This window comes from Streptomyces sp. 71268, assembly GCF_029392895.1.
Classification (GTDB): domain Bacteria; phylum Actinomycetota; class Actinomycetes; order Streptomycetales; family Streptomycetaceae; genus Streptomyces.
In genome coordinates this window covers 3,050,386-3,108,056 of record NZ_CP114200.1, presented here as the reverse complement: position 1 = coordinate 3,108,056, position 57,671 = coordinate 3,050,386, and the positions used below count along the sequence as shown (strand labels likewise).

The 57,671-nt window shown below is 73.5% G+C and carries 42 protein-coding genes and 1 pseudogene; 17 read left to right on the top strand and 26 right to left on the bottom strand.

What is annotated here, in order from left to right; translation table 11 throughout:
• The first annotated feature begins 77 nt into the window (after positions 1 to 77).
• The gene (locus OYE22_RS33415) at positions 78 to 1,499 is read left to right on the top strand and encodes a hypothetical protein (RefSeq protein ID WP_348652205.1); all 1,422 of its coding nucleotides are present in this window, start codon (positions 78 to 80) and stop codon (positions 1,497 to 1,499) included.
• Positions 1,500 to 1,565: 66 nt separating this feature from the next.
• Here OYE22_RS33415 and OYE22_RS11570 read toward each other — a convergent pair whose 3' ends face one another.
• Entirely contained in the window at positions 1,566 to 3,461 is a 1,896-nt protein-coding gene (locus OYE22_RS11570; RefSeq protein ID WP_348652204.1) for an MFS transporter, read from the bottom strand.
• A 472-nt stretch (positions 3,462 to 3,933) separates the two neighbouring features.
• Here OYE22_RS11570 and OYE22_RS11565 point away from each other — a divergent pair, with 472 nt between their 5' ends.
• The 3 genes from OYE22_RS11565 (at position 3,934) to OYE22_RS11555 (ending at position 8,773) form a co-directional block, all read left to right on the top strand.
• A complete protein-coding gene (locus OYE22_RS11565) occupies positions 3,934 to 4,722 on the top strand; it encodes an ABC transporter ATP-binding protein (RefSeq protein WP_277320343.1) in 789 nt (262 codons plus the stop codon).
• Positions 4,719 to 7,298 carry an FtsX-like permease family protein gene (locus OYE22_RS11560; RefSeq protein WP_277320342.1) on the top strand — a complete coding sequence of 860 codons (2,580 nt, stop codon included), beginning with the start codon at positions 4,719 to 4,721 and terminating at the stop codon, positions 7,296 to 7,298. Before OYE22_RS11565 ends, OYE22_RS11560 begins: the two co-directional genes overlap by 4 nt.
• 509 nt (positions 7,299 to 7,807) lie before the next feature.
• The gene (locus OYE22_RS11555; RefSeq protein ID WP_277320341.1) at positions 7,808 to 8,773 is read left to right on the top strand and encodes an NAD(P)-dependent oxidoreductase; all 966 of its coding nucleotides are present in this window, start codon (positions 7,808 to 7,810) and stop codon (positions 8,771 to 8,773) included.
• 103 nt (positions 8,774 to 8,876) lie between these two features.
• Here the strand turns inward: OYE22_RS11555 and OYE22_RS11550 are convergent, their stop codons facing one another.
• Together OYE22_RS11550 and OYE22_RS11545 are read right to left on the bottom strand one after the other, a co-directional pair.
• Positions 8,877 to 9,128, bottom strand: a complete 252-nt coding sequence (locus OYE22_RS11550) for a type II toxin-antitoxin system RelE/ParE family toxin (protein ID WP_277320340.1) — start codon at positions 9,126 to 9,128, stop codon at positions 8,877 to 8,879.
• Entirely contained in the window at positions 9,125 to 9,379 is a 255-nt protein-coding gene (locus tag OYE22_RS11545; RefSeq protein WP_277320339.1) for a type II toxin-antitoxin system Phd/YefM family antitoxin, read from the bottom strand. Before OYE22_RS11545 ends, OYE22_RS11550 begins: the two co-directional genes overlap by 4 nt.
• 189 nt (positions 9,380 to 9,568) lie before the next feature.
• Between OYE22_RS11545 and mfd the strand changes: the two genes are divergently transcribed.
• The gene (gene mfd, locus OYE22_RS11540) at positions 9,569 to 13,129 is read left to right on the top strand and encodes a transcription-repair coupling factor (RefSeq protein ID WP_277320338.1); all 3,561 of its coding nucleotides are present in this window, start codon (positions 9,569 to 9,571) and stop codon (positions 13,127 to 13,129) included.
• A gap of 157 nt (positions 13,130 to 13,286) precedes the next feature.
• On the opposite strand, the gene OYE22_RS11535 is transcribed toward mfd, so the two are convergent.
• From OYE22_RS11535 to OYE22_RS11515, 5 genes are all read right to left on the bottom strand, one after another.
• Complete coding sequence (locus OYE22_RS11535; RefSeq protein WP_277320337.1) at positions 13,287 to 13,886, bottom strand: GNAT family N-acetyltransferase; 600 nt, start codon at positions 13,884 to 13,886, stop codon at positions 13,287 to 13,289.
• A gap of 87 nt (positions 13,887 to 13,973) precedes the next feature.
• Complete coding sequence (locus OYE22_RS11530) at positions 13,974 to 14,324, bottom strand: hypothetical protein (protein ID WP_277320336.1); 351 nt, start codon at positions 14,322 to 14,324, stop codon at positions 13,974 to 13,976.
• Positions 14,293 to 14,994: a bifunctional DNA primase/polymerase gene (locus tag OYE22_RS11525; RefSeq protein WP_277320335.1), complete on the bottom strand. Its 702-nt coding sequence runs from the start codon at positions 14,992 to 14,994 to the stop codon at positions 14,293 to 14,295. The genes OYE22_RS11530 and OYE22_RS11525 overlap by 32 nt, the downstream gene beginning before the upstream one ends.
• Entirely contained in the window at positions 14,991 to 16,067 is a 1,077-nt protein-coding gene (locus OYE22_RS11520) for a DUF4331 family protein (protein ID WP_277320334.1), read from the bottom strand. The genes OYE22_RS11525 and OYE22_RS11520 overlap by 4 nt, the downstream gene beginning before the upstream one ends.
• A gap of 461 nt (positions 16,068 to 16,528) precedes the next feature.
• Positions 16,529 to 18,340 carry a helix-turn-helix domain-containing protein gene (locus tag OYE22_RS11515; RefSeq protein WP_277320333.1) on the bottom strand — a complete coding sequence of 604 codons (1,812 nt, stop codon included), beginning with the start codon at positions 18,338 to 18,340 and terminating at the stop codon, positions 16,529 to 16,531.
• Between the two features lie 747 nt (positions 18,341 to 19,087).
• On the opposite strand from OYE22_RS11515, the gene OYE22_RS11510 reads away from it, so the two are divergent.
• The 3 genes from OYE22_RS11510 (at position 19,088) to OYE22_RS11500 (ending at position 22,249) form a co-directional block, all read left to right on the top strand.
• Complete coding sequence (locus OYE22_RS11510) at positions 19,088 to 20,788, top strand: hypothetical protein (RefSeq protein WP_277320332.1); 1,701 nt, start codon at positions 19,088 to 19,090, stop codon at positions 20,786 to 20,788.
• A 61-nt stretch (positions 20,789 to 20,849) separates the two neighbouring features.
• Positions 20,850 to 21,026, top strand: coding sequence for a hypothetical protein (locus OYE22_RS11505; RefSeq protein ID WP_277320331.1), 177 nt, complete (start codon positions 20,850 to 20,852; stop codon positions 21,024 to 21,026).
• Entirely contained in the window at positions 21,023 to 22,249 is a 1,227-nt protein-coding gene (locus tag OYE22_RS11500) for an IS21 family transposase (RefSeq protein WP_277320330.1), read from the top strand. Before OYE22_RS11505 ends, OYE22_RS11500 begins: the two co-directional genes overlap by 4 nt.
• Positions 22,250 to 22,372: 123 nt before the next feature.
• Here the strand turns inward: OYE22_RS11500 and msrA are convergent, their stop codons facing one another.
• A complete protein-coding gene (gene msrA, locus OYE22_RS11495) occupies positions 22,373 to 23,038 on the bottom strand; it encodes a peptide-methionine (S)-S-oxide reductase MsrA (protein ID WP_277320329.1) in 666 nt (221 codons plus the stop codon).
• Between the two features lie 168 nt (positions 23,039 to 23,206).
• A complete protein-coding gene (locus OYE22_RS11490) occupies positions 23,207 to 24,301 on the bottom strand; it encodes a hypothetical protein (RefSeq protein WP_277320328.1) in 1,095 nt (364 codons plus the stop codon).
• 252 nt (positions 24,302 to 24,553) lie between these two features.
• Between OYE22_RS11490 and OYE22_RS11485 the strand changes: the two genes are divergently transcribed.
• Positions 24,554 to 25,720 carry a cystathionine gamma-synthase gene (locus OYE22_RS11485; protein WP_277320327.1) on the top strand — a complete coding sequence of 389 codons (1,167 nt, stop codon included), beginning with the start codon at positions 24,554 to 24,556 and terminating at the stop codon, positions 25,718 to 25,720.
• Between the two features lie 165 nt (positions 25,721 to 25,885).
• On the opposite strand, the gene OYE22_RS11480 is transcribed toward OYE22_RS11485, so the two are convergent.
• The 3 genes from OYE22_RS11480 to OYE22_RS11470 form a co-directional block, all read right to left on the bottom strand.
• Positions 25,886 to 26,101, bottom strand: a complete 216-nt coding sequence (locus OYE22_RS11480; RefSeq protein WP_277320326.1) for a hypothetical protein — start codon at positions 26,099 to 26,101, stop codon at positions 25,886 to 25,888.
• 35 nt (positions 26,102 to 26,136) lie between these two features.
• Positions 26,137 to 26,688: a sigma factor-like helix-turn-helix DNA-binding protein gene (locus tag OYE22_RS11475; protein ID WP_277320325.1), complete on the bottom strand. Its 552-nt coding sequence runs from the start codon at positions 26,686 to 26,688 to the stop codon at positions 26,137 to 26,139.
• Between the two features lie 794 nt (positions 26,689 to 27,482).
• Complete coding sequence (locus OYE22_RS11470) at positions 27,483 to 27,998, bottom strand: MarR family transcriptional regulator (RefSeq protein ID WP_232109803.1); 516 nt, start codon at positions 27,996 to 27,998, stop codon at positions 27,483 to 27,485.
• A gap of 186 nt (positions 27,999 to 28,184) precedes the next feature.
• Here OYE22_RS11470 and ilvA point away from each other — a divergent pair, with 186 nt between their 5' ends.
• From ilvA to OYE22_RS11455, 3 genes are all read left to right on the top strand, one after another.
• Positions 28,185 to 29,462: a threonine ammonia-lyase gene (ilvA, locus tag OYE22_RS11465; RefSeq protein WP_277320324.1), complete on the top strand. Its 1,278-nt coding sequence runs from the start codon at positions 28,185 to 28,187 to the stop codon at positions 29,460 to 29,462.
• Between the two features lie 544 nt (positions 29,463 to 30,006).
• Positions 30,007 to 31,026, top strand: a complete 1,020-nt coding sequence (locus OYE22_RS11460; protein WP_277320323.1) for an ATP-binding cassette domain-containing protein — start codon at positions 30,007 to 30,009, stop codon at positions 31,024 to 31,026.
• Complete coding sequence (locus OYE22_RS11455) at positions 31,023 to 31,886, top strand: ABC transporter permease (RefSeq protein ID WP_277320322.1); 864 nt, start codon at positions 31,023 to 31,025, stop codon at positions 31,884 to 31,886. Before OYE22_RS11460 ends, OYE22_RS11455 begins: the two co-directional genes overlap by 4 nt.
• A gap of 218 nt (positions 31,887 to 32,104) precedes the next feature.
• Here OYE22_RS11455 and greA read toward each other — a convergent pair whose 3' ends face one another.
• Positions 32,105 to 32,602, bottom strand: coding sequence for a transcription elongation factor GreA (gene greA / locus OYE22_RS11450; protein WP_277320321.1), 498 nt, complete (start codon positions 32,600 to 32,602; stop codon positions 32,105 to 32,107).
• Between the two features lie 399 nt (positions 32,603 to 33,001).
• Positions 33,002 to 33,409 (bottom strand): DUF4307 domain-containing protein, encoded by a 408-nt coding sequence (locus OYE22_RS11445; protein WP_277320320.1) that lies wholly within the window; start codon positions 33,407 to 33,409, stop codon positions 33,002 to 33,004.
• A 107-nt stretch (positions 33,410 to 33,516) separates the two neighbouring features.
• On the opposite strand from OYE22_RS11445, the gene mca reads away from it, so the two are divergent.
• Both mca and OYE22_RS11435 read left to right on the top strand, forming a co-directional pair.
• Positions 33,517 to 34,389: a mycothiol conjugate amidase Mca gene (gene mca, locus OYE22_RS11440; protein WP_277320319.1), complete on the top strand. Its 873-nt coding sequence runs from the start codon at positions 33,517 to 33,519 to the stop codon at positions 34,387 to 34,389.
• Positions 34,390 to 34,393: 4 nt separating this feature from the next.
• Entirely contained in the window at positions 34,394 to 34,642 is a 249-nt protein-coding gene (locus OYE22_RS11435) for a hypothetical protein (RefSeq protein ID WP_277320318.1), read from the top strand.
• A 237-nt stretch (positions 34,643 to 34,879) separates the two neighbouring features.
• On the opposite strand, the gene OYE22_RS11430 is transcribed toward OYE22_RS11435, so the two are convergent.
• Complete coding sequence (locus OYE22_RS11430; RefSeq protein WP_277320317.1) at positions 34,880 to 38,290, bottom strand: tetratricopeptide repeat protein; 3,411 nt, start codon at positions 38,288 to 38,290, stop codon at positions 34,880 to 34,882.
• Between the two features lie 421 nt (positions 38,291 to 38,711).
• Between OYE22_RS11430 and OYE22_RS11425 the strand changes: the two genes are divergently transcribed.
• Positions 38,712 to 40,817, top strand: a complete 2,106-nt coding sequence (locus tag OYE22_RS11425) for a thioredoxin domain-containing protein (protein ID WP_277320316.1) — start codon at positions 38,712 to 38,714, stop codon at positions 40,815 to 40,817.
• A 187-nt stretch (positions 40,818 to 41,004) separates the two neighbouring features.
• A complete protein-coding gene (locus OYE22_RS11420; protein WP_277320315.1) occupies positions 41,005 to 42,063 on the top strand; it encodes an NADP-dependent oxidoreductase in 1,059 nt (352 codons plus the stop codon).
• A 210-nt stretch (positions 42,064 to 42,273) separates the two neighbouring features.
• Here the strand turns inward: OYE22_RS11420 and OYE22_RS11415 are convergent, their stop codons facing one another.
• The 3 genes from OYE22_RS11415 to OYE22_RS11405 form a co-directional block, all read right to left on the bottom strand.
• Positions 42,274 to 42,972: a TetR/AcrR family transcriptional regulator gene (locus OYE22_RS11415; RefSeq protein ID WP_277320314.1), complete on the bottom strand. Its 699-nt coding sequence runs from the start codon at positions 42,970 to 42,972 to the stop codon at positions 42,274 to 42,276.
• A gap of 5 nt (positions 42,973 to 42,977) precedes the next feature.
• On the bottom strand, positions 42,978 to 44,708 hold the full coding sequence (locus OYE22_RS11410; RefSeq protein ID WP_277320313.1) for an MFS transporter: 1,731 nt from the start codon (positions 44,706 to 44,708) through the stop codon (positions 42,978 to 42,980).
• A gap of 226 nt (positions 44,709 to 44,934) precedes the next feature.
• Positions 44,935 to 45,642 (bottom strand): hemolysin III family protein, encoded by a 708-nt coding sequence (locus OYE22_RS11405; protein WP_277320312.1) that lies wholly within the window; start codon positions 45,640 to 45,642, stop codon positions 44,935 to 44,937.
• A 310-nt stretch (positions 45,643 to 45,952) separates the two neighbouring features.
• On the opposite strand from OYE22_RS11405, the gene OYE22_RS11400 reads away from it, so the two are divergent.
• A complete protein-coding gene (locus OYE22_RS11400) occupies positions 45,953 to 47,761 on the top strand; it encodes a phosphoenolpyruvate carboxykinase (GTP) (RefSeq protein WP_277320311.1) in 1,809 nt (602 codons plus the stop codon).
• A 127-nt stretch (positions 47,762 to 47,888) separates the two neighbouring features.
• On the opposite strand, the gene OYE22_RS11395 is transcribed toward OYE22_RS11400, so the two are convergent.
• The 7 genes and pseudogenes from OYE22_RS11395 to OYE22_RS11365 all read right to left on the bottom strand — a co-directional run bounded on the left by OYE22_RS11395 (position 47,889) and on the right by OYE22_RS11365 (position 57,550).
• Positions 47,889 to 48,650: a hypothetical protein gene (locus OYE22_RS11395; protein ID WP_348652203.1), complete on the bottom strand. Its 762-nt coding sequence runs from the start codon at positions 48,648 to 48,650 to the stop codon at positions 47,889 to 47,891.
• The gene (locus tag OYE22_RS11390; protein ID WP_277324088.1) at positions 48,637 to 50,286 is read right to left on the bottom strand and encodes a VWA domain-containing protein; all 1,650 of its coding nucleotides are present in this window, start codon (positions 50,284 to 50,286) and stop codon (positions 48,637 to 48,639) included. The genes OYE22_RS11395 and OYE22_RS11390 overlap by 14 nt, the downstream gene beginning before the upstream one ends.
• A gap of 182 nt (positions 50,287 to 50,468) precedes the next feature.
• Positions 50,469 to 51,686 carry a toxic anion resistance protein gene (locus tag OYE22_RS11385; RefSeq protein WP_277320310.1) on the bottom strand — a complete coding sequence of 406 codons (1,218 nt, stop codon included), beginning with the start codon at positions 51,684 to 51,686 and terminating at the stop codon, positions 50,469 to 50,471.
• Between the two features lie 13 nt (positions 51,687 to 51,699).
• The gene (locus OYE22_RS11380) at positions 51,700 to 52,794 is read right to left on the bottom strand and encodes a hypothetical protein (protein ID WP_277320309.1); all 1,095 of its coding nucleotides are present in this window, start codon (positions 52,792 to 52,794) and stop codon (positions 51,700 to 51,702) included.
• A gap of 257 nt (positions 52,795 to 53,051) precedes the next feature.
• Positions 53,052 to 54,263, bottom strand: coding sequence for a pyridoxal phosphate-dependent aminotransferase (locus OYE22_RS11375; RefSeq protein ID WP_277320308.1), 1,212 nt, complete (start codon positions 54,261 to 54,263; stop codon positions 53,052 to 53,054).
• 100 nt (positions 54,264 to 54,363) lie between these two features.
• Positions 54,364 to 55,980: pseudogene (locus tag OYE22_RS11370) on the bottom strand (D-aminoacylase); the annotation flags it as partial.
• A gap of 121 nt (positions 55,981 to 56,101) precedes the next feature.
• On the bottom strand, positions 56,102 to 57,550 hold the full coding sequence (locus OYE22_RS11365) for an alanine racemase (protein WP_277320306.1): 1,449 nt from the start codon (positions 57,548 to 57,550) through the stop codon (positions 56,102 to 56,104).
• Positions 57,551 to 57,671 lie beyond the last annotated feature (121 nt).

Sequence of the window (57,671 nt, the reverse complement as noted above, 5' to 3'; positions counted from 1 at the left end):
TGGAGTGTCGCGGTATGGGCATTTCGCTCGCATCTACAAAGATGTTCGGCGGAGACACCGGATAGAGGGGCTTCAGGATGAGCGGGACGGATTCACCCCACGGCTTCACCACCACCGGGCGGGGCGAGCGCGGCTACCGTCCTGCGCAGGTGGAGCAGTATCTGACGCAGTTGTCCGCAGACCGGGACGCGGCGTGGGAGCGCGCCGCGCGGCTGACCGTGCTGGCCAACGAGATGACCGCCGAGGCGGAACGGCTGCGCGAGGTGATCGCGCAGCTCCCCCCGCAGACATACGAGGAACTCGGCGAGGGCGCCCAGCTCATCCTGACCACCGCCGAGCAGGAGGCCGACCGGTTGCGGGCGGGCGCGCGGGGCGCCGCGAAGGAGGCCACCGAGGCGGCGGCCGAGTACGCCGACGCGACGCGCGACGCGGCGGACACGGCGGCGGCGGCGCTGCGCGCCGAGGCCGAGAAGTGGGCCGAGCAGCGGATCGAGGCGGCCCGCGCCGCCGCCGCCGAACTGCGCGAGGCGGCCGAACGGGACGCGCTGCGCGAGCGGCGCGACGCGGTCGTCGAGCTCCAACAGGCTCGGGAGCGGACGGAGGAGTTCCTGATCGAGCAGGAGCAGCAGCACGCCGACCGCTGGGAGGCGCTCGGCGTCGAGATCGCCGAGCGCGAAGCCGCCCTGGAGTCCCGCATCGCCGAGCTGGAGGCCCTCGGCGAGCGCACCGTGGCCGAGACGCAGCGCGCCTACGCCGCGGTCGAGGAGGCCGCCCGGCACGGCCAGGAGGACGCGGAGGCGCAGGGCGAGGAGCTGATCGCGCGGGCGCGGGCCCGCGCGGAGCGCATGGAGCGCGAAACGGAGCAGATCCTGCGCGCGCACGCGGAGGAGCGCGAGGAGCTGGCGTTGCAGATGGAGCACGTGCGCGAGACTCTCGGCGTCCTGACCGGCCGGCGCGTGCCGGTCGAACGCCGGACCGAACAGCCCGCCGCCAGCCCGGATACCGCTACGGTCTCCCACTCCTCCCGGGTCGCGGCGGACGCGACCGCCGCGACCGCCGGGGCCGAGGGGACTGCCGCGTCCGGAGCGTCTGGTACGGCCAGTGCGTCCGGTACGTCTGACGGGGCGGGCGTGGCTGGTGGCCACGGGGACGTCGCGGGTGCCGGTGCCGGTGTCGGAGCGGGGGCCGGTGCGGGCGCGGGCGTGGTGACACGTGCGGGCGGTGGCCAGGGCGCCGGGGGCGCCTCCCGCGCGGGCGGCCTGGTCGACGAGGCGGGTGCCGCCGGCGGCGCCGGAGAGGGTGACGTCCCCGCCGACGCCGATGCCAAGGCCGATCCGGGCGCCGACGAGGCCGACCGGGTCGACCGGGGCGCCGATGGCGTGGGCCCCGCAGTGCCACGGCCCTTGGCCGGGCCGGGGAAGCGCAAGCTCGGCGACGACGATGACACGATCGAGGTCGAACTCCCGGTCCTGCCCCCCGCGGACCACCCGACGCCGTAACCGCGCCTCGCGGGCGGCCGTCTCGTGCACGGCCCCCGCTCTCGGGGACGCCGTCGGGCCGCCCCGCTACCGCGCGTCGCCGCGCGGGCCGCCACCAGTCGGGCCAGTCGGCGCCCCGCCGGCCGGCTCGTCCGCCGGAGGCTCGGGACGATCCGGCGCGCCGGGGGCGGCCGGTGCGTCGGAGGTGGCGGGTACGCCGGACGTGGTCGACGCGTCGGATGCAGCGAGTGCGTCGGATGCGGCCGGTGTGTCGGCAGCGACTGGTGTGGCGGGTGTCGCCGGGGAGTCGGTCGCGGAGGTGGCCGGGTCGTCCACGTGAGTGGGGAAGACGCGCGGGGCGAGCAGGAGCAGCGCCAGGACGGCGAGGACGGCGGCCAGGGCGGCGCCGAGGTAGACGTAGTCGACGGAGTCGTCCACGGCGCGGCGCAGGTAGTCGGCGGCCTCGGCGGACAGCTCGCCGGGGTGCTCCAGGGCGCGGGACACCGAGTCCAGGTCGTCCGGGAGGTCGCCGCCGAGCGAGTCGGGGGCGTCCGCGAGTCGGGCGGCCATGGTGGCGTTGGCGACGGCGCCGAACAGGGCCGCCCCCACGCTCTGTCCCACCTGGCGGCAGAAGAGTATGGAGCCGGTCGCCGTGCCGCGCTCCGCCCAGCCGACGGACGACTGCACCCCGACGATGAGCGGGAGTTGGAAGAGGCCGAGCGCCCCGCCGAGCAGCAGCATGATCAGCGCGGGCTGCCAGGCCGAGCCCGGGTAGGGCAGCAGCGGGAACGCGAACAGGATCAGCGCGGCCAGGCTCATGCCGACGATGGCGCTCTGCCGGAAGCCGATGCGCAGGTAGACGCGGTTGCTCAGGGCGGCGGACACGGGCCAGCTCAACGTCATGGCGGACAGCACGAACCCGGCGGCGGTGGGGGACAGACCGAGGACCGACTGCGCGTACGTGGGCAGGAACACGGTCGGGGCGATCATCAACAGGCCGAGGCCGCCCAACGAGAGGTTGACGGCGGCGATCGTACGACGGCGCCACACCCAGCCCGGAATGATCGGCTCCGCCGCCCGCCGTTCGATGACCACGGTGCCGGCCGCGCAGGCCGCGCTCGCCGCGAGCAGGCACAGCGAGGGCGTCGAGAGCCACGGCCAGGCCACGCCGCCCTGCACGAGCGCGGTCAGCAACAGACTGCCGGAACAGAAGATGCCGAGCGCCCCGGCCCAGTCCACCCGTGGCCGCGCGCCCCCGTCTCCCGTACGGCGTCCGTCCGTTCGGCGTCCTCCCGTACGTCCGTCCCCTGTACGCCCGCCACCCGTACGCCGGTCTCCCGTGGGCTCCGCGCGCGACTGCGGGGCGCGCGCCGGCTCGTGCAGGTGGCGCACGACGAGGAGGAGTGCGACGGCGCCGACCGGCAGGTTGACCAGGAAGATCCAACGCCAGTCCGCGTACGTGGCGATGAGCCCGCCGAGCGCCGGGCCGGCCACCGACGACGTGGCCCACACGGTGGAGAGCTTGGCCTGGATCTTCGCGCGCTCCCGGTGCGGGTACAGGTCGGCGGCGATCGTCTGCACCGTGCCCTGGAGCGCGCCGCCGCCCAGGCCCTGTACGACGCGGAACGCGATGAGGCTGGCCATGTTCCACGCGGTGGCGCACAGCAGCGAGCCGACCAGGAACAGCGCGATGCCCACCAGCAGTACCGGCTTGCGGCCGAAGGTGTCCGACAACTTCCCGTACACCGGCAGCGAGACCGTCACCGCGAGCAGGTAGCCCGAGAAGAGCCAGGAGAAGACGGAGAAGCCGCCGAGGTCGCCGACGATCTGTGGCACGGCCGTGGAGATGATCGTGGAGTCCAGCGCGGCGAGCGCCATGGCGAGCATCAGCGCGGCGACGACGGGCCCGCGCCGCTCGGCCTCCGGGGGACCCGCGGCCTGTGGCGTGGGGCCCTGGTCCGTGTGCCGTGCGGTGCCGCCCACCGTGCGTCTCCCTCGCTCGTTGTAGACACCACCTTTCCACGGGCCGCGCTCTCGCGGTACTGGTCAACGCCCCACCCACCCCGGCCGTCCCGCGCCACACTCCGGGTCTCCCGTACGGCCACCCTGACCCGCCCCACCGACCGCTCCGGCACTGCTCGGCGGGGGTCACGTGAGGCCCCCCGCGGACCAACCCGGGCGCCCCGCCGGGCCCCCCACCCTGAGACCCGGGCGCCCCTGGGGGCCGTCCCCCTAGGGGAGCCGACGGCCTTCCCCCTACCCCGGGTTCGTACCGACGGATGACGAGGTCAGGAGGGTGTTCTTCCTAGCCTTGGTGCGGGCCGCACGACCGTGGGGGTGGGGTTATCCCCAGGTCGAATACGGCGCTGAGCACCATCGCGAGCCCGCTCCCGGGCGAGCAGTCTTGTGTACGCGGCAAGGACCGCGCCGAACACACCTACCGAGGAGAAGTACCGTGACGACGGCTGTATCGATTCCCAGGACCGGGGGCAGCGGAGGACATACGGCCGTTGCCGCGCGAGCACGCCAGGTGGTCAAGGCGTACGGCTCGGGCGAGACGCGGGTGGTGGCCCTCGACCACGTGGACGTGGACATCGCCCGGGGCCAGTTCACCGCGATCATGGGCCCGTCCGGCTCCGGCAAGTCGACGCTGATGCACTGCCTCGCCGGCCTGGACACCGTGACCTCGGGTCACATCTACGTCAACGAGACCGAGATCACCGGGCTCAAGGACAAGAAGCTCACCCAACTGCGCCGGGACCGGATCGGGTTCATCTTCCAGGCGTTCAACCTGCTGCCCACGCTGAACGCCATAGAGAACATCACGCTGCCGATGGACATCGCGGGCCGCAAGCCCGACCGCGCCTGGCTGGACCGCGTGGTGGAGACGGTGGGCCTGGCCGGGCGGCTCAAGCACCGGCCCAACCAGCTCTCCGGCGGCCAGCAGCAGCGCGTCGCCGTGGCCCGCGCTCTGGCCGCCCGGCCGGAGATCATCTTCGGCGACGAGCCGACCGGCAACCTCGACTCGCGGGCCGGCGCCGAGGTCCTGGGCTTCCTGCGCAGGTCCGTTGACGAACTGGGCCAGACCATCGTGATGGTCACCCACGACCCGGTGGCCGCCTCGTACGCGAACCGCGTGCTGTACCTGGCCGACGGCCGGATCGTCGACGAGATGTACCAGCCGACCGCCGAGTTGGTCCTTGAGCGCATGAAGCACTTCGACGCGCGGGGGCGTGTGTCGTGACCGTGTTCAAGACCTCGCTGCGCAACTTCTTCGCGCACAAGGGACGCATGGCGCTCTCCGCCGTCGCCGTCCTGCTGTCGGTGGCGTTCGTGTGCGGCACGCTCGTCTTCACCGACACCATGAACTCCACCTTCGACAAGATCTTCTCGGCCACGGCCCCCGACGTCAGCGTCAGCCCCAAGGACGCCGCGAGCGGCGACGACGTGCAGCGCTCCCGCAAGGTGCCGACCATTCCCGCGTCGAAGGTCGCGGAGCTGGAGAAGGTCAAGGGCGTCAAGTCCGCCGTCGGCGACACGGTCTCCACCTCCATCACGGCCGTGGACTCCAAGAACAAGAAGATCGGCCTGGCCGAGGGCGCCCCGTCGGTCGCCACCAACTGGGACAGCGCCGAACTCTCCTCCGTCGAGATCACCTCGGGCCACGAGCCGCGCGGCCCGACCGAGATCATGGTGGACGCCGACACCGCCGACAAGAAGAACCTGGAGATCGGCGACAAGGTGCGCATCATCGCCGTGCCCGGCGACGCCACCTTCACCATCACCGGCATCGCCACCTTCCAGGTGACCAACCCCGGCTCGTCCATCTTCTACCTGGACGACGAGACCGCCCAGCGCCGGCTGCTCGGCGCCACCGGCAAGTACACCTCCATCGCGCTGACCGCCGCGCCCGGCGTGAGCAACGACGAACTCAAGCAGAGCGTCCTCGCCTCGCTCGGCCCGGACCACGACCTCAAGGTCAAGACCAAGGCCGAGACGAAGGAGGAGAACAAGGACGAGCTGGGCTCCTTCCTGGACGTCATGAAGTACGCGATGCTCGGCTTCGCTGGAATCGCCGTCCTGGTCGGCATCTTCCTGATCGTCAACACCTTCTCGATGCTGGTCGCCCAGCGCACCCGCGAGATCGGCCTGATGCGGGCCATCGGCTCCAGCCGGCGCCAGATCAACCGCTCGGTGCTGTTCGAGGCGCTGCTGCTCGGCATCGTCGGCTCCATCCTCGGCGTGGCCGGCGGCATCGGCCTCGCGATCGGCCTGATGAAGCTCATGGGCACCATGGGCATGAACCTGGACACCTCGGAACTGACGGTCAAGACGGCCACGCCCGTCGTCGGCCTGGTCATAGGCGTCCTGACCACCGTCGTCGCCGCGTACATACCGGCCCGGCGGGCAGGCAAGATCTCCCCGATGGCCGCGCTGCGGGATGCCGGAACGCCGGCCGACAGCCGCGCGGGCCGTGTACGGGCCGTGCTCGGCCTCCTGCTGACCGGCGCCGGCGCCGCGGGCCTGGCCATGGCCGCCAACGCGGACAAGGCGGCCGACGGCTCGATGTTCCTGGGCCTCGGCGTGCTGCTGACCCTGATCGGCTTCATCGTGATTGGCCCGCTGCTGGCCGGCGTGGTGGTCCGGGTGCTGAGCGCCGTCCTGCTGCGGATGTTCGGCTCGGTCGGCCGGATGGCCGAGCGCAACGCACTGCGCAACCCGCGCCGCACCGGCGCCACGGGCGCCGCCCTGATGATCGGCCTCGCGCTGGTCGCCTGCCTGTCGGTGGTCGGCTCGTCGATGGTCGCCTCGGCCAGCGACGAACTGGACAAGTCGGTTGGCGCGGACTTCATCATCGAGCCCGACAACGGCGTGATCAAGCCGCAGGTGGAGCAGGCGGTCAAGCGGGCCAAGCACCTGGAGCACGTCAGCGACTACAAGATCCTTGAGAACGCCACCATCACCACGCCGGACGGCAAGAAGGTCAAGGACGACCTGGACGCGGCCAGCCCAAGCTATGCCAAGGACCTGCGCTCCCCGGTGATCGAGGGCAAGCTGGTCGACGCGTTCGGCAAGAACGCCATCGGCGTCCCGGAGGGCTTCGCCAAGGACCACAAGGTCGCCCTGGGCGACGTGCTCAGCGTGGACTTCAAGGAGGGCGGCACGGCCAGGCTGACGGTCCGCGTCATCACCTCGGAGGACACGGCGTTCAACAAGGGCGCGATCTACCTCGGCGTCAACACGGCCAAGGAGTACATCAAGCCCGACCAGATGCCGCAGAACCTGATGATGTTCGCCGCCGCCAAGGAGGGCCAGGACCGCGAGGCGTACAAGTCGCTCAAGGCCGAGCTGACGACCTACCCGGACGTGACGGTGCGCGACCAGGCCGACTACAAGAAGCTCCTGGAGGACCAGATCGGGCAGATGCTCAACCTGGTCTACGGACTCCTCGGACTCGCGATCATCGTCGCCATCCTGGGCGTCGTGAACACCCTGGCCCTGTCGGTCGTCGAACGCACCCGCGAGATAGGTCTGATGCGCGCCATCGGCCTCTCCCGCCGCCAGATGCGCCGCATGATCCGCCTGGAGTCGGTCGTCATCGCCCTCTTCGGCGCCCTGCTCGGCCTCGGCCTGGGCATGGCCTGGGGAGTGACGGCCCAGAAGCTGCTGGCACTTGAGGGCCTGAAGACCCTGGAGATCCCGTGGCCCACGATCGGCGCGGTCTTCGTCGGGGCGGCGGTGGTCGGCCTCCTCGCGGCCCTGGTCCCCGCCTTCCGCGCCGGCCGGATGAACGTCCTGAACGCCATCGCGACGGACTAGGCGCACTGAGCGCACCTGAGCAGGCCGTCGCCCCGCCACATGGGGGCGGCGCGCCGCCCAGGTCAGAGCAGGCCGTCCGGCCCGGCGGGAGCCCCCCGGCTCCCGTCGGCCGGACGGCCGACGGACGGCGGGTGCCATGGGGATGGTCCGTCGCCACGGCGGCCGGCCCGGGACTCCTCCCGGTCCGGCCGCCGCAACGTCGTCCCCGCCCCGGCCCGCACGCCCTCGGGGGAGCGCGCGGACCGGGGCGCGGACGCGTCGGCCACGGCCGCGGTCATGGCCGAGGCCCGATCGTGCGGGTGGCGCAGCGAAGGAACCGGGCGGGCGCGGGACGCCGGAGCCCCCGCTGTCTGTGCGTTCGCCCGCTCAGCCAGCTCCACGCCGCTGAGCCAGCTCCCCCCGGCCGCCCCACCAGCCCGCCGCCCGATCCACCCACCAGCCCGCCGACCGGCCCACCCGCCGCGCGCGCCGCTCGCCTTCGAGCGCCCTCCACGTCCTACCGTTCCCCCATGGCTGACAGGAGCGTGACGGACACGGACACGGACACGGACGCGGACACGGGAACAGCGGGCGCGGGCGGGGCTGGCGCGACCTCCGTGGCGGTGCTCGGCACCGGGATCATGGGCGGGCCGATGGCCCGTAACCTCGCCGGGGCGGGAGGGTTCGACGTACGGGTGTGGAACCGCACCCGGGCCAAGGCCGAGCCGCTGGCGGAGGTGGGGGCGCGGGTCGCGGACACGCCGGCCGACGCGGTGGACGGGGCGGACGTGGTGCTCACGATGGTGCACGACGGGCCCGCCGCCCTCGACGCGCTGCGCGAGGCCGCGCCCGCGCTGCGCGCCGGGACGCTGTGGCTCCAGTCGAGCACGGTGGGGGTGGGCGCGATCGGCCCGCTGGCGGAGTTCGCCGCGCGGTACGGGCTCGGCTTCGTGGACGCCCCCGTACTGGGCACCAAACTCCCGGCCGAACAGGGCACGTTGACCATCTTCGCGGCGGGCCCGGCCGCCGTGCGCGACCGGGCCGAACGTGTCTTCTCGGCGATCGGTGAGCGCACCCTGTGGGTCGGCGAGGACGGTGGCACGGGCGCGGCCAGCGCGCTCAAGCTCGTCGTCAACAACTGGGTGCTCACCCTCGTCACCGGCGCCGGCGAGTCGCTGGCCCTGGCCAAGGGCCTCGGCGTGGACCCGCGCGCCTTCCTGGACGCCGTCGCCGGCGGCCCGCTGGACTCCGGCTACCTGCGGACGAAGTCCGAACTCATCCTGGCCGGCGACTACCCGCCGAGCTTCACCGTCTCCGCCGCCCGCAAGGACGCGGCCCTCATCGCGGAGGCCGCCGAACGCTCCGGCGTACGCCTGGACCTGGCCGCCGCCGCGGCGGAGCGGCTGCGCCGCGCGGAGCGGCGGGGGCACGGGGGCGAGGACTGGGCGGCGGCGTACTTCGCGAGTTTCGGCGGGACGGACGACGGCGGGGCGTGAGGGGCGAGCACCGCCGACCGGGGAGGGCAGTTGGGCGGGGCTCAGGCCGAGGCGGGCGTGTCCGGCCCGCTCGACATTGCGGTCGTTGGGCGTGGAGCCGGGCTCAGCCCGTTCGCCCGATACGAATGATCACGACCGTCACAGCGGTTTCGTTGATCTCGTACATCGCCCGGTAGCGGCCGATGTGGATGCGGCGTAGATCCGGTGAGCCGTACTCCGCCGCGCCCGCTGGACGCGGTTCGTGGGTGAGGAGGTCGATCGCGTTGAACAGGTGCCGCAATCCTTCCGGGTCGTCTTTCAGGAAGCGGGCCGCCGCGTTGATCGCGGGCTCGTCCCAGATGATCTCGTACGTCACCCACGCTCCAGGCCAAGGCGTGCGCGAACGTCGTCGTGGGGGGTGGTGAACGCGGTGCCAGCCGCCTGGCGCTGCCGGTACTGAGCGAGGGCGAGTGCGTCTTCCAACTCCGCCAGTTCCGTGGGGTTTATGAGAACGGCGGCTGGTTGGCCGTGGTCGGTGATGACGATGCGCTCGCGGGCGTGTGCGGTGCGCCGGACCAGGGAGCCGAGGCGGGCGCGGGCCTCGGTGAGGGGCAGCGTGTCACTCATGTACAGAAGTGTACGCTTCCAGCGAGTAGTGTGCAGAGGGCTCCCGCGTGGCGCTGTCACACCCCCGGCGTACCCTGAAGACATCCCGGCCGCCGGCCCCCGGAAACGTCCGTGGGCCCCCGGTCTTGGCTCCGCCAAGGCCCGTGTCGGGCCGTTCGCGTTGTCCAGCCCCGGGACGGGAAGCCCTACATGAGCCTGCACGGTCTGCTCGATGCCGTCGTCCATGACCCCGCGCTCGCCGAGGCGGTGCGCGCGGCCACGGACGGTCACCGCACGCACCTCGACCTCGTGGGACCGCCGGCGGCCCGGCCGCTGGCCGTGGCGGCGCTGGCGCGCGGGGCCGGCCGGCCGGTGCTCGCCGTGACCGCCACCGGGCGCGAGGCCGAGGACCTGGCCGCCGCGCTGCGCTCGCTGATGCCCGAGGGGCACGAGCACGGCGTGGTGGAGTACCCGTCGTGGGAGACGCTGCCCCACGAGCGGCTCTCGCCGCGCTCGGACACCGTCGGGCGCCGCCTCGCCGTGCTGCGCCGGCTGACCCACCCGAGCGCCGACGACCCGACCGCGGGCCCGGTCAGCGTGGTCGTCGCGCCGATCCGCGCCGTGCTCCAGCCGCAGGTCAAGGGGCTTGGCGAACTGGAGCCCGTGGCGCTGCGCGGTGGGCAGAGCGCCGACCTGGGCGAGGTGGTGGAGGGCCTGGCGGCAGCCGCGTACGCCCGGGTCGAACTGGTCGAGAAGCGCGGCGAGTTCGCCGTGCGCGGCGGCATCCTGGACGTCTTCCCGCCCACCGAGGAGCACCCGCTGCGGGTGGAGTTCTGGGGGGACGAGGTCGAGGAGATCCGGTACTTCAAGGTCGCCGACCAGCGCTCGCTCGAAGTGGCCGAGCACGGGCTCTGGGCGCCGCCCTGTCGCGAGCTGCTGCTCACCGACGACGTGCGGCGGCGCGCCGCCGAGCTGGCCGAGTCGCACCCGGAGTTGGGCGAACTGCTCGGCAAGATCGCCGAGGGCATCGCCGTCGAGGGCATGGAATCGCTGGCTCCGGTCCTGGTGGACGAGATGGAGCTGCTACTCGACGTGTTGCCGAAGGGCGCGATGAGCGTGGTGTGCGACCCGGAGCGGGTGCGTACCCGGGCGGCCGACCTGGTGGCCACCAGCCAGGAGTTCCTGGCGGCGTCCTGGGCCGCGTCGGCCGGTGGCGGCGAGGCCCCCATCGACCTGGGCGCGGCCTCGCTGTGGGGCATCGCCGACATCCGGGACCGGGCCCGCGAGCTGGGCATGATGTGGTGGTCGATCTCGCCGTTCGCCGCCGGCGACGGCCTCGACGAGGCCGGCGGGGCGACCGACGGCGACACCCTGACCCTGGGCATGCGCGCCCCCGAGCTGTACCGGGGCGACATCGCCCGGGCGCTCGCCGACACCAAGGGCTGGCTCGCCGACGGCTGGCGCGCGGTCTACCTCACCGAGGGCCACGGCCCCGCCTCGCGCACCGTCGAGGTGCTCGGCGGCGAGGGCATCGCGGCCCGCCTCGACCCGGACCTCGCCGAACTCTCGCCCTCGCTGGTGCACGTGTCCTGCGGCGCCGTCGAGCGCGGTTTCATCGACCCGGGCCTCAAGCTCGCGGTGCTCACCGAGACCGACCTGACCGGCCAGAAGGCGGCCGGCAAGGACGGCACCCGGATGCCGGCCAGGCGCCGCAAGACCATCGACCCGCTCACCCTCCAGGCCGGCGACTACATCGTGCACGAGCAGCACGGCGTGGGCCGGTACATCGAGATGGTGCAGCGCACCGTGCAGGGCGCGACCCGTGAGTACCTGCTGGTCGAGTACGCGCCGGCCAAGCGCGGCCAGCCCGGCGACCGGCTGTTCGTGCCGACCGACCAGTTGGAGCAGGTCACCAAGTACGTGGGCGGCGAGGCCCCGACCCTGCACCGGCTCGGCGGCGCCGACTGGACAAAGACCAAGGCGCGGGCCAAGAAGGCGGTCAAGGAGATCGCCGCCGACCTGATCAAGCTCTACTCGGCCCGGATGGCGGCCCCCGGCCACACCTTCGGCCCGGACACCCCCTGGCAGCGCGAGCTGGAGGACGCGTTCCCGTACGCGGAGACGCCCGACCAGCTCACCACCATCGCCGAGGTCAAGGAGGACATGGAGAAGTCGGTCCCGATGGACCGGCTGATCTGCGGCGACGTCGGCTACGGCAAGACGGAGATCGCGGTGCGGGCCGCGTTCAAGGCCGTACAGGACGGCAAGCAGGTCGCCGTCCTGGTGCCCACCACGCTCTTGGTTCAGCAGCACTTCGGCACCTTCAGCGAGCGGTACGGGCAGTTCCCGGTCAACGTGCGCGCCCTGTCCAGGTTCCAGACCGACACCGAGGCCAAGGCCGTCCTGGAGGGGTTGCGGGACGGTTCGGTGGACGTCGTCATCGGCACCCACCGGCTGTTCTCGTCCGAGACCAAGTTCAAGGACCTGGGCCTGGTCATCGTGGACGAGGAGCAGCGGTTCGGCGTCGAGCACAAGGAGCAGCTCAAGAAGTTGCGCGCCAACGTCGACGTGCTGACCATGTCGGCGACCCCCATCCCGCGCACCCTGGAGATGGCCGTCACCGGCATCCGCGAGATGTCCACCATCACCACCCCGCCGGAGGAGCGGCACCCGGTGCTGACCTTCGTCGGCCCGTACGAGGAACGGCAGATCGGCGCGGCCATCCGGCGCGAACTGCTGCGCGAGGGGCAGGTCTTCTACATTCACAACCGCGTCGAGTCCATCGACCGGGCCGCCGCCAAGCTGCGCGAGATCGTGCCCGAGGCGCGGATCGCCACGGCACACGGGCAGATGGGCGAGAGCGCCCTGGAGCAGGTGGTGGTGGACTTCTGGGAGAAGAAGTTCGACGTGCTGGTCTCCACCACGATCGTGGAGTCGGGCATCGACATCTCCAACGCCAACACCCTGATCGTCGAGCGCGGCGACAACTTCGGCCTCTCCCAGCTCCACCAGCTCCGCGGCCGGGTCGGCCGGGGTCGCGAACGCGGGTACGCGTACTTCCTGTACCCGCCGGAGAAGCCGCTGACCGAGACCGCCCACGAACGCCTGGCCACCATCGCCCAGCACACCGAGATGGGCGCGGGCATGTACGTGGCGATGAAGGACCTGGAGATCCGTGGCGCGGGCAACCTGCTCGGCGGCGAGCAGTCCGGACACATCGCGGGCGTCGGCTTCGACCTGTACGTCCGCATGGTCGGCGAGGCCGTCGCGGACTACCGGACCTCGCTGGAGGGCGGCGAGGAGGAGGAGCCGCCGATCGAGGTCAAGATCGAGCTGCCGGTGGACGCGCACGTCCCGCACGACTACGCGCCCGGCGAGCGGCTGCGCCTCCAGGCGTACCGGTCCATCGCCGCGGCCACCAGCGAGGAGGACATCGCCGCCGTCCGCGAGGAGCTGACCGACCGGTACGGGCCGCTGCCCGAACCGGTGGAGAACCTGCTGCTCGTCGCCGGCCTGCGGATGCTCGCCCGGGCCTGCGGCGTCAGCGACATCACGCTCCAGGGCTCGCAGATCCGCTTCGGCCCGGTGGAGCTGCGTGAGTCGCAGGAGCTGCGGCTCAAGCGGCTGCACCCGCGGGCGGTGCTCAAGCCGGGGCCGCGGCAGGTCCTGGTGCCCCGGCCGACGACCGGCAAGATCGGGGGCAAGCCGGTGGTGGGCCGCGAACTGCTCGCCTGGACCGGCGAGTTCCTGACGACCATCCTCGGCTCGTAGCCCTCGTAGCCCTCGTAGCCCTCGTAGCCCCGGTGGCCTCGCGGCCGTCGGGGGTGGGCGAGCCCAGACGCCGGGCCGAGCGTGACCTCGGGTGGCCCGGCGCCTGGGAGCGGTGGGCCGGGCCGAGCGCGTCTCGGCCCGGGGGAGCGGCGCCGGGTTACGCCTCGGCGGCCGATGGTGCGGACAGCACGCGCCGGAAGCTGATCCGGTCGTGCCCCGGGCCGTCGTAGTCGCGGTGAACGGGCACGCCGTCGCTCTCGTAGTCGCCGCCCTCGGGCCGGAAGCCCATCGAGTGGTGGAAGGCGATGGACGGTTTGTTGGCCGGCGAGACGATCGAGCGCACCTCCTGCCGGCCGGCCGCGACCGCCCGGGCGAAGAACCGCTCGTACAACCGCCGGGCCACACCCTGGTGGCGCAGCTCCGGATGGACCCCGACGAAGTGGATGTAGGCCGTGCCGGGCCGGTCGGGCGAGTGGAAGCCGACCAGGAACCCGGCGAGCGCGCCGGCGGCCGCATCCGGGACGGTCTCGCCCGGGCCCGCCGCGTCCGGACTCGCCTCGCCCGGCGCCTCGTTGTCGGGCCGCCGCTTCACGATCAGGCTGGTCGCGGCGAAGTGCTGGAGGAAGAGCCGGGGCAGTAACAGGGACAGCTCGCGGGCCTCCTCCGGAGTGCGGGTCTCGCCCCACCAGGTCTGGATCGCCGCCACGATCGGAGCGTGATCCTCCTCGCGGGCCTGTCGGAAGGTGAGGTCAACCATGCGTTCTCTCCCGTACGTCGGTGCGCTCGCGCCGTTCGGGGCCCGCTCCGGGCCCACCAGGGGAGACGCCCTCCTGACCCGTAGGGGTTACCCGGTCTCCGCGTACGGGTCGGTCTCCGCGTACGGGTCGACGGGCGTCCGCACGCCCGAGCACCAGCCGACGGTGAGCTGGGCGGTGGCCAGCGCCGCCGCGAGCGGGCCGAGGAGGCAGCGCAGCCGCTCCACCGGGGCCCCGGGCCGTACCGCCCAGGCCAGCCCGGTGTCGGTGTCGGTGGTCGCCCCGGGCCCTGGCAGCACGACACGCGCGCCCGCGCCGTGGTACTCCACGCTCCCGGCCGTGAGCAGCGCGCCCAGCCAGGGCGCCGCGCCCCGTGGGACCAGCAGCCGCATCCGGCCCGTGGCCCCGTCAACCAGCGTGGGGAAGTGCAGGGGCCGCACGGTGCGCGCCCGCCCCGCGCCCGCTCCACGCCCGCCGAGCCCGAGCCGCCCCCCGGACCCCGAGGCCCGCCGCCCCGAAGCCCCCGGGCGCGAACTGGCCGGCGAGCCCGAACCGGTCGTACGAGGCCGCCTCGGGCGACGGACACGTACGCGCCGCGTCCAGCGACGGACCGCCGGCGTGTGCCCGCAGCGCGACCCGGCAGGTGCGCCTGCGGTGCGCCCCGGTCCGTGGATGCGCCCCGTCGGCAGCGGCGTCGGATGCCGGGCCCGAGGAGCCAGCGGGATCAGCGAGACCCGTAGGGCCAGCAGGGTCAGACGGGTCCGCGAGGCCGGTCGGGTTCGAGGGGCCGGAGTGATTCGAGAGGTCGGTGAGGTCGGAGAGGCCGGAGAGGTCGGATAACGCGGGTAACGCCGACGAGCCGGAGAAGGCCGTGCCGGCCAGTTGGGCCTGCCAGGCGCCGGCCGGCGCGCCCGTCCGGCGGCGCAGCAGGTCCAGGGCCTCCATGCCGGTCCGTAGCTCGACCGTGACCGCGTCGAAGGTGCGGCCGGTGGCGAGCCGGACGCCGCGCCGCGGGTCCTCGCGCCACAGCGCGCGCACCGCGTCGGGGTCGTCCGCGGCGGCGGCGACCCAGCGAGGGACGCGCGCCGCCGCGCACGGGCGGGCCGTCACCGCTCCGCCTTCGGCGGCGCCAGGTAGGGGAACGACTCGCGCGGCACCCCCGTAGCCGCGCTCGCGTCCAGCCCCATCGTGACGGGCATACCGAGCACCAGCTCGAACATCACCTCCGGCGCCGAGTCGGTCAGCGCGCGCCCGTTGCGCCGCTTCACCCCGAAGTGGGCCTCGGTGCCCACCTCGTAGCGCAGCACGTCCGGCAGCAGCAGGTCGCGCACCCGGGCCGCGTGGGCGGCGGGTTCGGCGACCGCGCCCGCGGCGCCGGCGCCCCGCTCGACTGCGGCCCGCACCTCCGCCCCGTACCGCTCCCGGTCCTCGGCGGGCTGGGTGGCGTTGAAGTCGATGTGCGCGTCGGGGTCTTCGAGGTCGAAGAGGGTGTTGAGCAGCGGCGTCGCGCAGCGGTTGATCTGCCGCCAGCCGCCCGCGTCGGTCGCCAGGACCGTCACTCCCCAGAAGCCGATCTCCTGGGCGCCGCCGAGGTCGGCGTCGGGCACCTCAAGGACGATCGCGTGCACGTCGGTGTCGGCGAAGATGTTGCTGGCCCGCGCGGGGTCGAAGCCGGCCAGGTCGGGGGCGGTGCCCTGGGCGATGCCGGTCTTGACGGCGGTGACCACCGTGCCCTCGATCCAGAACGGGTCGCCGGCCTGCCCGGCCCAGGCCCGCAGCCCGCCGCTCGGGCCCTCGTCGCCGTCGGCGCCCGTGGCGGGCAGCACGAGTTCGGCCGGCTCACCGGTCACGCCGCGCAGCAGCACCGAGCCGTCCGCGTCGCGGTCCCGCGCGGCCTCGCCGTCGAACCGGCGCAGCTCCCAGCGCTGCGTGCCGCGCGTGCTGAAGGGGGCGAAGGTGATGGGGGCGAAGGTGAAGCGGTAGGTGATGTCCTCGACCGCGTCGCCGTCGGTGTCGATCTTGATCTCGTACAGGCTCTCGTCGTCGTGGAAGCCGCCCGTGCCGGAGAGCGGGTTGACGTTGACGACGAAGACGGTGCCGCGTTCACCCCGGAAGACATAGACGTCGCTGATGTCGAGCCGGGGGTCCTGGCGTGCGAGGAGCGAGTCGTGGTGATGACTCATCAGCGATCCTGTTCTGCTTCGAGGGAGGGCGCGTCGGCCAGGCACCGGCGGGCCGCGGTCACGGTCGCAGCGGCTCAATAGGGGGAAACCGCGCGCTGCCTCGTCAGGGAGAGGGAAGAGGGTCAGCATCCGGTCCGGCCCGCCGGGGCCTGGTCTGGACCCTAGGCCGAGGCGCCACGCGCGGGCGAGGAACAGAATGCACAGTCAGGCCGGTTACTGGTTGCCCACCGACTGGTGGTTGAAGGGCGTACGGGTAACTCGGTACGGACCAGCCCGCCGTGAGCCCGACGTCGCCCCGACGGACGGGCGTTGGGTGGGGCGTGGTGGTCTCGGCGCGGGCGGCGCGCGGCGGCCCGGGCGCGGGTGCGCAGGATCCGGGCGCGGGCGCGCGGGCGCGGAGTGTCGGGCCGCGATAGCGGGGAGCGGTACGTGTACGGGCGCGCGGGCTCAGCGCGTCAGGCTCACAGCGTTTTCAGCGCCCGCATGGCCAGCCACAGCTCGTACTTGGCGCTCGGCGCGTGCAGCAGTGAGCGCCCCAACGCCTCCTCCGCCCTGGTCAGCCGCTTGCGGGCGCCGGGCAGCGAGATGCCGAGCGCGCCGGCGGCCTGTGGCAGCCTCGCGTCCGCCCGCAGCCAGGCGCGTACCGTCTCCGTCCCCGACGGCAGGTTCGCCCGCTCCAGCGGCTGGAGCTGGGCACGTGCCCAGACGCCGGCCGCCGGCGTGCCGAGCAGCTCATCCAGCGAGGCCGACGGTCGGTCGGCGGGAGTGGGCAGCGGGCCGCCGCGGAGCTGGAGCGCGAGCCAGGCGGCGGACTGGTCGGCCAGCCGGCCGAGGTCGAGGCCGAGCAACTCGTCGATCAGCCGCACCCGGGCGCCCAGCGTGTTGCGGTGGATCTTCAGGTGGCGGCTGGCGGCGCCGCCGAAGGTCAACCACGAGCCGAGCGTGCCGAGCAACTCCTCGCCGCCGGGGTCGGCCCGCCGTGGCGGCACGTAGTGCAGGCAGGGCGCCAGTAACTCCTGTGCCCAGCGCAGCCCTTCCGGGGTGGCCAGCGGCGTCAGGTCGAAGTCCCGCTGGAAGCTGGCCCGTCCGCTGGGGGCGGTCCGGGCCACGGCCAGCGCGTGGAACGCCTGCTCGTAGCCGATTGGGGTCTCGCGCAGCGGCACCTCACCGCTGACCCCGATCAGGCACTCGGGCACCCGCTCGGCGATGGCCCGGTCGAGCCCGCGCACCCCCACCGTCTCGACGGCCGTGCCGGCGCGCCCGCCGCGGCTCAACGCGGGCGCCTGGTACGGCAGTTCGCCGAAGGTCGCGCGGAAGTCGGTGGCGCAGTTCTCGTCGTCCACCTGCCCGACGGTCGCGTCACCCCTGACAAGGGGAGGGCGCGTGGGGGACGCCACCCCCCGGTCGAGCGCCGCGGCTCCGCCCGCCGGCTCCGGTACGGCCGGGACGAGGGCGATCAGGTGGGTGGGCCGCACGGGGCAGGGCACGATCCACGCCTTGCCGCGCGCGGCATGCGCGATCCGGTCGGCGATCTCGTACCGCCGCTGGCCCGGGCACTCGATCACGTAGACGTAGGCGAGCTGCGGCAGCGGCGGTTGCAGGGCGGCGGCGATGCGGTGGGCGGCCGGGACGCTGCCGACCATCAGCAGGTGCAGCACCGCCTCGCGGCTGTGCGCCTCGGCGGCCTCCACCCGCACCCGGTCGCGGTCGGCCTCCTCAAGCCGCCAGCACAGGCCGAGCGTGCGGGCCGCGTCGGCGAGCAGCACCTGCGGACGCGCGGGTCGCCTGGGCGCGTCGGGCGCGATCAGTACGAGGTACGGGGCCCGCCGGCGCGGGGTGGCCTCCGGCTGCGCACCCCCGGCCCCGGCGGCCAGCGAGATCAGGAAGACCGTGCTGCCGCCGTCGGGCTCGGCGGGGTCGCCTTCCGCATCCGGGACGCTGAGCACCGCCGATGGCGTGCCGCGCCGGTACAGCCCGGCCACGGCGTCCGTCGCGGCGCGCAGCGCGGCGCTGGGCGGCGGCGCTGGGGTGACGGCGGGCGTGCCGTCGGCGTCGATCAGCGTGGCGACGCCACCGGTGCGGTGCGCGAGCCACTCCAGGATCGCCCGGACGGCACCGCGCTTGGTCGCGAGTCGCGACAGGGCCATGACGTCGTCGGCGCGCACGGCGCGGTCGGCCTGCTCGGGCCGGTCACCGCCGGGCCCGTCGGCCCGCGCCGGACGCTCGCTCCGGGGCTCGCCCGCCGCCCGCGGCGCCCCCACCTCAGTGCCCAACGCCGCCCGTCCCATAAGGCAGCAGATTAGTGCGTCAAAGCCGGCCGCGGGCGCGAAGGTTGGACTCCACCAACCCCATGGCGCCCAGCTCACCTCACGGGCCCCAACCGCCCCGTACGCGATGCCGAACGGCACGCGATCCGGCCGCTGCCGCGCGGCCCGTGGGGCCGGCCGGCCGCTCCGTCCGGGTGGCTCGTGGGGGAGAGCGGGCCGTGACGGAGTGCGGAGCCCGGCGGGCTCCCGGGGCCCTGGGGCCCGGCGGGCGGTATGGGGGTTCGCCTTGTGTCGCGACGGCGCGCGGGCGGATGCGCGCGCCCCCGTCGTGCGCGCCCCGTGAGGCGTCACCGGACGGTCGAGTAGGGGCACGGCGTGGCCGGCGACGGGGTGCCGCGATCCGCCGCGAACGATTGCCTGGGGAATTTCAACGGGCGTACGGAAAAACGGAGTTAACCCCTCGGTAACCGTGCGCGACAACGGGATGAATCACCTCGTACGGGGCGAAGTGCGTGGGGTGTGGGCGGTCCGGGCGGCGGTTGGGAGGCCCGGGCGGGGGTGGGCGGGGCGGGATCGGCGGCAGTCGGGAGGAGCGGACCGGGGCGCTCCGTGACCGTATGCCAGTTCGGAGAACCCTGTTCACGCGCCGGGGCGGTCAACAACGCGCCGGGCGCCAGGGGTTGCACCGTACTGAGCGTTCGTGTTCGATGCGTGCACCGCCAGTTCCGTGAGCCAGAGGGGGAGGAACTCACCGTGACGGCGTGTCTTCCTGCCTGGTCCGCGGTGCGCCGCCTGGCTTCGGCCTCTCGACGCACGGCGCTCCTGCTGTGCGCCCTCGGCGGCTTCGTCGCGCTGGCGAGCGTTTTCGCGGGACAGGCGCACGCCAACGGTTCGCAGGACGGCGGGCGCCAGGCGCGCGCCGACCGGCCGGTGTCACAGGGCGAGCGGGCGGCGAAGGGCGCGAAGGCCACGTCGGCGGGCCCGGCCCGATCGGCCACGACGGCCGGCAAGGACACGACTGTTCACGGCGCCCGGGCGGCGGGCGGGGCGAAGGCCAAGAAGCGCACCGGGGCCGCGCCCCGCACCGAGGCGGCCACGTCCACGCCCGGGGGCCAGCACGGCGGCCGGCAGGCCGCCGGCGACCGTAAAGCCGGCAAGGCCACCGCACAGCACGGCCCCAGCCAGCCCGACCAGGCCAAGCGCCAGGGCGAGGCCAAGGGCAAAGCCAAGGGCAAGAACGCGCACGCGAAGGCCAAGCAGACACCGCGCGAGGCCGCGCACGCGACGTCCGGTGACAAGGCCCACGGCGGCAAGGGCAAGGGCAAGGGTAAGGCCCATGGCGACGGCCCCGGTAAGGCCCACGGCGGCAAGGGACACAGCAAGGGCAAGGGGCACAGCAAGGGCAAGGACCGTGGCGATGGCCCCGGCAAGGCCCATGGCGGCAAGGGCGAGGGCAAGAGGCAGGGCAAGGGCAAGGCCCACGGCGACGGCCCCGGCGAGGTCCACGGCGGCAAGGGACACAGCAAGGGCAAGGGGCACGGCAAGGGCAAGGACCGTGGCGATGGCCCCGGCAAGGCCCATGGCGGCAAGGGCGAGGGCAAGGGCAAGGCCCACGGTGACGGCCCCGGTAAGGCCCATGGCGGCAAGGGCGAAGGCAAGGAGCAGGGCAAGGGCACGGGCCCCGACGCGGGCAAGGGGCGTGGCGGGGACGCCGGGGGCCCGGGCGGCCACGGCAGGGGGCCGGGCGAGGGCGGCCAGGGGCGGCCCGGCGCGGATCTGCCTCCACCGGCACGTCTGCTCCCCGACGCGCTCGGCCCACAGACCGGCCCGCGCACGCCGCACACCCCCGCGAACCCGGAGCCGCCGGGCCGCTCCGAGCCACCGAACCGGCCGCACGAGCCAGGCACCGCGCCCCTGCCCACCCCGTCCGAGCGGCCCGCGCCGCCCGACTGCGCCGGCGACGGCGCGGACTGCGCGCGCCCCGGCCGGGGCGACGGACCGGGCCGGGAGCGTTCGACGGGTGCCCCGCTGCGGGGCGAGGGTCCGTTCGCCCGATACGGCGCCGCGAGCGTCCTCGTCGGCCCGCCGTCCGGCCCGGCCGGCGCGGTCCGTACGACCCTGGCCGCCGCGACCGCCGTCGGCGCCGAGCGTTCCGACGCCGACGCGTCGGACTGCGACACCGGGAACCGGCCGCACGGCGCGCCAGGGTGCGGCGGTCACCAGCACGCGCCCCAGGGGCCGTGCGGCTCGCCGGGCCCGATCGGCCCCACCGCGCCCGGTGGGCAGGGCGGTTGCGGCCACGGCGGCGACCAGAACACCAAGCGCGCCCTGGACAAGCACGACCTGCCGGCCACCGCCGCGCTGCACCCGCCGCGCACCGCGGACGGCCGACCGCGCGACACGGCCTCCCCGCTGCACACGCGCCCGCACGACGTCGTCGAACACCCCGGGTAGCACCGGCGCGCCCACCGGCGCGCCACCGCCACCCTTTCGTTCGAGACAGAGAGCACACGTCATGTTCAGTCGTGAGCGCATAGCGCCGTTCGCCGGAATGCCGTACGGGCTTCCGGGCCAGCCGCACCCCGCCCAACCGACCCCGGCCCAGCCACTGCCCCTCCGCGACCTCGACCGCCGCCCGGCCCACCGCGCCGGCGTGGCCCGCGCGGCGGCCCCGCTGGGGGTGGCGGCATGAAGATGACCGACCGGGAGATCATCGAGATCCTGGTGGCGTACGACGCCACCGAGAGCGTGTACTCCGCGGCGCGGATCGTGGGCTGCGACCCCAAGACCGTGCGCCGCTACGTGGCGGCCCGGGACGCCGGACGGCCGGTCACCGGCCCCTCCCGTCGGTCGCGGTTAGCTGACGCCTACGCCGAGAAGATCGAGGAGTGGGTGGACCGTTCCGAGGGGCACATCAGCGCCGTGCGGGCGCACGAGCGCCTGGTGCGGATGGGCTTCACCGGCAGCGAGCGCACCACGCGGCGGGTCGTCGCCGAGACCAAGAGCCGCTGGCAGAGCGGTAGTCGGCGGATCTTCCGGCCCTGGGTCACCGAGCCGGGCCTGTGGCTCCAGTGCGACTGGGGTCCGGGGCCCCTGGTGCCGGGTCCGGACGGCGAGCCCCGGCGCACCGCCCTGTTCTCGGCCTGGCTCGCCTGGTCGCGGTTCCGGGTGGTCGTCCCGTGCCGGGACCGCACGCTGGGCAGCCTCGTCTGCTGTCTGGACGCCACCCTCACGGCGCTCGGCGGCGCGCCGACGTACCTGCTCACCCGGTTGCGTCAGGACGGCGGCGCGCGTCACCCGGACGTGGTGGCCGTCGGGCGGCACTACGGCATGAAGGTGCGCACCTGCGTGCCGCACGACCCGGAGGGCGGCGGCACCCAGGCCGGCGTGCGCATCGCCGCGGCCGACCTGACCCCCACCGACGCCGACCTGCGCCCGGAGTACGCGTCCTTCGCCGAACTCCAGGCGGCCTGTCAGGAGTACGGGCAGTGGTTCAACGGCCAGGTGCGGCACTGGCAGGGCCAGCGTCCGGACGCCGGGCCGGAGGGCGAGGGCGAGCCGGAGGCCGAGCAGCGGCGGGCGCAGGCCCAGGCGGCCACCCCCGCCGAGCGGCTGCTGATCGAGCGCACCCGGCTGCACCCGCTGCCGCCAGCGCCCTGCGTCCTCGGGCTCGGCCAGCAGGCGACCGTCAGCGAGACGGACACGGTGGTGCACGACGGGACGCGGTACGCCGTACCGGGCTCGTTGACCGGCGCGCAGGTGTGGCTGCGCGCCGCGCGGGGTGAGCTGGCCGTCGTCGCCGACCTCGCCGCGCTGGCGCACCGCCCGGCGCACCTGGTCGGGGCCGACGGGTTGACGGAGGTCGCCCGCTACCGCACGCCGTCGCGCGGCTCCTCGCGCAACGGGACGCGGTAGCACCCCGTCCCGCTCGCGGGCGTGGCCGGCCGGGCCCTCGGGGTCCGGCCGGCCGGGGGGCCCGTCGACCGGTGTGCCGCGCGGTGTGCGCGGCGGCCGGTCGACGGGCCGCTGGGGCGCGTGCTAGCCGTTCTCCGCCATCCGGGCCACGCCGACGGGGCAGGAGACCCCCGTGCCGCCGATGCCGCAGTAACCGGTGGGGTTCTTGTCCAGGTACTGCTGGTGGTAGTCCTCCGCCGGGTAGAACGGGCCGGCGATCAGGATCTCGGTGGTGATGTCGCCGTACCCGGAGTCGGTGAGCACCGCCTGGTACGCGTCGCGGGACTCCAGCGCCGCCGAGACCTGCTCGTCGGAGTGCGCGTAGATCGCCGAGCGGTACTGCGTGCCCACGTCGTTGCCCTGGCGGAAGCCCTGGGTCGGGTCGTGGCCCTCCCAGAAGACCTTCAGCAGCGCCTCGTACGAGGTCTTGGCGGGGTCGAAGACCACGCGCACGACCTCGGTGTGCCCGGTCAGGCCGCTGCACACCTCCTCGTAGGTGGGGTTGACCGTCTGGCCGCCCTGATAGCCGGCGACGGTCGTCCACACGCCCGGGGTCTGCCAGAACTTGCGCTCGGCGCCCCAGAAGCAGCCGAGGCCGAAGTCGGCGACGACCAGGCCCTCCGGGTACGGGCCGAGCAGCGGGTTGCCCAGCACCGTGTGCCGCTCCGGGACGTCGTACGGCCGCTCGGGACGGCCCTTGAGCGTCTCGTCGGCGGACGGGAGCTGGTTCTTGAAACGACTGAACAGCATGGTCTCTCCAGGGGCAGACGATCGGCCGCTTCTCTCAACGTCTTGCGCCCCGCGTCCATTCCAGCCCGCGACGGGTCGGTCGCGGGGCGCCACCGATCCTCCCGGTGCGGCACGGGGCCGGGAGGGCGGCACGGGGCGGGGAGCGCGGTGCGGCGGTGCTCGGCCCGGCTACTGCGGCAGGGTCGCCGGCGTGCCGCCCGCGCCCTCCCAGCCGGCGACGGCCGTCGCGCGGTAGCTCGCGTACACCGCCGCCGGGTCCGGCCCGTACGACCACGGGACGGCGCCGACGTGGCCGTCCACCAGCCGGAGCTGGACGATGGCCTCCGCGTACCGCTCGGCGCGGACCAGGAACCAGATCAGCAGGTGCCGCACGTGCGGGGCCACCGGGTGGTCGGCCGGCGCGTGCAGCAGCGCGTACTGGGCGCCCTCGATGGCGCGGGTGACGACCACGCCGCGGTACAGGCCCTGCACCAGGTTGGCCTCCGGGAGGTGCTCGAAGACCGCGAACAGGGGTAGCGCCGGCAGCAGGCTCTTGTCCGGGGCCCCGGCCGCCGCCTGCTGCGCGAAGGCGTCGGCCAGCTCCTTGGAGCCGTGCCACTTCTCGCACCAGTAGTGCAGGGCGGCCAGGTGCGCGCCCATGTGCGCCGGCGCGCGGTCGCGGATCTTGGCCCACAGCTCCTCGAAGTCGGCCTGCCGGTAGCCGAGGCCGCGGGCGATGCCCAGCTCGACGAGGTAGGGGACCGGGTCGCCGGGGGCCAGCAGGGCGGCCTCGCCGCAGACCGTACGGGCCTCCTCCAGGATCATCGTGAAGTCCTCGGAGCCGGAGTCCCGCAGCGCCTGGCGGACCAGGAACTCCGCGTGCACCGCGGCGCCGCCCGGGTCCTTCGGCGCCTCGACCCGCCAGGTGCGCAGCCACACGCCGCCCTGCCCCGGGTTGGTCGCCAGCTCGTGCACGGCCGCGCCCGCCAGCGTCTGCACCCGCTGCCAGCGCAGCTCGGACGAGGCGTCGGTGTGCGCGAGCAGCCGCGAGACCGGCCGCCAGTCCTGGGAGCTGGCCACCTCGGCCAGCGTCGCGGCCAGCTCCTCGTCGGGACCCGGCAGCCGCACGTCGAGCCGCTCCACGGGCAGGAAGCCGTAGGCCCCGGGGTCGGCGACCCGCCGGGCGCCCGCCACCGCCTCGTTGCCGCCGCGCCGCCGGCGCAGCATCGGCACGATGACCATGCCGATCATGAGCAGGCCCATGAGGATGAAGAGAAACTCCATGATGCTGTCCCGTGTGCTGTCGTGGGAGCCGCGCCGAAACCGGCACGGCCCGTCAGTCCGCCGCCCCGCCGTCGCGCACGCCGCCCGCACCACGCCCGCGGGGCCACGCGCCGGGCGCGGCGCCGGAGCGCGGGCACCGGCGTCGGCCCGTGGCCGGCGTTGGCCCGCGTAACGGCCTTCGCCCTACAGCCTAAGCGCGCCGTAGGCGAGGAGGGGCGGCGCGGGCCCGGCGGTGAGCATTACCCTCGGCCCATGACTGACCAGGACCCTCAGCCGCACGTTTCCCAGAGCTTCGAGACGCTCGCCATCCACGCGGGGCAGGCCGCGGACCCGGCCACCGGCGCCGTCGTCCCGCCCATCTACCAGGTCTCCACCTACAAGCAGGACGGGGTGGGCGGGCTGCGAGGTGGATACGAGTACAGCCGATCCGCCAACCCGACCCGCACCGCGCTGGAGGAGAACCTGGCCGCGCTGGAGGGCGGCAGCCGGGGCCTCGCCTTCGCCTCCGGGCTCGCCGCCGAGGACACGCTGCTGCGCGCCCTGCTCGTGCCCGGCGACCACATCGTCATCCCGAACGACGCCTATGGCGGCACGTTCCGGCTGATCTCCAAGGTCATCGAGCGCTGGGGCGTGCAGTGGTCGGTCGCCGACACCTCCGACCCGGAGGCGGTACGCGCCGAGATCCGCCCGAACACCAAGCTGATCTGGGTCGAGACGCCCACCAACCCGCTGCTCGGCATCACCGACATCGCCGTCATCGCGGACATCGCCCGTACCGCCGGCGTCCGGCTGGTCGTGGACAACACCTTCGCCAGCCCGTACCTCCAGCAGCCGCTGGCCCTCGGCGCCGACGTCGTGGTGCACTCGACCACCAAGTACATGGGCGGCCACTCCGACGTCGTGGGCGGCGCGCTCATCACCGCCGACGCCGCGCTGGGCGAGGAGCTGGCCTACCACCAGAACGCGATGGGCGCGGTCGCCGGCCCGTTCGACGCCTGGCTGGTCATGCGGGGCACCAAGACGCTGGCCGTGCGCATGGACCGGCACAGCGCGAACGCGGAGCGGATCGCCGAACTCCTCACCTCGCACCCGAAGGTCGCCCAGGTCTACTACCCGGGTCTGCCCGAGCACCCGGGGCACGAGATCGCCGCCAAGCAGATGCGTTCCTTCGGCGGCATGGTCTCCTTCCGCGCGGCGGGCGGCGAGCAGGCCGCGATCGACATCTGCAACCGGGCGGAACTGTTCACCCTCGGCGAGTCGCTCGGCGGCGTCGAGTCGCTCATCGAGCACCCGGGCCGGATGACGCACGCGTCGGCGGCCGGCTCCGCCCTTGAGGTGCCGTCCGACCTGATCCGCCTCTCGGTCGGCATCGAGTCCGCCGACGACCTGATCGCGGACCTGAACCAGGCGCTGGGCTAACCGGCCACGCGCGGCGCCGGGCCCGGCCGCCGGGCCGGGCTGGGCTCGACCTGGCCGGGTCGCTCCGGGCTGACCTGGGCTCGGCGCCGCGCCGTGCGGCCCCGGCGCCGCGCCGTACGGCCCAGGCCAGGGCGGCGCTCTGGCCGGCGTCCCGGCCAGCCGGGGCTACCAGCCGCCGAGGGGTGGCGTCGTCGAGGGGGGCGGCGGGGACCAGGGCTCGGTCAGGGCGGCCCACACCGTGACCGCGAACAGGACCGCCAGCAGCACGCCCCAGGTCACCAGGTAGGCGACCCGGCGCCGGCGCAGCGCCCGCCGGCCACGGGCGGCGGCCCGGTCGGCCAGGTCCCACGGCACCGCCGGCCGAGGCTGCGTCTCCAGCATCCGCCGCACCTCGTCCTCCCCGCGGGCCCAGCCGCTCACGGCCCCCGCCCCCCGGCCGCGCGACCGCCGGGGGCGGCGCCGGCGCGCTGGTCGCGGGGGCGGTCGCGGTCCGGGTCACGGTCCCGGTCGTGGTCCCGGTCGTGGTCCGGGGCGCGTAGGGCCGCGACGGCCCGGGCGCACACGGCGCGCACCCGGTCGGGCGGCAGGCCCAGCGTGGCCGCGGTCACCTCCTCGGCCACCCCCTCATGCAGGCGCAACACCAGCACCAACCGTTCCCGTGGCGTGAGCGCCGCCAGCGGGCTGTGCCCGGGTGGACCCGGACGGCGGTGCCACCAGGCCGTGTGCGCGAAGCGGGCGGCGAGTTCCTGGCGGGTGCGCTCGTACGGGTCCTCGCCGCGCAACTGGTCCCAGCGCGCGTACGTGCCCGCCAGCGCGGCCGTGAGCAGCCGCTCGGCCACGGGGCACCGGTGCGGGGGCTCGGCGGTGAGCAGGGTCGCGACACGCAGCAGTCTGCCGCCCGCGCCCGCGACGAACGCCGCGAACTCCCGGGCCCGGCGCTCGTCCCTGGCTGCTCGCCGTTTCCCCACCGTGCCTCCCGTGTTCGCGAGAACACGACCCCTTCAGGACACGCCAGCGGGCCCGCCCGGTCAAGGGTCCGGCGGCCGGTTCGTGCGGCCTGCCAGGGGGCGCGCCTGGGGGCGCGGGGGCGTACGACGGCGTCGGCGCGAGCCCACGACACCCGCCGCGACCGGCGCGCGCGAGCCGGCGTACGGCCGTGGCGGACGGCGGTGTGGGCGACGTCTCGTCGCGGATTGCTCACATCGTGAGATGCCGGCCAACGGCCGCGCGTGGAATGGGACCATGGCATATGCCACAGGCATAGGTGCAGCGTATGGAGCGTGCGCCCGGCCCCCGCGACCGCCCACCCGAGCACACCGCACGAGCCGTACGCGGCGCCCGGCGGCGCCGCACGCGCCCGGCGGCGTCCGACCGTGCTCGACAGCGCCGGTGACGCGCGGGCGGGGAACGGCGACGGTGCCGCGCCGGTCGCAGTGCCCGAACGGGCAGGCGGCGCACGGCGCGACGGGCGAGCGGGCGCGCACGGGACGGCCAAGAGCGCGGGCAGGCGCGCGGGCGCGGTGGGGAGGAGCGCGGCGTGGGGGTGCGGGCCGGGGCGGGAGCCGCGCTGTCGCTGGCGCGGGAGCGGCCCTGGTCGGCGCGGAGCCGGGGCGCGGAGCGGAGGGGGCCGGATGGCGGCCCCTCCGGTGGGGGTGCCGACGCACGCCGTACGGCCCTCGGGGTGAGGCGGGCCGCAAGCCGCGGACGCGAGGTCAGAGCGCCGGTCGGTCCAAGCCCCGGTACGGGCCGGGACAAGCGCCGGTCAGGAGGGTGTTGCCAACTGCGGTGCGCCGTGGATCACCGAGAGCGCGGCGTTGAAACGGGTCAACAACGTGCAGAACTGGTCGCGTTCGTCAGCCGTCCAGTCCTCGGTGGCGATGGCCATCAGTTCCCGGCGGGACGAGCGCACCTCCTCCAGGCGGGCCTTGCCGCGCGGGGAGAGCTGCAGGACGACGGCGCGGCCGTCCTCGGGGTGCGAGGTGCGCTTGACCATGCCGGTGTCCACGAGGGGCGCGACTTGTCGGGTGACGGTGGACGAGTCGATGCCCATGCTCAGCGCGAGCTTCTTGACGCCCATCTCTCCTTCCTGGTCAAGCCGGTTGAGTAGGAGGTAGGCGGCGCGGTCCATCGAGTTGCGGGCCTGTCCGACGCCGCCGAGGCGGGTCTGTTCCGCGCGTCGGGCGAAGACCGCCACCTGGTGTTGGAGAGAGTCGAGGACGCCGGTCTCCTCCGGCGCCGGCCCGGGGGTCGTCCCCCGGGCCGTAGTCGCAGTCGTCATGTCCGAATGGGTGGGCATGGCCTGGGGCTCACTTCGTGCGGTGGTCTGAAGGATGGGGGACAGAGTACGCGGCCCCGGCGCCCCCCGTACCTGCCCTGCGCCAAGCAGTGCGAAGCGGGCCCGCTACGCCGGGTGGGGCGGGGTCAGCGCCGGCGGGATCGGGCGGACGCTGCGAGACTGGGCACCATGGCTGCACGCGTTGACGACGGGGCGGGCCCCGCACACCCGGGGGACGGCGAGGACGGCGCGCGGGAGGCGGCCGACGCGGTGACGCTGGAGGCCGTGCGCGCCGCGCAACGGACGCTGTCCGGCGTCGCCCGGGTCACCGCGCTGGAGGGCAGCCGGTTCCTGACCGATCTCCTTGCCGCACCGGCGCACCTGAAGTGCGAGAACCTCCAGCGCACCGGCTCGTTCAAGGTGCGCGGCGGATACGTGCGTATCGCCGGCCTCTCGGCGGCCGAACGCTCCGCCGGGGTGGTGGCGGCCAGTGCCGGCAACCACGCGCAGGGCGTCGCGCTCGCGGCGTCGCTGCTCGGCGTGGGCTCGACCGTGTTCATGCCGGAGGGCGCGCCCCTGCCCAAGGTCGCGGCGACCCGGGACTACGGCGCCGAGGTGCGGATGTGCGGCGACGTGGTGGACGAGACGCTGCGCGCGGCACAGGAGTACGCGCGGGAGAGCGGCGCGGTGTTCATCCACCCCTTCGACCACCCCGACATCATCGCCGGCCAGGGCACGGTGGGCCTGGAGATCCTGGAACAGTGCCCCGAGGTGCGCACCATCGTCGTGGGCATGGGTGGCGGTGGACTCGCGGCCGGCATCGCCGTCGCGGTCAAGGCGCTGCGGCCCGACGTGCGGGTGGTGGGCGTCCAGGCGGCGGGCTCCGCCGCGTTCCCGCCCTCGCTCGCGGCCGGGCGCCCGGTCGCGCTGGACGCGCCCACGACCATGGCCGACGGCATCAAGGTCGGCCGCCCCGGCGACCTGACGTTGCGTATCGTCAGCGAACTGGTCGACGAGATCCGTACGGTGACCGAGGACCAGCTCTCCAGCGCCCTGCTGTTGTGTCTGGAACGGGCGAAGCTCGTGGTGGAGCCGGCGGGCGCGAGTTCCGTCGCCGCCCTGCTCGCCGATCCGGGGGCCTTCGACGGGCCGGTGGTCGCGGTCCTGTCCGGCGGCAACGTTGACCCGCTGCTGATGCAGCGGGTCCTGCGTCACGGCATGGCCGCCGCCGGCCGCTACCTCTCGCTGCGACTGCGGCTCACCGACCACCCGGGCGCCCTCGCCTCGCTGTTGCGGGTGTTGTCAGAGGCGGACGCTAACGTGCTGGACGTGAGCCACGCCCGCACCAACCCGCGGCTCGGACTCACCGAAGTGGAGGTGGAGTTGCACCTGGAGACGAAGGGCCCGGGCCACCGTGACGAGGTCGCCGCCGCACTCCGCGCCGCGGGCTACACGATCTCGCCGTAACCGGTGCGCCCCGGCCGCGCGCACCGTCACCTGCCGCGCGCGGCCGGTCGTACGGCGGGAGGTTCCGTGCGAGCGGAGGTTCCGTGCGAGCGGGTGGGGCCGTGGCGCGGGCTGCCGTGAGATGGGTGGGGTCCCTGGTGCGCGTCGGGGTGGGCGGGTGTGAGGTGTCGGGTGGGAGGGGCACTCGGTCGGCATGGCCGTTGATGTGCCGTGCCGTGGCGGGGCCGTCGCCGGTGTGGAGCAGGGGCGGAGCGTCCGTCCGAGGGGCGGTCGGGCCCGCCGGCGCGCTCCGGCGTGCGGGGGCGGGGCGGCGGACGTACCGTGGAACTTTGGACGCGATACTGTCGCAAGTGTTGACGCGATATAACGTGTCTCACTATAACGGTGAGCACGCGACCCTCCTCGGACAGCGGGCGGGCGAGTGTCACGGCCCGGTCCCGTGGACCGGACAGCCCGGGGCGCGGCTGTCGTCACTTCCGCCCCACCGGCCCCCACGTCTCATCGCAGTCACCGATCGAAGAACCAGCCACCCTGGGAGAACCTCATGCCAGGTGCCATCTACGCCGAAGGTCTGGTCAAGACCTTCGGCAAGGTAAGGGCTCTGGACGGCGTCGACCTCGACGTACCCGAAGGAACCGTGCTCGGCCTGCTCGGCCCGAACGGCGCGGGCAAGACCACCGCGGTCCGCGTGCTCACCACCCTGCTGCGGCCGGACAGCGGCAAGGCCGTCGTCGCGGGCATCGACGTGCTCAAGCACCCCAACGACGTACGGCACGTCATCGGCCTCTCCGGCCAGTTCGCCGCGGTCGACGAGTACCTGACGGGCCGTGAGAACCTGCGGATGGTCGGCCAGCTCTACCAGTTGAGCTCGCGCGACGCGAAGAAGCGGGCGGCCGAGCTGTTGGAGCGCTTCAACCTCACCGAGGCGGCCGACCGCACCGCCAAGACGTACTCGGGCGGCATGCGGCGGCGCCTCGACCTCGCGGCGGCCCTGGTCGTCAGCCCGCCCGTGATGTTCATGGACGAGCCGACCACCGGCCTCGACCCGCGCAACCGGCAGGCGCTGTGGGGGATCATGCAGGAACTGGTGGCCGGCGGCACCACGCTGCTGCTGACCACGCAGTACCTGGAGGAGGCCGACCAACTGGCGCACGACATCTGCGTCGTCGACCACGGCCGTGTCATCGCGCGCGGCACCTCCGACCAGCTCAAGGCGCAGACCGGCGGCGAGCGGGTCGAGGTCGTCGTGCACGACCGGGACCACCTCGCGACGGCCACCGAGGTGCTGCGCGGCTTCGGCAAGGGCGGCACCAGCGTCGAGAGCCACACCCGCAAGGTCACCGTCCCGGTCACCGGCGGCGCCAAGCTGCTGGCCGAGGTGATCCGCGAGCTGGACGCCCGCGGCATCGAGATAGACGACATCGGCCTGCGCCGCCCCACCCTGGACGACGTGTTCATCTCCCTCACCGGCCACGCGGCCGAGCGGGAGGCGGAGTCGGACGGCGCCCCCGAACAGGTCGGCGGCCCGGGCGCGACCACGAGCGACGGGGAGGTCGCGAAGTGAGCACCACCAGCACCAGCACGGTCCGCAAGGCGGTGCCCCCACCAGCCCGCGGCGGCCTCGTCCAGTCGGTGCGCGACTCCCTCGTCATCGCCAAGCGCAACCTGATCCGGATGACCCGGATTCCCGAGATCGTCCTCTTCGGCCTCATCCAGCCGATCATGTTCGTGGTGCTGTTCGCGTACGTCTTCGGCGGCGCCATCCCGGTCCCGGGTGAGCCCGGCAACGACGCCGCCGACTACCGCGAGTACCTGATGGCGGGCATCTTCGCGCAGACGGTGACGTTCGCCACGGCGGGCGCGGGCGCCGGCATCGCGGAGGACATGCACAAGGGACTCGTGGACCGGTTCCGCTCGCTGCCGATGTCGCGCGGCGCGGTCCTGACCGGACGCACCCTCGCCGACCTCGTACAGACCACGCTCACCGTGGTGGTGCTGGTCGTCGTCGCGCTGATCATCGGCTGGCGGGCGCACGAGGGCATCCCCAAGGCCGTCGGCGCGATCGCGCTGCTGCTGCTCCTCGGGTACGCCTTCTCGTGGATCGGCGCCCTGATCGGGCTGTCCGTACGGACCCCGGAGGCGGCCACCTCCGGCGGCCTGATCTGGCTCTTTCCGCTGACGTTCATCTCGAACGCGTTCGTGCCCACCGGCAACATGCCGACGTTCCTCCAGCACGTGGCGGACTGGAACCCGTTCAGCGCCACCGTGCTCGCCTGCCGCCAACTGTTCGGCAACCCGGACGGGCTGCCCTCGGGCGCCTGGCCGATGGAGCACCCGGTGCTCGCCTCGGTCCTGTGGTCGGTCGTGATCATCGCGGTCTTCCGCACCCTGGCGGTCCGCAAGTACCGCTCGGCCGCGAGCTGACCCCGACCGCGTCCGGACACCGGGCCGCACCCGGACGCCGGGCCCGTGTCCGGGCGCCGCGACCGGGCCGTGAACGACCGAACCCCCGACGCCGGGCGTCGGGGGTTTCGTCGTCGGGGCTGCCGCGGGCGGCGGCTCGAACACGTTGGGCCCGCGGCGCTCGTGTGGTCCCCGGGGCCCGGTCCGGTGCTACCGGTACGCGGGCCCGTCGCGGTGGCTCAGCCCTGGTAGGGCTTGGCCGCGAGGATCTTCACGGACGCGGTGCGACCGTTGGGCAGCTCGTACTGCGCCTCGTCGCCCACCTTCTTGCCGGTCACGCCCGTGCCGAGGGGGGACTGCGGGGAGTACGTCTCGATGTCCGCGCTCGCGTACTCGCGGGAGGCCATCAGGAAGGTCAGCGTGTCGTCGGGGTCGCCGTCGAACGCGATGGTGACGACCATGCCGGGCTCCACCACGCCGTCGTCCGCGGGGGCCTCGCCGACCTTCGCGTGCTGCAGGAGCTGCGTGAGCTGGCGTACGCGGAGCTCCTGCTTGCCCTGCTCTTCCTTGGCGGCGTGGTAGCCACCGTTCTCCCGCAGGTCACCCTCTTCTCGGGCGGCCTCGATCTTCTTCGCGATCTCGACACGTGCGGGACCCGACAGGTACTCCAGCTCGGCCTTGAGCTGGTTGTACGCCTCCTGGGTCAGCCAGGTGACGTTGTCGCTGGTCTGGGTCACAGGTGCTCCTCGTCGGTGCTGGGGGAATACAAATGAACGCCCTCCTTCAAAGGGTGCGCCTTCAAAGGTGGGCGAAACCACGAGCCTAACAATTCCGCGCGGAAACGGGGAGGAGGGAAGGGACTGAACGCGTAGGAAACACGTCAGAAAGGGGGTAGATCGGGGTGTTACTGGCCGGCCGACCCACTGCCGGACCCGCCCCACGGCCCTCGACACCCCTCGACCCCGCTGAGCCGGAGCCACGACCTCGGCACCCCTGAGCCACCCGGCGCCCCTGAGCCCGTCCGGAGACCGTCCCGGCCGGCTACGGGTCGTACGGCGCCGACGTGAGGCCCGGGCCCACGAGCCCTCCGTGGGCGACGCGGTCGGCGAACCCGCCGTGCCGCCCGGGTGTCCCGGTCAGCCGTCGGACGCCTTGCACTCGACCACCGTGGCCGTGGTCGCCCGCTTCGTCGTACGCACCGTGACCACCTCGTCCACCTGCTTCTGCCGCTGGTCGAACGTGAAGTCCTTGCGGCCGACCTCGGAGCCGTCCTCGGCCTGCGAGCGCACGGTGCACACGCCCGTGCTGTCCCGGTCCTTGCGCACCTCCAGGTGCACCTCGATGGCGTTCTCCGAGACCGCCTTGAAGGCGATAACCCGTCCGCTGACCTCCTGGTCGGCCACGTAACCGAACCCGGCCCAGGCCACCACGCCCAACAGGCCGGCCCCGAGCACGGCACCGACGATCTTCAGCTTGCGATCCGCGCGCTCATCAGCGGAGCGCCCGTAGCGCTCGTCCGGCCGGGCGTCGCGCACCGTCGCCATGATCATTCCTCCTGGTCAGCCCGCTGGTTGAAAACTCGGAATTATTCCAGCCCAGCTTGGGTCACTATAGGAGGCGTCTTCTTTGACCAAGGACTGAGGATCGAGTCTTGACTGAGCAGCTACGACTGATGGCCGTTCACGCTCACCCCGACGACGAGTCGAGCAAGGGTGCGGCCACCATGGCCAAGTACGTGTCCGAGGGGGTGGACGTGCTGGTCGCCACCTGCACTGGTGGTGAGCGAGGCTCCATCCTCAACCCGAAACTCCAGGGCGACCCCTACATCGAGGCGAACATCCACGAGGTGCGCGCCAAGGAGATGGACGAGGCGCGCGAGATCCTGGGCGTCAAGCAGGAGTGGCTGGGCTTCGTGGACTCCGGGCTGCCCGAGGGCGACCCGCTGCCCCCGCTGCCCGAGGGCTGCTTCGCCGTGCAGGACGTCGACGAGGCGGCCGGCGCGCTGGTGAAGCTCATCCGCTCGTTCAAGCCGCAGGTGATCACCACCTACGACGAGAACGGCGGGTACCCGCACCCCGACCACATCATGACCCACAAGATCAGCATGGTGGCGTTCGACGCCGCTGGCGACCCCTCCAGGTACCCGGAGGCCGGCGAGCCCTGGCAGCCGCTGAAGCTCTACTACAACCAGGGCTTCAACCGCCCGCGCACCGTCGCGCTGCACGAGGCGCTCCTCGCACGCGGCCTGGAGTCGCCGTACGGGGAGTGGCTGGAGCGCTGGAAGGAGTTCCAGAAGCGCGACCGCGAGCTGACCACCTACGTGCCCTGCGGCGAGTTCTTCGAGATCCGCGACAAGGCACTGATCGCGCACCGCACCCAGATCGACCCCGACGGCGGTTGGTTCCGGGTCCCGATGGAGATCCAGAAGGAGGTCTGGCCCACGGAGGAGTACGAGCTGGCGAAGTCGCGGGTGGCGACATCCCTCCCCGAGGACGACCTCTTCGCGGGCATCCGCAACAATTGACAGCATGATGACCGCGACTAGCACCCTCGCCCTGACCCACGCGTCTCCGGTGTTCGAGCTCGCCAAGGAAGTGGATGACAACAAGGTCACCCCTGGCGTCCTCGGCTTCATCGTCTTCGCGGTCATCGGCGTTGCCGTGTGGATGCTCATGAAGTCAATGAACAAGCACATGAAGAAGGTCGACTTCGAAGAAGCGCCTTCTGCCGGAGATCAGGGCTCTGACCAGCGCGAACGCGCGGCAACGGGTCGATAGCGGGCCCACGGTGAGCGCGCCACCCCCGCGGGGAACCCCGTTCCCCCGGCGGTAACCCGGGCGCGCTCACCCGTGATCGTCTCCCATCCCGCCCCCACGCCGCCCCGCGCGCGGCCTCCCGTGCGGCTACCCACGCGCGGCACGTCGTCCGCCCGTCCGCGCCCACCGTCGTCGGCCACGGCCACGGGCCACGGCTACGGGCACCGCTACGGGCACGGGCCACGGCTACGGGCACCGCTACGCGGCGCTCGGCTGTATTCGGCGTGGGAGCACGGCCATGACCTCCCGGGCGTACCGGCTCGGCACCATGCCCAGCCGCCACGCCTGCCACCCGTTCTCGGGCTCCACGCCCCGCTCCAGGACCAGGGCGAACGCCTCGGCGTAGTCCTCAAGCGAGGGATCGCACGCCCAGTCCGCCGCCCGCAGCTCCGTCAACAGCCCGGCCAGCTCCTCCTGGGCGACGGCCACCCCGATCACGGAGCCGCCCGCCGAGGCGAACGGCAGCAGCGTGCAGCGCAGGAACCTCGCCCAGCTCTCCCCGCGCCGGTCCCCGTACCCCTGGAACAGCCGCGCCGCCTCGTCCGTCAGCTCCAGGGCCTGCCGCGCCTTGCCGTTGCCGGCGTCGATCACCGCGAGCTCCACGCACGACCACGCCTCACCGTGCGGCACGCCCACCCGGTGGAAGTCCTGACGGGCGTCCTGGAGGAGCTGGCGGGCGAATCCGCTGTTGCGCAGCGAGCCGGTCTGCGCGGCCCGCAGGTCGCGGGTGACCCGCGCCGAGTGGTGCCGGGCACACGCCAGCCCGTACACGTCACGCATCCGGCTGAACATGTTCCTGGCCCGCTCCAGGTCGCGCAGCGCGGCGTCCTGGTCGCCGCGCTCCTCAAGGGCCTGGCCCAGGTAGTACAGGGTCCACGCCTCGCCCCGCGCGTCCTCGCTCTCCCGGTGCCGGGCCAGGGCCTGGCGGAGCTGGTCGACGGCGGCCCCGGGGTCGTGGTCGACCAGCCGGGCCCTGGCGAGCTGGGTGAGCGCCCACGCCTCGCCCCGGGCGTCGTGCGTGCGCCCGTACGCGGCGAGGGCCTGGCGCAGCTCGCGCTCGGCGTCCGCGACGCCGCCCATCCGCAGGAAGACCTGACCGAGCTGGAAGTGGGCCCACGCCTGGCCGTGCACGCTCTCCCCCTCGCGGTGCAGCTCAAGCGCCTCGCGGAGGAGTTCGTGGGCCTGGGCCAGGCGGGCCCGGTCGCGCTCGACCGCCGCGAGGGCGTGTAGCGTCCACGCGCGGTCCGCGCGCAACTCCTCACCCGCCTGGAGCTCCAGCGCCTCGTGCAGCTTCGCCGCCGCCTCCGGCAGGTTGCCCTGCTGTTGCAGGGTGATGCCCAGGTCGCGCAGGGCGCGGGCGGCGCCGGCCGGGTGGTGCGCCTCGAAGTAGAGGTTGACCACCGAGGACAGCGTCGTACGCGCCTTGTCCAACTCGCCCAACTGCCGCGCGGCCACACCCGTACGCCACTGCACGGACCGTACGAGCAGCCCCTGGTTGGCCGCGTTCGACAGCTCGCTCAACTCGCCGAGCCGGTAGAGGTCGCCGCGCAGCAGGCAGTAGTCGCACAGCGCGCCCAACAGATGCAGCACCGCCGCCTGGTCCACGCCCTCGTCGATCTGCCGCAGCGCGGCCGTGATCGAGCTGGACTCGTCGTCCAGCCAGCGCAGCGCGGCGTCCAGCGACCGGAAGCCGTGCCCCGCCGCCGCACCCGTGGTGAAGGCGTGGTCGGCGCGGGTGGAGGTGTTGCCGTCGACCAGACGGATCACCGAGTCGGCCAACTCCGCGTAGCTGCGGATCAACCGCTCCTGCGCGGCGCTCCGGTCGGCCGGCTCCTCCTCCGCGAGCAGCCGCGCGTGGGCGAAGGCGCGCACCTGGTCGTGCAGCCTGTAGCGGCTGCCGCGCGCGTACTGGATGAGGCCGGACCGGCCCAGGGCCTCCAGGTGCCTGCCCGCCGTGCGGTCGTCGGTTCCGAGCAGCGCCGCCGCGGCCGCCGTGCCCAGGCTCGCCCGGCCGGCCAGCGCCAGCCGGCGCAGCAGCCGGCGGGCGTCGTCCACCTGGTCGGCGTATCGCACGCACAGCACGCGCTCCACGGGGGCCGACGTCGCGGGGCTCGACTCCTCGGGGTCCGGCCTCTCCGGGCCCGGTGGCTCGGCCGCGGTCAACTCGCTGACGAGCGCGTCGGGCGTGCGTGAGGCCAGGGCCGAGCCCGCGACGGTCAGGGCGAGCGGGAGCCCCCCGCACAGCTCCGTCAGACGGTCAGCGGTCAGCGCGTCATACGGGCCGGCGCCGCCGTCGGACCCGGCGCCGGCCGCCTGCTCGGCCGAGGCCCGCAGCAACTCCTCGGCCGCCGCCGTCTCCAGCGGCCCCACGGGGAGCTGGTGCACCCAGGCCGGCAGGTCGGACGGGAGGTCGAGCGGGGCCCGCGAGGTGACGAGGACCAGGCTGTCGGAGCGCTCGGGGATGAGTGTGCGCACCTGCTCGGCGTCGGACGCGTCGTCCAGGACGATGGTGACCGGGACGGCGGTCAGGTGCTGCTGGTACAGCTCCGTCAGCCGCTTCAGGTGCTGCTCGTGGGTGGGGCGCTCACGGAAGAGGAGCTGGTCGCGGGGCGCGCCGAGGCGGTTGAGCAGGTGCAGCAGGGCGTCCCTGGTGGCCAGCGGCGGCCCGCTCGCCGCGTCGGACGCCGTGGCGCCGCCGCCGCGCAGGTCCACCACGCACGCGCCGCGGAACTGGTCGCGCAACTGGTGCACGGCCTGGACGGCCAGCGCCGTGCGGCCCGAGCCGGGCGGGCCGTGCAACAGCACCACGGTCGGCCTGGTCTCCGTGTTCGCGCGGGCCTGGTGGACCCACTGCGCGATCTGGGTGAGCTGCGCCCGGCGCCCGACGAACACGTCGCTCGTCTTCGGCAGGTGCTGGAAGGACTGCTCCAGCACGCTGCGCCGGCGGGCCGCCGCGCTGCGGTCGGCGCCCCGCAGTTGAGGCGCCCGGGCCCCGGAGGCGAGCGGCGTGGCGGCCTGCCGCCGCGCCGTGCCGTTCGGGCCGGCGTGGCCGTTGCCGCGCGCCACGGCGGTCGTCATGCGGTGTTGGTCGAGGAAGGGGCGGATGCCTCGCACTTCGAGCGCCGTCAGCCACTGCAACCGCAGTTGCTCGGGCCCGCCCGGCTGGCTGTGCAGCGCGGCGCGGCGGTGCGACGCGGGCCAGTGGCCGGCGGTCAGCTTGACGACGGTGGCCGCGGAGCCGGCCGCCGCCACGGAGAGCCCCACGCTCAGGGCGGCCCCGGCCGACGCGCCGTACCCGAGGTCGGCGCCGAAGGCGGTCGCCGCGGCCACCGCCGTCACCAGGGCCGGAGTGCCCAGGTTCCGCCGCGAGAGCCGGGCCGCCAGCGGGACCTGATCACCCGTCGCGTCATCCAGCGCGCGCAGATAGGCGGCGTACTCCTCTCCCGCGGCCGACGCGATGTCCTCCAGCGCGGCCTTGGCCCGGCTGAGCAGCGCGCTTCCGTCCGTCCTGCCACCCGAACGACGCACCTCCTCCTCCACCGCGCGGGCGAGCAGTCGCTCGGCCTCGGTCCGATGGCTGGGCCGCAGAACGGCCTGTGAGCTCGGCATGCGTTCCCCCTTATGAAGCGTTCGCGCGCTCCCTCGTGCCGTAACCGGTGACGTGTCGCGTCTCAGGGTCGGTTCCTGGCGATCTTCCCCGTACGCACCCGCACGCCACCGCCACGGTGGGCGCGGCGCATGTGCCCAGTGTTCCGCGACTTCCTCGGATGCGGGAGGGCTGTGGATAACCGCCGGGCGTGGGCTGTGGATAACTCTCGACGCGGTCAGATCCAGGGCAGGATGGCGTCATGACGAACCGCTGGGGCGTGCACGGGGTTCCGTCCCGGGGCAACGCCCCGGGCTGGGGCCGACTGTCGAACGCCCGACTCCAACTCCCCACTCCCGCCTCACGCCGGGCACCGGCGGATCGGCGCACACCGGCCAAGCGGGTCTCCTCGTCTGCGGCGGGCCCTGTGAGAGGCTGGCTCGCATGAACCGGCTGGCTGGTGTGACCTCGCCTTATCTCCTTCAGCACGCTGACAACCCCGTCCACTGGTGGCCCTGGCAGCCGGAGGCGTTCGAGGAGGCGCGGCGGCGGGATGTGCCCGTGCTCCTGTCGGTCGGGTATTCCGCGTGTCACTGGTGTCACGTCATGGCACACGAGTCCTTCGAAGACGAGTCGGTCGCCGCCTATCTCAACGAGCACTTCGTCTCGGTCAAGGTGGACCGGGAGGAGCGGCCCGATATCGATGCCGTGTACATGGAGGCGGTGCAGGCCGCCACCGGGCACGGCGGGTGGCCGATGACGGTGTTTCTGACGCCGGAGGCCGAGCCGTTCTACTTTGGCACCTATTTCCCGCCCGAGCCCCGGCACGGCATGCCCGGGTTTCGGCAGGTGCTCGAAGGGGTGGTCAGCGCGTGGGTGGATCGGCGGGGGGAGGTCGGTGAGGTCGCCGGGCGGATCGTGCGGGAGTTGGCCGGGCGTTCGTTGTCGTACGACGCGCCCCGGCCGCCGGGGAACGCCGAACTGCACGCCGCGCTCATCGGACTGACCCGGGAGTTCGACGCGGTGCGCGGCGGGTTCGGCGGGGCGCCCAAGTTCCCGCCGTCCATGGTGCTGGAGTTCCTACTCAGGCACCACGCCCGTACGGGTTCCGAGGCCGCGCTGCAAATGGTGCAGGCCACCTGTGAGGCGATGGCGCGCGGTGGGATCTACGACCAGCTCGGTGGCGGGTTCGCGCGGTATTCCGTGGACGCCGAATGGGTCGTTCCGCACTTCGAGAAGATGCTGTACGACAACGCGTTGCTGTGTCGCGTGTACGCCCATCTGTGGCGGGCCACCGGCTCGGACCTGGCCCGGCGCGTCGCCCTGGAGACCGCGGACTTCCTGGTCCGGGAACTCCGTACCGAGCAGGGCGGTTTCGCGTCGGCGCTCGACGCCGACAGCCCCGTGTTCGAGGACGAAGCCGCCGCAGGTGAAGCGGAAGGCGGTGCGGGGGAGGCCGGGGCCGCGTCCGAGGCGAGCGGGCGGCACGCGGAGGGGGCCTTCTACGTGTGGACCCCGAGCCAGTTGCGGCGGGTGCTGGGGGAGACCGACGCCGAGTGGGCCGCCGGGTACTTCGGGGTGACCGCGGAAGGGACGTTCGAGGAGGGCGCTTCCGTGCTGCGGCTGCCGGACGGCCAGCCGCTGTCGGACGCGGAGGCCGTCGACTCCGTACGCCGGCGGCTGCTCGCCGCCCGCGCGGAGCGGCCGCGGCCCGAGCGGGACGACAAGGTCATCGCCGCCTGGAACGGCCTGGCCATCGCGGCGCTCGCCGAGACCGGGGCGTACTTCGACCGGCCCGACCTCACGGCGGCCGCGGTCGAGGCGGCCGACCTGCTGGTCCGCGTCCACATGGACTACCACGGGCGGCTGACGCGCACCTCGCGCGACGGGACCCCCGGCGACAGCGCGGGCGTCCTCGAGGACTACGCGGACGTCGCGGAGGGCTTCCTCACGCTGTCGGGGGTGACCGGCGAGGGGGTGTGGGTGGAGTTCGCGGGCCTGCTCCTCGACACCGTGTTGCGGCACTTCACCGCTGACGACGGGACGCTCTTCGACACGGCCGACGACGCCGAGACGCTGATCAGGCGCCCGCAGGACCCGACCGACAACGCCGTGCCCTCCGGTTGGACGGCGGCGGCCGGCGCGCTCGTCGGGTACGCCGCCGCCACGGGCAGCGGCCGGCACCGGGAGGCCGCCGAACGCGCCCTGGGCGTGGTGACGGCCCTCGCCGGCCGCGCGCCCCGCTTCATCGGCTGGGGGCTGGCCGCCGGGGAAGCGCTCCTGGACGGCCCGCGCGAGGTGGCCGTCGTCGGCGACCCCGACGACCCGGCGACCCGGCGGCTGCACCGGGCGGCGCTCCTGGGAACGGCGCCCGGCGCCGTGGTGGCAGTCGGCGAGCCGGGCGGCGACGAGGTGCCCCTGTTGGCGGGCCGGCCGTTGGTGGACGGCCGGCCGGCCGCGTACGTGTGCCGGAACTTCACCTGCGACGCGCCGACGACCGATCCGGACCGCCTCGAAGCGGCGTTGCGCGGCCCGGCGGGGAACGGCTAGCGCGGCCGGGCGGGCCGCGTCAACTGGTCCGACGGGCTGTCGGTCAGGTGGCTGGTGAGGCTCAAGTGCCGCGAGAATACGGCCACTTGATGTCCGCGCGGGCGACGTGAGGCTGTCGCGCGTCGTTCGCGGGCGGCGTGCGGATGGCTGGATGGTCGGCGCGTCGCCGCTATGCCAAGGAGCGCCAATGGCCACTGACACCGCCGCCGGTCCGTACGGCGACGTACCCGCCACGCACCGCGAGATCCACCTCGTCGAGCGCCCGACGGGCGCGTTGACCGAGGAGCACTTCACCGTCGTCGAGGCGCCGGTGCCGAGCCCCGGGCCGGGGCAACTGCTCGTACGCAACCGGTACATGACCGTCGTGGCCGTCATGCGGACGTTGATGTCCGACGCGGACCTGCCCATGCCGGCCTACGAGGTCAACCGGCCGCTGTGGGGGCCGGCGATCGGCGAGGTCATCGCTGCGCCCGACACGGCGGCCGGGGGCGGCGGGGGCCGAGTGGCGCCGGGAACACTGGTGCACCACCACGACTCCTGGCGGGAGTACGCGGTGGTGGACGCCGACGCGGCCACGCCGCTCGACCTGACCGCGCTGCCGGACCCCGCGGCCCACCTGTCGCAGGCGCTGACCGCCTGGGCGGCCGTGGTGAAGGCGGCCGAGGTGCGGCCCGGCGAGACGGCGTTCGTGAGCGGGGCGGCCGGCGGCGTCGGCTGCATGGCCGGGCAGATCCTGCGGTTGCACGGGGCCGGCCGGGTCATCGGCAGCACCGGTTCGCGGCGCAAGGCGGACTACCTCGTGAACGAACTCGGGTACGACGCCGTCGTGATCCGGGGCGCGGGGTCGATCGAGGAGCAGTTACGGGAGGCGGCCCCCGAGGGGATCGACGTGGTCTTCGACACCGTCGGCGGCGAGCAGTTGCGGGCGGCGCTCGCGGTGGCCAACCGCAGGGCCAGGTTCGCCGTCGTCGGAGCGCTCTCCGGGCAGTTGGACGGCGAGGGCAAGCAGGCGCTGGTCGAGATCGACACCCTGCAACTGCTGGCCCGTAGCATCGAGTTGCGCGGCATCACACTCCTCGACCACCTGGACTCGGTGCCCGCGTGGACCCGGGAGATAGGCCAGGCCATGGCCGACGGCAAGCTCACCTTCCCGCACGTCCGGTACGCCGGGCTCGAACAGGCCCCGCGCGCGCTGCTGGAGCTGATCGAGGGCCGGCACATCGGCACGGTGGTGGTGGAGTTGTGAGCACGTAGCCGGTGGGTGGCGCGAGCGACCGCGTACGACCGGCCGCCGCCATGGGCGATCAGCCCGCGCCCGCCCCGGGGGACGGACCCCCGCCTACCCGGGGCACGAACCCGCGCCCGCCCGGGGTACGACCCCCGTGCCCGCCCGGGGCGCGAACCCGAGCCCGCCCCAGGGCGTGTCCGCGTCGCCCGGTCACGCGGTGGCCCCGGGTTACGGGCGGGGGCCGGCAGGGGTGTCGTCGGCTGGCGGGCGGGGCGGGAGGGAGAGGCCGCGGGCGAGGACGTCCAACGTGGTGTCGAGGAGTTCCTCCAGGTCACCGGCCTGACCGGTGTCCACCCAGTACATGACGGACTCCTGGAGCGCGGCGAGTACCGCGGAGGTGATGACGCGCAGTTCGAGGTCGTCGGCGGGCTTGCCGGCGCGTTCGGCGAGGACGGAACGGATGACGCGGCTGGACTCCGCCTGCGTCTCGGCCATCCGGCCCCGGATCGCGGGCACGTCGCGGAGCAGCCTGGTGCGCAGCGCGATGCTGTCGTCCTGGTTGAGGACGAGATCGCGCAGCGAGGCGGTGAGGACCTGGCGGATGGACTCCACCGGGTGCTCGTCCACGGGCCGGGCGCGTAGGGCCTCCTCGATGACCGGGTCGTACTCGTCGGTGAGGACGATGTCCTCCTTGGTGGGGAAGTAGCGGAAGACGGTGCTGGGGGAGACCTCGGCAGCCTCGGCGATCTGGTCGATGGGCGTCGCGTCGTACCCCTGCTCGGCGAAGAGCCGGTACGCGGCGTGCCGGATCGCCTGGCGGGTCTGGATCTTCTTCCGCTCCCGGAGCCCGAGCTTGCGCTCGCGCCCGGTGCCGAGCGTGGGCACCGCCCCGGGCTCCGCGGCGGACGTCGTACGTGCTGAGGCCATGGTCCCTATTGTCGGCCATCGTCGGACGCCCCGGCCACGTGCGACGGCTGGGTCTCGGCGTCGCCGTCCGGCCGCGCACGGCTCGGGTCGCCCGGGTTGCTCGGACCGCCTCGGCCTGTCGCACCGGTCGGTTCGGCCGCACCGGCCGGTCCGGGCGCACCGGCCGGTTCGGGCGCACCGCCCGGGTCAGCCGGGCCATCGAGGTCACCCGGGTCGTCCGGGTCCTGGCCCTGGTCGGCCGTCGCCGGGCGGTCGGCGCGTGAGTCGGGCAGGAAGCAGGCCGTCAGCGCGGCCGCGAGCAGGGCCGTGGCGCCGCAGACCAGCAGGACGAGGGCCATGCCGTGCACATAGGCGGAGTTGGCGGACTCCGCGAGCCGCGGGTCGCCGAGCGCGTCGGCGACCAGGTGGGCGGCGACGATCGAGTCGTCGGCGGTGTCGGCGGCGTCCCGCGACAGGCCGTCGGTGTCCAGCCGGTCGCCGTACCCGCTGGCCAGCAGGCTGCCGAGCAGCGCCACGCCGATCGCGCCGCCGAACTGCCGCAGCGTCATGAGCAGCCCGGAGCCGCTGCCCGCGCGCTCGCGCGGGAGGGCGCCGAGCGCGGCGTCCATGGCGGGCACGATCGCGAAGCCGAACCCGAAGCCGACGATGGTCAACCACAGCGCGGTGTGCCCGTACCCGTCGCCGACGTCGGTGGTGGCCCCGAGGAAGGCCGCGCCCGCCAGCGTGGTCAGGCCGGCCGGGACGACCACGCGCGGGCCGAACCGTTCGATGAGGGGAGCGCTGCCGCGCGCTGCGACGAGGAGGCCGCCCATCATCGGCAGCAGGCGTACCCCGGTGCCGAACGCGTCGTGGCCCAGGACCGCCTGGAGGTACTGGGGCAGGATGAACAGCAGCCCCGACAGGACCAGGGTCACCAGCGTCGCGGCGACCGAGTTCCACAAAAAGCCCCGCTGGCCGAGGAGTCCGATGTCGAGCATCGGGCGCGCCTGCCGCCGCTCCCGCAGCACCAGCCCGGTGATCAGCGCGACGGCGGTGAACAGCGCCAGCAGGGTCAGCGGCGCGCCCCAGCCGTGGTCGGGGCCCTCGATGATGCCGAACACGAGCAGGCCGAGGCCGAAGGTGGCCAGCAGGGTGCTGCCGATGTCCACGGTGGGCGCGGCCGGGTCGCGGGTCTCGGGGACGAGCAGGGCGCAGCAGAGGATGCCGATCGCGGCCAGTGGCACGTTGACGAGGAAGACCGAGCCCCACCAGAAGTGGTCGAGCAGCCAGCCGCCGATGATCGGGCCGAGCGGCATGCCGAGCGCGGAGGCGGCGGAGATGGCGCCGATGGCCTTGGTGCGCTCGCCGGGGCCGAACAGCGAGGGCACCACCGAGAGGGCGAGCGGCATGATCAGCGCCGCGCCGAGCCCCATCACCGTACGGGCGGCGATCACCCATCCCGGGGTGGAGACGACGGTGCCGACCAGGGAGCCGACGAGGAAGATCCCGAGGCCCGTGATCAGCATCCCGCGGCGCCCGAACCGGTCGCCGAGCAGCCCGGCCGGGAGCATCGTCGCGGCGAACACGACGAGGTAGGAGTCGGCGATCCACTGCTGCTCACCGGTGTCGGCGCCGAGTTCGGACGCCATGGTCGGCAGCGCCACGTTGAGGATGGTCATGTCGAAGCCGAGCACGAGCATGCAGGCGACCAGCGCGCCCAGGGCCCACCAGCGGCGGGGGTCGGGTTGGTCTGTCACAGCAACCTCCGGAAGTTGGTGTCAAATGACAGTAGCTCTCAAAATCTGCTTACTGTCAATCTGTGCTGGCTGTCGCATCGCGGTCCGGGGTCGCGCGGTGTCGCGCCGTCGCGCGTGACGGTGTGCGGTGCCGCGCCGCGCATGGGTGTACGGGTGGGGGCGCGGACAGCGCGACGGCCGCGCCCCGGGGGAGGGGCGCGGCCGTGGTGTGGGTGTGGGGTGGTGGTCAGTGGTGCTGGTAGGCGACGAGCGAGATGCCCACGTAGTGCACGACGAAGGCGGCCAGCGTCAGCGAGTGGAAGACCTCGTGGAAGCCGAACCAGCGGGGTGAGGGGTTGGGCCGCTTGATGCCGTAGATCACGCCGCCGGCGCTGTAGAGGACGCCGCCGACGATGACGCAGACCAGCACCGCGATGCCGCCGGTGCGCAGGAAGTCGGGCAGGAAGAAGACGGCGGCCCAGCCCATGGCGATGTAGCAGGGGGTGTAGAGCCAGCGCGGGGCGCCGACCCAGAAGACCCGGAACGCGATGCCCGCCAGTGCCGCCGCCCAGATCCCCCACAGCAGCGCCTGCTGTCGGCCGCCGTCGATGAGCAGCAGGGTCAGCGGCGTGTACGTGCCGGCGATGATCAGGAAGATGTTGGCGTGGTCGAGGCGGCGCAGCACGCCCTCGGCGCGCGGGCCCCAGGTGCCGCGGTGGTAGAGCGCGCTCACGCCGAACAGGAGGCAGGCCGTGAGCGTGTAGACCGCGCAGGCCAGCCGGCCCCGGCCGCTCTCGGCCAGGGCGGTCAGCACGATGCCGGAGACCAGGACCGCGGGGAACATGCCGGCGTGCAGCCAGCCGCGCAGCCGTGGTTTGAGGGGTGGTGGCACTGTCACTTCCCGCTCGCTGGCGGTGTCGGCGGCCTCGGATGCGACGGCAGTCATGCTCGTCATGCTACCTACGCCACCGTAAGTTACGGCCCGGTGTCGAGTGGTGATCCTCACGGGGGCGCCCTCTGGACAGATCGCCCAACGGGTCGGATGATCAAATGAGCGCGGTCGGCACCGGATGAGCTGAGCATCCGGGTCGCAGCCCCCAAGGGGTAGCTGTCTCCATCACTGGATATACGGATGTGTGCATCCGTAGCGGATGTGTACGTCTGTGTCCGCCCAAAACCCTCAATCTGACGCCGGAGCAGTCGGGCTTCGGCGGAACGGAGCGATCGTGGCGCGCAGCGCTGAATCCTCCGGGGCTCTCAGCCCCGTGGCTCAGAACAACACCCCCACGAACCACCAGGAGCTGATCTCCTGGGTGCACGAGATCGCCGCCCTGACCGAACCCGCCGCGATCGTCTGGTGCGACGGTTCGCAGGCCGAGTACGAGCGGCTGGCCGAGGAACTCGTGGCGAAGGGCACGTTCAAGCGGCTCGACCCGATCAAGCGCCCGCACTCGTACTACGCGGCCTCCGACCCCAGCGACGTGGCCCGGGTCGAGGACCGCACCTTCATCTGCTCGGCGAAGGAAGAGGACGCGGGGCCGACCAACCACTGGAAGCACCCCGACGAGATGCGCGAGATCTTCGCCGGGGAACAGGGCGTCTTCCGGGGCTCGATGCGCGGCCGCACCATGTACGTGGTGCCGTTCTGCATGGGCCCGCTCGGCTCGCCGCTCTCCGCCATCGGCGTGGAGATCACCGACTCCGCGTACGTCGCCGTCTCGATGCGCACCATGACGCGGATGGGTCAGCCGGTCCTGGACGAGCTGGGCGACGACGGCTTCTTCGTCAAGGCCGTGCACACCCTCGGCGCCCCGCTGGAGCCGGGCCAGGCCGACGTGCCGTGGCCGTGCAACACCACCAAGTACATCTCGCACTTCCCCGAGTCGCGCGAGATCTGGTCGTACGGCTCCGGCTACGGCGGCAACGCGCTGCTCGGCAAGAAGTGCTACGCGCTGCGCATCGCCTCCGTGATGGCCCGCGACGAGGGCTGGCTCGCCGAGCACATGCTCATCCTCAAGCTGACCCCGCCGCAGGGCGAGGCCAAGTACGTGGCCGCCGCCTTCCCCTCCGCCTGCGGCAAGACCAACCTCGCGATGCTGGAGCCCACCATCCCCGGGTGGACGGTGGAGACCATCGGCGACGACATCGCCTGGATGCGCTTCGGCGAGGACGGCCGGCTGTACGCGATCAACCCGGAGGCCGGGTTCTTCGGCGTGGCCCCCGGCACCGGCGAGCACACCAACGCCAACGCGATGAAGACCCTGTGGGGCAACGCGGTCTTCACCAACGTCGCGCTCACCGACGACGGCGACGTGTGGTGGGAGGGCATGACCGAGGAGCCGCCCGCGCACCTGACCGACTGGAAGGGCAACGACTGGACCCCGGAGTCCGGGACGCCGGCCGCGCACCCCAACGCCCGGTTCACCGTGCCGGCCGGGCAGTGCCCGATCATCGCGCCGGAGTGGGAGGACCCGAAGGGCGTGCCGATCTCGGCCATCCTCTTCGGCGGTCGGCGCGCCAGCGCGGTGCCGCTGGTCACCGAGTCCCTCTCCTGGCAGCACGGCGTCTTCCTCGGCGCCAACGTCGCCTCCGAGAAGACCGCGGCGGCCGAGGGCAAGGTCGGTGAGCTGCGCCGGGACCCGTTCGCCATGCTGCCCTTCTGCGGCTACAACATGGGCGACTACATGGGCCACTGGGTCAGGGTCGGGCAGAGCGCCGACCAGGCCAAGCTGCCGAAGATCTACTACGTGAACTGGTTCCGCAAGAACGACGAGGGCAAGTTCGTCTGGCCCGGCTTCGGCGAGAACAGCCGCGTGCTCAAGTGGATCGTGGAGCGTCTCGACGGAAAGGCCGACGGCGTGCGGACGCCGATCGGCGTGCTGCCGACCAAGGAGGCCCTGGACACCGACGGGCTCGACCTCTCGGACGCGGACCTGGAGTTCCTGCTCACCGTGGACCCGGAGGTCTGGCGCGAGGAGGCGGCCCTGGTGCCCGAGCACCTGAACACCTTCGGGGACCACACCCCGAAGGAGATCTGGGACGAGTACCGGGCGCTGGTCGAGCGACTCGGCTGAGGTGAGGGGACGCCCTCTGGCGAGAGGGCGTCCCCGGACGAAGCCCCACCGGGCCGGCGAGCCGTGCCGTCCGCCCGGCCCCGCCGCGAGCAGCCCGCCACCGGCGACCTCACCGCCGGCAACCTCGCTACGGCGTCCGCTCCTCCGGCGCCGACCCCGCCCCCGCGCCGTCGGGGGCCTCACGCGTTTCCGGGGGCACTGCCCCAGCCGCCCCAGTCGGTGCGGCCAGCCCCGCCGTGCCCGGTTCGCCCGGCGCCGCCCGGTCCTCGTAGTACCGGGTCAGCGCCCGCTGGCGCCACGCCTCGGCGTCCCGGAGTTCGGCCGCCACCTTCGACGCCTCCTCCACCAGCAGCCCGAGCTGGCGCCCGAGTTCCTCGTCCGGGCCCTGGCCGCCCGGGGTGAGCCGGGACCACCAGCGGGTGCGCAGGTAGGCGTCCACGCTCTCCGGGGTGTCCTGGCGGATGACGCGGGTCAGCCGGTGCAGCGTCTCGCCGTCGGCCGCCAGCGCCTCGCCCGCGCCCCGCTCCGGGTCGAGCAGCGCGGACAGCAACGCGGTCAGGTCGTCCAGGAGCCGCTCCGCCTCCTCGGGCAGCCGGTCCCGGGAGCGCACGCCGGAGAGGTACTCCTCCAGCGTCGCCAGGTCCGCGCGCAGCGCCTCCACCTGCTCGCCCGGCGCGGGGAAGTCCGGCGACGCGGGCCGCTCGGGCGGGGCGAGCAGGGCCCCGGCCCCGTACAGGCCGGCGACGACCACCGGCCAGTAGGCGCCGGCCGCGCCCACCGCGTACAGGCCGAGCCCCGCCAGGCCCAGCGCGCAGCCCGTCAGGTTCTTGCGGGACTCCAGGTAGCGCAGGGCGGACGGGCGCCGGCCGGCGCGCTCACTGGTAGCCACGGATCTCCTCGAACGCGCCGTCCAACGAGCCCTCCACCGCGTCGAAGAGCTGGCCGCCGGTCAGGTCCGCGATGTGCTCCAGCTCGACGCGGTCCGAGTCGCCGAAGAGGATCGGGAAGACGGGGATGGAGCGCTGGTCCCCCGACAGCCCCCGGTAGAAGGTGTCAAAGTCGTCCGCCTTGGCCCCCGTCGTGTTCTCCCCGTCCGTCATCAGCACGATCGAGGTGAACCGGTCGTCGCCGGCCTTCGACGCGCGCTCGCCCAGGTGCCGGTACGCCTCCTGGAGGCTGCTGTAGATCGCCGTGTCGCCGCCGGCGGCGAGCCCGTCCACGTCCGCGCGGATCAGGTCGAGCGCCCGGGCCGGCTCCCGCTCCGGGACGGTGTGCGTGTTGACCTCCTTGACCTGGTCGGAGAAGGGCATCAGCGTCACCTCCTCACGGTCGCGGAACCGCTTGCCGGTGGCCGAGTCGTCGGAGCCGGTCAACTTCCGCAGCGCCGCCTTGAGCCGGCCGAGCCGCTCCTCGTCCATGGAGCCCGAGGTGTCGAGCACGTACACGGTCCGCGAGGGGCGGCGCAGCTCGTTCTCGTACGAGTCGAGCAGCCGGTCGGCGACGTCGCGGCTGCCGGGGAAGGGCAGTTCACGGCGCGGCTCGCGGGAGATGCCGGTGGTGGGCGGCACGGAGGAGTTGACCGGGCGGCGGAACGTCTCCCGGGTCAGCGCCTGTTGGGCGTCCGGGGAGCGCAGGTACCGGGTCAGGGCGGCGTAGGAGTCCCGGGCGTTCTGGTCGGCCGAGGCGAGCAGGCTCAGCGGGTAGTCCGCGGTGACCACGCCGTCGGTGGGGCGGATCACGGTCAGGTCGCTGATGCCGGCCACGGGCTCGGTCGCGGCGGCGTCGGCGCCCTGCTGCCCGTCGTGGCCGAGCAGCTTGCCGCGCTGGAGCGAGAGCAGCACCGACTCGTAGTTGATCAGCGCGTCCACCGGTGGCCGCTGGCCGGCCCTGCGGGCGAACGCCTCGGCCAGCCAGCCCGAGGAGCCGGAGGTCAGTTTCTGGCCGGTGAAGAACTCGCGCAGCTTGGGCGATGCCGCCCTGACGTCGGCGTCGGTGAGCGCGGACTGCGCCCGGGAGAGGGCCGAGGTGAGGGCGATCAGCGCGGAGTAGCCGGAGTTGGAGCGGACCGGGTCGGTCATGCCGTAGGTGAGCTTGCCGTCGGTGACGGCCTTGTGCACGTCGGACCAGGTGACCTTCGCCGGGTTCCAGCCCAGCCGCCTGACGGCGGCCTCGCGCACGCCGAGTGCCACCGGCGAGGAGACGATCGGGGTCTCGGTCCTGAGCTTCTTCCGCTCGCCGGTGAGCAGGCGCAGGTAGTCGTTGGAGGCCAGCCACACCGCGTCGTACTTGCCGTCGGCCCGGCCCGAGGCGACCGTCTGCGCGCCGTCCAGGGTTCCGGTCCAGGTCGGTTCGATCTTCACGCCGGTGGCCTGCTCGGCGTCCTTGAGCAGGGACGACAGGTCGGACAGCTCGCTGCTGGCCAGCACCCGCAGGGTGCCGGGCGCGCGCCTGTCGCCGTTGTCGCCGTCGTCGTCCTTCCCGCCGTCGGAGCCGGAGCAGCCGGCGGCCAGGGCCAGCGCGAGCACGGCGGCGGTGGTGGTGGACAGCGGTCGGGCGAGCCGGCCACGGCGGGGGCCGGTGCGCGGGGTGGCCGCGGCGGGCTCGGTGGCCGGCAGGGCGGCGCGGCCCGGGGCGGCGGGACCGAAGGGGCGGGCGGACAGCAGACGGGCGGCCAGACGGTGGACGCCCAGGCGTCGGGTGATGCGTCTCAACGGTGGTCTCCACCCAGCTCGGGCTTGCTACGGGCACGTTCGATGTGCGCGCTGGCCGTCTGGAGCTCGTCGGTCAGCGAGGCGACGGTGGCGGCCATCGCGTCGGTGGCGCGGGCCTTGTACGTGTCGATCGTGTCCAGCGTCTGGTAGATCTGCTGGAAGGCGGCGCGCAGCGTCTCGGCGCCCACCGCCGGGTCGGCCGCGATCCGCTGGATCTCGCCGCTCTGGGTGGCGAGCATCTCCGCGTTGGCCCGGATCAGCTCCTCGGTCGTCCCGCGCAACGCGTTGACCTGCTCGACCACCGTGCGCTGGTTCTCCAGCGCGGCCGAGAGCATGACGGCGATCCGCAGCGCCGAGACGGTGGTGGTCGCGGCCCGCTCCACGCCCTTGATCAGCTCGTCGTTGTTGCGCCGTACGACGTCCATCGACAGGTAGCCCTGCGCGCACACGGCCAGTTGGGTCAGCAGGTCCTGGTGCTTCTGGCGGACGGGGAAGAGCACGTCGGCCCGCAGCGCCTCGGCCCGGGCCGGGTCGGTGGCCTCGGCCTCGGCGACCCGCTGGGTGACGGCCTGGTCCAGCGCGTCGGTGAGGACGGTGTACTCCTGGAGCTTGCCCATCGTCTCCCAGAGCCTGACCCGCTCGGTGTGCAGCGCGGCGTTGTCGCGGCGCAGTTCGTCCTGGCCCGACCGCAGGCTGCCGACGATCTTGTTGAGGGTTCCCTGGGCCGAGGCGTACCTGGCGACGTGGTCGCGCAGCTTGTTGCCGCCGGGCAGCTTGGCGAGGAGCTTGCGCGCGCCACGGCCCGGCCGGTCGCGCGGGTCCAGGTCCTCGACGGTGCGGCGCAGTTCGACCAGGCTGGAGGAGACCCGGCCCTGCGCGTCGCCGCCCTGCCCGTCGGGGCCGCCCTTGGCGTCGGACAGGGCGCGCACGGTGCGCTCCAGCATCCGGTTGGACTGTTGGGCGGCGCCGCGTATCTCACCCGCGCCGAGTTCGGTGATCTCGCTGATGCGGCCGGCGAACTCGGGTGACCTGGCGTCGAGTTCGGCGATCGAGTCGACGTACTCGGCCGCCCTGGCCGCCATCTCGGAGGCGACCTGGTCGCCGAGCGGCACCAGGCCGATCGCGGACTCCCTGGGCACGGCCGCCACCGGTTCGGGCGGCGTGAGGACCAGCGGCGATTCCAGGCGCGGGTCGGGCGGTGACAGTGGTTGCATGGCGGGGCGTCCCTCACTTCTGGGCACGGGAGCGGCGGGCGATCTCACGCATCACCTCGGGCGTGGGGACCTTGGCCTGCTGGACCGTCCCGGTCAGCTTCTGGCGCAGGTACGTGCCGTGCTTGGCGGTGGCCGCGGCGAACTCGGAGGTGTCGCCCTCCGGTCGGAACCCGTGCCGCACGGCGAGCTTGCACAGCGTCGGGTCCTCCTTGAGGAGTTCGCCGAGCTTCCGGCCCTCCTCGGTCAGCGGCACCAGCGAGTGGTCGCTGAAGACGGTGGTGTCCGGGTAGAGCACCACGAGGTCGTCCACGGTGTCGCCGCGGATGAGGCGGGCGGCGATCTGCGACTCGTAAGCGAACACCAGCGGGGTGCCGACGCCGGTGTTGAAGTCGTCGAACAGGTCCTCGCTGTTGACCTTCTGGCTCCCCTGCGCGGCGGTGAGCTTGCGGGTCAGCGGGGTGACGGCCGCGATCCCCGCGGCGTCGTTGACCGTCTGGTTGTCGTTGGCCACGTAGGCGGCGGTGGCGAGGTACAGGGCGCCGGAGTTGGAGGCCAGCGGGTCGGTGCTGGCGATGCTCAGGGTGCCCTTCAACTCGGCGTACTCGCCGCTGCCCTTGAGCTTCTGCCAGGTGGTGTCCTCGCCCGCGGCCTTCAGGAACGGGGCCATCCGCAACGTGCCGCTGCCCTCCCGGCCGACCGGTCCTGTGAGCTTCACGTAGCCGTTCGCGGCGAGCGTCTTGGCGGCGGGGCGGCGGGCGAGGACGACCAGCGGCGAGTAGAAGGGACGCAGCGGCGCGCCCTTCACGTGGTGCGCGCGGCCCACCGCGCGGGCGGGGGAGGAGCTGCCGGGGAAGGCGAAGTCCTCGCCCTTGAGGTCCAGGCCCTGCATGTCCCAGGAGCCCGAGGACTCGGTCTCCACGGCGAAGCCCTGCTCCGCGAGGGCGTCGATCACCTCGGGGTCGTTGAAGAACTCGGCCTTCTCCGAGCCGATGACGCCGCGTACCTTCGTCGTGCCGCTCGCCTCGGAGTCGTCCCGGCCCAGCACGACCGCCGTGATGACGCCGCCGATGAGGACGAACGCCAACACGATGCCGAGGATGCGTTTCACACGCCTCACTCCCCCCGTGGCACCGCCGTGGTGGCGGTGCGTCTGTCAGGGGTGCAGCATCGCTCCGGAAACCCACATTCCGGGCGGCGTCCGGTGAATGGGGGGTGAATGGGGTATCGCAGAACGCCAACTGTTCTGTGAGGCAGTCGGGTTGACGGCCCGTCCGCGAGGGCGGGGTGGGCCTCGGCGACCACGGCCGCGCGGGGCCGGCCGTGGCGGGTGCGGCCCAGCGCCCGGCCCGCGCGGCGGGTGGCCGGCTACGGCTGCGCGTACCCGGTGAGGAAGTCGCCGATCCGGGCCACCGCGTCCGCCAGGTCCTTCGCACACGGCAGCGTGACCAGGCGGAAGTGGTCGGGCTCGGGCCAGTTGAAGCCGGTGCCGTGCACGATCATGATCTGCTCGGCCCGTAGCAGGTCGAGCACCATCTGCCGGTCGTCCTTGATCTTGTAGACCTTCGGGTCGAGCCGGGGGAAGGCGTACAGCGCGCCCTTGGGCTTGACGCAGGTCACGCCGGGGATCTGGGTGAGCATCTCGTACGCCACGTCGCGCTGCTCCAGCAGCCGGCCGCCCGGGCGGACCAGGTCGGTCACCGTCTGCCGGCCGCCGAGGGCCGCGGCCACCGCGTGCTGGGCGGGCATGTTGGCGCACAGCCGCATGTTGGCCAGGATGGTCAGGCCCTCGATGTAGCTGGTGGCGTGGGACTTGGGGCCCGAGACGGTCATCCAGCCGCTGCGGTAGCCGGCGACCCGGTAGTTCTTGGAGAGCCCGTTGAAGGTGAGGGTGAGCAGGTCGGGGGCGATGGCGGCGGTCGGCGTGTGGGTCGCCTCGTCGTAGACGATCTGGCTGTAGATCTCGTCGGAGCAGATCAGCAGCTGGTGCCGGCGGGCGATGTCGGTCAGGCCGCGCAGCATCTCGTCGTCGTAGACGGCGCCGGTGGGGTTGTTCGGGTTGATCACGACCAGCGCCTTGGTGCGGTCGGTGATCCGGCGCTCGATGTCGGCCAGGTCGGGCATCCAGTCCGCCTGCTCGTCGCACCGGTAGTGCACGGCGGTGCCGCCCGACAGCGAGACGGCCGCCGTCCACAGCGGGTAGTCCGGCGCCGGGACCAGCACCTCGTCCCCGTCGTCGAGGAGCGCCTGCATGGACATCTGGATGAGTTCGGAGACGCCGTTGCCGAGGTAGACGTCCTCGATGTCCAGTTCGACGCCCCGGGTCTCGTAGTGCTGCACGATCGCGCGCCGGGCGGCCGGCAGGCCCTTGGCGTCGCCGTACCCGTGCGAGCTGTGGAGGGAGCGCAGCATGTCCTCAAGGATCTCCGGCGGGCACTCGAAGCCGAAGAGGGCCGGGTTTCCCGTGTTGAGCTTGAGGATCTGGTGCCCCGCCGCCTCAAGCCGCATGGCCTCCTCAAGGACCGGGCCACGAATCTCGTAGCAGACGTTTGCGAGCTTGGTTGACTGGATCACCTGCATGCCGGCCACCATACGGGCGCATTTCGGGACCCGCTCGGTGTTTCTCGCCACGTGCGGGCGTGGGAACGGGCGGCGGGCGAGGGTGGGTCAGGCGGCGGGGGGTGCGGCGCACGGAACGGCCCGCGAGGACGTCGGTGCGGCGTCCGTCTTGGATGACGAAGCGACCGTCGATGAGCACATGCGGAATGCCGGTCGGAAGGGTGCGCGGGGCTTCGAATGTCGATCCCGCGGCCACCGTCTCCGGGTCGAAGAGCACCAGGTCGGCGCGGTATCCGGTCTGGACCAAGCCCCGGTCCGGCAGCCGGAGGCGGGCCGCGGGGCGCGAGGTGAGATGCGCCACGCACTCCTCCAACGGGAGCACGCCGAGGTCGCGCGCGTACCTCCCGAGGTAGTGCGGGAACGTCCCGTACGCCCTCGGATGCGGCTTGTCGCCCTGGAGGATGCCGTCGCTGCCGCCGGTGTGTACCGGGTGCCGCATGATCGTCCGCACGTTCTCCTCGTGGCCGACGTGCTGGAGGATCGTGGTGCCCAGGTCGTCGGCGAGCAGCAGCCGGTGGGCCGTGGTGAACGGCTCCTCGCCGCGCTCGGCGGCGCTGGCCGCGACGGTCTTGCCGACGTGGCCGGCCAGCTCCGGGTGGGTGACGCCGGAGATCTCGATGGTGTCCCAGTCGATCGGCACCCCGTGGCAGCCGTCGGCGCCCTCGACCTCCATCACGTGCCGGATGCGCGCGGTGGTCTCCGCGTCCCGCAGCCGCTCCGTGATCGCCGCCGGCCCGCCCTCGCTGGCCCAGCTCGGCAACATCGCGACCAGCGTGGTCGCGCCGGGGGTGTACGGGTAGGTGTCCAGGCTGATGTCGGCGCCGTCGGCCAGCGCTCCGTCCAGCAGGGCCAGCAGCTCGGGGGCGCGGCCCTTGTTGACGCCGAAGTTCATGGTGGCGTGCGCCAGGTGCAGCGCGCAGCCCGCCTCCCGGGTGAGGGCGACCATCTCCTCGTACGCCTGGAGCGCGCCCGCCCCGTACGAGCGGTGGTGCGGGCAGTAGTAGCCGTCGTAGGCGGCGACCACCCGGCACAGCTCGGTCAGCTCGGCGTCGCTGGCGTACATGCCCGGCGTGTAGGTGAGCCCGGAGGACATGCCGACGGCGCCCTCCCTCAGCCCGGTGGCGACCAGCTCGCGCATGCGGGTCAGCTCGGCGGGGGTCGCCGGCCGGTCGTCCCAGCCGACCGCGAGCATCCGCACGGTGCCCTGCGGGATCAGGTACGCCGCGTTGACCGCGATGCCCTGCCCGTCGAAGCCGGTGTCGAGCCGGTCCAGGTACTCGCCGACGCTCCGCCAGGAGAAGTCCACGTCGTCGGCGCCGGGCCCGCCGCCGTTCCAGCCGGCGATCTGGGTGCGCACCTGGGCCAGCGTGCGGTCGTCCACGGGCGCGTAGGAGAGGCCGTCCTGCCCGATGACCTCCAGCGTGACGCCCTGCGCGACCTTGGCCTCGTGCCCGGGGTCGCGCAGCAGGGCCAGGTCGCTGTGGGCGTGCATGTCGATGAAGCCGGGGGACAGGGCCAGGCCGTGCGCCTCCAGGGTGACCCGCCCGCTGGGCCTGGGCCCGCCGTCCTGTTCGCGGTGGATCGCGGCGACGCGCCCGGTGTCGACGGCGACGTCGGCCCGGTAGGAGGCACCCCCGGTGCCGTCGATGACGCGGACGTCGCGGATGACCAGGTCCATGGGGCGCTCCTCGGGGGCGGGGATTCGGTGTTGGCGGGTGTGGGGGGCGGTGCTGCGTGGGGGTGTGAGGGGGGGCGGGCCGGCCGGCGCACGGGGGTGGGGTCGGCCGGCCCGCGCGGGGCTAGAAGAAGGTGCGGACCAGGTCGGTGACCGTGCCGTCGGCCTCGACCACCGGGATGAGCTGCCACTTGTCGAAGGAGGTGCACGGGTGGGACAGCCCGAGCCCGACCCAGTCGCCCACCTCGAGGCGGGTGTCGGGCTCGGTGCGCAGCCAGCCGTGCTGGTCGGATAGGCCGGTCAGGGCGATGCCGTCGGCCGGGCGCAGCTCGCCGGTGCGGCCGTCGCGCACCACCTGCGGCATGGGCAGGTGCAGGTCGTACGCGGCGTCCCGCTTGCCCGCGTTGAGGAACGCCTGCTCGGTGTTGGGGCGCGAGATGACCTGGGCCCAGAGCCGGAACGCGGACTGGAGCGAGCCCTCGTCGGGCACCCGGTTGAACGGCGTCAGCTCGCGGTAGTGGCCGTCGTCGTGCGAGACGTACGCGCCGGAGCGCAGCAGCTTGAGCACCGGGGCCGACAGCGGCGGCAGCTCAGCGAAGACCTCGGCCACCGCGTCGAACCACGCGCTGCCGCCCGCGCTCACCACGATCTCCGCGGGCTCGGCGCCGAACCGCCCGGCCCGGTCGAAGGCGGCGAGCAGCGCGGTGAGTTGGCGTAGCCAGGCGCGTACGGACGCGTCGTCGGCCTGTGGCACCTCGCCCTCGTAGCCGGCGACGCCGACCAGCCGCAGCGTGCCCACCTCGGCCACCGCGTCCGCGATCAGCTCGCACTCGGCGACGCTGCGCGCGCCGGTGCGGGCGTCGGGACCGGCGCCGAGTTCGACCACCACGTCGACGGGGCGCGCGGCGCCGGCCTCGCGCAGCGCCGCGTCCATCAGCTCGACACCGCGCACCGAGTCCACGTAGCAGATGAGCCGGAAGTCCGGGTCGGCGGTGAGCTCGCCGGCCAGCCAGCGCAGCGAGGCGGCGTCCACGACCTCGTTGGCGAGGAAGATCCGCTGGATGCCGAAGGCGCGGTAGACGCGGACGTGGGAGGGGAGGGCCGCGGTGATGCCCCAGGCGCCGTGCGCGAGTTGCCGCTCGAAGAGTTGCGGCGCCATCGACGTCTTGCCGTGCGGCGCGAAGGCGAGCTGGTGGCGGTGCGCGTACGTCTCCATGAGGGCGAGGTTGTGCGCGAGGGACTCGGCCGACAGGGCGAGCACCGGGGTGGTGAAGCCGCCGGTGAACAGCGACCTGCGCTCGGCGGCGAGGTCGCCCACGGTGGAGCCGTCGGCGTCCGGGGGCAGCCCCTTGAACCGGTGGTCGATCCGCTCGTCGGCCAGCGGCGCGACCGCCTCGCGCACCCGCCGCAGCCGGCCGGCCGCGGCGTCGGCGGCGGGGGTGGTGGCGCCCGTGCCGTTGGCGCCGTCGGCCCCGTTCACGCCGTTCGCGTGCGCTGAGGCGCCCGCCCCGGTGGTGGGGTGTGGCGTCGGCGCGGGCCGTTGGTCCGCGTCCCTGGTGTTCTCGGTGGCCATCGAGCCCCCCAAAGTTCTTGTTGCATATACTGCAACATCCATTGCGTATATCGCTTACTGCTGTCTAACATCCCGGCAAGCACCGGGTCAACGGTGCGAACCGTCCGTCGAAACCCCGGGC

Coding starts and splice junctions, on each gene's coding strand:
- OYE22_RS33415 (WP_348652205.1), top strand. CDS start 78: ATGAGCGGGACGGATTCACCCCACGGCTTCACCACCACCGGGCGGGGC.
- OYE22_RS11555 (WP_277320341.1), top strand. CDS start 7,808: ATGGCTGACAGGAGCGTGACGGACACGGACACGGACACGGACGCGGAC.
- OYE22_RS11545 (WP_277320339.1), bottom strand. CDS start 9,379: ATGAGTGACACGCTGCCCCTCACCGAGGCCCGCGCCCGCCTCGGCTCC.
- mfd (WP_277320338.1), top strand. CDS start 9,569: ATGAGCCTGCACGGTCTGCTCGATGCCGTCGTCCATGACCCCGCGCTC.
- OYE22_RS11535 (WP_277320337.1), bottom strand. CDS start 13,886: ATGGTTGACCTCACCTTCCGACAGGCCCGCGAGGAGGATCACGCTCCG.
- OYE22_RS11520 (WP_277320334.1), bottom strand. CDS start 16,067: ATGAGTCATCACCACGACTCGCTCCTCGCACGCCAGGACCCCCGGCTC.
- OYE22_RS11505 (WP_277320331.1), top strand. CDS start 20,850: ATGTTCAGTCGTGAGCGCATAGCGCCGTTCGCCGGAATGCCGTACGGG.
- OYE22_RS11500 (WP_277320330.1), top strand. CDS start 21,023: ATGAAGATGACCGACCGGGAGATCATCGAGATCCTGGTGGCGTACGAC.
- msrA (WP_277320329.1), bottom strand. CDS start 23,038: ATGCTGTTCAGTCGTTTCAAGAACCAGCTCCCGTCCGCCGACGAGACG.
- OYE22_RS11490 (WP_277320328.1), bottom strand. CDS start 24,301: ATGGAGTTTCTCTTCATCCTCATGGGCCTGCTCATGATCGGCATGGTC.
- OYE22_RS11485 (WP_277320327.1), top strand. CDS start 24,554: ATGACTGACCAGGACCCTCAGCCGCACGTTTCCCAGAGCTTCGAGACG.
- OYE22_RS11480 (WP_277320326.1), bottom strand. CDS start 26,101: ATGCTGGAGACGCAGCCTCGGCCGGCGGTGCCGTGGGACCTGGCCGAC.
- OYE22_RS11470 (WP_232109803.1), bottom strand. CDS start 27,998: ATGACGACTGCGACTACGGCCCGGGGGACGACCCCCGGGCCGGCGCCG.
- ilvA (WP_277320324.1), top strand. CDS start 28,185: ATGGCTGCACGCGTTGACGACGGGGCGGGCCCCGCACACCCGGGGGAC.
- OYE22_RS11460 (WP_277320323.1), top strand. CDS start 30,007: ATGCCAGGTGCCATCTACGCCGAAGGTCTGGTCAAGACCTTCGGCAAG.
- OYE22_RS11445 (WP_277320320.1), bottom strand. CDS start 33,409: ATGGCGACGGTGCGCGACGCCCGGCCGGACGAGCGCTACGGGCGCTCC.
- OYE22_RS11435 (WP_277320318.1), top strand. CDS start 34,394: ATGATGACCGCGACTAGCACCCTCGCCCTGACCCACGCGTCTCCGGTG.
- OYE22_RS11430 (WP_277320317.1), bottom strand. CDS start 38,290: ATGCCGAGCTCACAGGCCGTTCTGCGGCCCAGCCATCGGACCGAGGCC.
- OYE22_RS11425 (WP_277320316.1), top strand. CDS start 38,712: ATGAACCGGCTGGCTGGTGTGACCTCGCCTTATCTCCTTCAGCACGCT.
- OYE22_RS11420 (WP_277320315.1), top strand. CDS start 41,005: ATGGCCACTGACACCGCCGCCGGTCCGTACGGCGACGTACCCGCCACG.
- OYE22_RS11415 (WP_277320314.1), bottom strand. CDS start 42,972: ATGGCCTCAGCACGTACGACGTCCGCCGCGGAGCCCGGGGCGGTGCCC.
- OYE22_RS11405 (WP_277320312.1), bottom strand. CDS start 45,642: ATGACGAGCATGACTGCCGTCGCATCCGAGGCCGCCGACACCGCCAGC.
- OYE22_RS11385 (WP_277320310.1), bottom strand. CDS start 51,686: ATGCAACCACTGTCACCGCCCGACCCGCGCCTGGAATCGCCGCTGGTC.
- OYE22_RS11375 (WP_277320308.1), bottom strand. CDS start 54,263: ATGCAGGTGATCCAGTCAACCAAGCTCGCAAACGTCTGCTACGAGATT.
- OYE22_RS11365 (WP_277320306.1), bottom strand. CDS start 57,550: ATGGCCACCGAGAACACCAGGGACGCGGACCAACGGCCCGCGCCGACG.